43 protein-coding genes and 9 pseudogenes (2 of these 52 running past the window's edge) are annotated in these 57,671 nt (G+C 43.6%); 42 read left to right on the top strand and 10 right to left on the bottom strand.

Annotation, left to right across the window (positions count from 1 at the left end):
- Positions 1–1,356: the 3' portion of a glycoside hydrolase family 3 N-terminal domain-containing protein gene (locus tag AC58U0_RS15520; protein WP_497379838.1), read on the top strand. 1,131 nt of this gene lie to the left of the window's left edge; 1,356 of the gene's 2,487 nt are visible here — the last part of the coding sequence; its start codon lies beyond the left edge, outside the window; it ends in the stop codon at positions 1,354–1,356.
- Positions 1,357–1,967: 611 nt separating this feature from the next.
- Positions 1,968–2,468, top strand: coding sequence for a hypothetical protein (locus AC58U0_RS15515; protein WP_497379837.1), 501 nt, complete (start codon positions 1,968–1,970; stop codon positions 2,466–2,468).
- Positions 2,469–2,590: 122 nt separating this feature from the next.
- Here the strand turns inward: AC58U0_RS15515 and AC58U0_RS15510 are convergent, their stop codons facing one another.
- Complete coding sequence (locus tag AC58U0_RS15510) at positions 2,591–3,634, bottom strand: LacI family DNA-binding transcriptional regulator (RefSeq protein WP_497379836.1); 1,044 nt, start codon at positions 3,632–3,634, stop codon at positions 2,591–2,593.
- 546 nt (positions 3,635–4,180) lie between these two features.
- On the opposite strand from AC58U0_RS15510, the gene AC58U0_RS15505 reads away from it, so the two are divergent.
- The 9 genes and pseudogenes from AC58U0_RS15505 to AC58U0_RS15465 form a co-directional block, all read left to right on the top strand.
- Positions 4,181–5,116, top strand: a complete 936-nt coding sequence (locus AC58U0_RS15505) for an ABC transporter permease (protein ID WP_497379930.1) — start codon at positions 4,181–4,183, stop codon at positions 5,114–5,116.
- Positions 5,117–5,134: 18 nt separating this feature from the next.
- Positions 5,135–6,016 carry a carbohydrate ABC transporter permease gene (locus AC58U0_RS15500; RefSeq protein ID WP_261305079.1) on the top strand — a complete coding sequence of 294 codons (882 nt, stop codon included), beginning with the start codon at positions 5,135–5,137 and terminating at the stop codon, positions 6,014–6,016.
- A 48-nt stretch (positions 6,017–6,064) separates the two neighbouring features.
- On the top strand, positions 6,065–7,666 hold the full coding sequence (locus AC58U0_RS15495) for an ABC transporter substrate-binding protein (protein WP_497379835.1): 1,602 nt from the start codon (positions 6,065–6,067) through the stop codon (positions 7,664–7,666).
- 79 nt (positions 7,667–7,745) lie between these two features.
- The gene (locus AC58U0_RS15490; protein WP_497379834.1) at positions 7,746–9,236 is read left to right on the top strand and encodes a glycoside hydrolase family 32 protein; all 1,491 of its coding nucleotides are present in this window, start codon (positions 7,746–7,748) and stop codon (positions 9,234–9,236) included.
- 30 nt (positions 9,237–9,266) lie between these two features.
- Positions 9,267–10,142 (top strand): ROK family protein, encoded by an 876-nt coding sequence (locus tag AC58U0_RS15485; RefSeq protein WP_497379833.1) that lies wholly within the window; start codon positions 9,267–9,269, stop codon positions 10,140–10,142.
- Between the two features lie 117 nt (positions 10,143–10,259).
- Positions 10,260–11,378, top strand: a complete 1,119-nt coding sequence (locus tag AC58U0_RS15480) for a Gfo/Idh/MocA family protein (protein WP_497379832.1) — start codon at positions 10,260–10,262, stop codon at positions 11,376–11,378.
- Positions 11,379–11,663: 285 nt separating this feature from the next.
- Positions 11,664–12,548 carry a phosphotransferase gene (locus tag AC58U0_RS15475; RefSeq protein ID WP_497379831.1) on the top strand — a complete coding sequence of 295 codons (885 nt, stop codon included), beginning with the start codon at positions 11,664–11,666 and terminating at the stop codon, positions 12,546–12,548.
- A gap of 254 nt (positions 12,549–12,802) precedes the next feature.
- A complete protein-coding gene (locus AC58U0_RS15470; protein ID WP_497379830.1) occupies positions 12,803–13,195 on the top strand; it encodes an ABC transporter ATP-binding protein in 393 nt (130 codons plus the stop codon).
- A 4-nt stretch (positions 13,196–13,199) separates the two neighbouring features.
- A pseudogene (locus AC58U0_RS15465) lies at positions 13,200–13,298 on the top strand (sigma factor); the annotation flags it as partial.
- Positions 13,299–13,487: 189 nt separating this feature from the next.
- On the opposite strand, the gene AC58U0_RS15460 reads toward AC58U0_RS15465, so the two are convergent.
- Positions 13,488–14,390 (bottom strand): helix-turn-helix domain-containing protein, encoded by a 903-nt coding sequence (locus tag AC58U0_RS15460; RefSeq protein WP_497379829.1) that lies wholly within the window; start codon positions 14,388–14,390, stop codon positions 13,488–13,490.
- A 302-nt stretch (positions 14,391–14,692) separates the two neighbouring features.
- On the opposite strand from AC58U0_RS15460, the gene AC58U0_RS15455 reads away from it, so the two are divergent.
- From AC58U0_RS15455 to AC58U0_RS15430, 6 genes and pseudogenes are all read left to right on the top strand, one after another.
- Complete coding sequence (locus AC58U0_RS15455; RefSeq protein WP_497379828.1) at positions 14,693–17,395, top strand: UxaA family hydrolase; 2,703 nt, start codon at positions 14,693–14,695, stop codon at positions 17,393–17,395.
- 32 nt (positions 17,396–17,427) lie between these two features.
- A complete protein-coding gene (locus AC58U0_RS15450; protein WP_497379827.1) occupies positions 17,428–18,393 on the top strand; it encodes an aldo/keto reductase in 966 nt (321 codons plus the stop codon).
- Positions 18,394–18,418: 25 nt separating this feature from the next.
- Positions 18,419–18,764, top strand: a pseudogene (locus AC58U0_RS15445) (fumarylacetoacetate hydrolase family protein); the annotation flags it as partial.
- Positions 18,765–18,896: 132 nt separating this feature from the next.
- Positions 18,897–19,625, top strand: a complete 729-nt coding sequence (locus tag AC58U0_RS15440) for a (Fe-S)-binding protein (RefSeq protein ID WP_497379826.1) — start codon at positions 18,897–18,899, stop codon at positions 19,623–19,625.
- Complete coding sequence (locus tag AC58U0_RS15435; protein WP_497379825.1) at positions 19,622–21,139, top strand: LutB/LldF family L-lactate oxidation iron-sulfur protein; 1,518 nt, start codon at positions 19,622–19,624, stop codon at positions 21,137–21,139. The genes AC58U0_RS15440 and AC58U0_RS15435 overlap by 4 nt, the downstream gene beginning before the upstream one ends.
- A complete protein-coding gene (locus AC58U0_RS15430) occupies positions 21,132–21,860 on the top strand; it encodes a LutC/YkgG family protein (RefSeq protein ID WP_497379824.1) in 729 nt (242 codons plus the stop codon). Before AC58U0_RS15435 ends, AC58U0_RS15430 begins: the two co-directional genes overlap by 8 nt.
- Before the next feature lie 120 nt (positions 21,861–21,980).
- Here the strand turns inward: AC58U0_RS15430 and AC58U0_RS15425 are convergent.
- Positions 21,981–22,449, bottom strand: a pseudogene (locus AC58U0_RS15425) (IS6 family transposase).
- 412 nt (positions 22,450–22,861) lie between these two features.
- Here AC58U0_RS15425 and AC58U0_RS15420 point away from each other — a divergent pair.
- On the top strand, positions 22,862–24,388 hold the full coding sequence (locus AC58U0_RS15420; RefSeq protein WP_497379823.1) for a hypothetical protein: 1,527 nt from the start codon (positions 22,862–22,864) through the stop codon (positions 24,386–24,388).
- A 276-nt stretch (positions 24,389–24,664) separates the two neighbouring features.
- On the top strand, positions 24,665–25,405 hold the full coding sequence (locus tag AC58U0_RS15415; protein ID WP_497379821.1) for a LamG-like jellyroll fold domain-containing protein: 741 nt from the start codon (positions 24,665–24,667) through the stop codon (positions 25,403–25,405).
- A gap of 85 nt (positions 25,406–25,490) precedes the next feature.
- Here the strand turns inward: AC58U0_RS15415 and AC58U0_RS15410 are convergent, their stop codons facing one another.
- Positions 25,491–25,793: an amidohydrolase family protein gene (locus AC58U0_RS15410; RefSeq protein ID WP_497379820.1), complete on the bottom strand. Its 303-nt coding sequence runs from the start codon at positions 25,791–25,793 to the stop codon at positions 25,491–25,493.
- 21 nt (positions 25,794–25,814) lie between these two features.
- On the opposite strand from AC58U0_RS15410, the gene AC58U0_RS15405 reads away from it, so the two are divergent.
- The 9 genes and pseudogenes from AC58U0_RS15405 to AC58U0_RS15365 all read left to right on the top strand — a co-directional run bounded on the left by AC58U0_RS15405 (position 25,815) and on the right by AC58U0_RS15365 (position 32,333).
- Positions 25,815–27,869 (top strand): endo-1,4-beta-xylanase, encoded by a 2,055-nt coding sequence (locus tag AC58U0_RS15405; RefSeq protein ID WP_497379818.1) that lies wholly within the window; start codon positions 25,815–25,817, stop codon positions 27,867–27,869.
- Positions 27,866–28,330, top strand: coding sequence for a hypothetical protein (locus AC58U0_RS15400; RefSeq protein ID WP_497379817.1), 465 nt, complete (start codon positions 27,866–27,868; stop codon positions 28,328–28,330). Before AC58U0_RS15405 ends, AC58U0_RS15400 begins: the two co-directional genes overlap by 4 nt.
- 60 nt (positions 28,331–28,390) lie before the next feature.
- Positions 28,391–28,510: a nitrilase-related carbon-nitrogen hydrolase gene (locus AC58U0_RS15395; RefSeq protein ID WP_497379816.1), complete on the top strand. Its 120-nt coding sequence runs from the start codon at positions 28,391–28,393 to the stop codon at positions 28,508–28,510.
- Positions 28,511–28,649: 139 nt separating this feature from the next.
- Positions 28,650–29,240, top strand: coding sequence for a sugar phosphate isomerase/epimerase family protein (locus AC58U0_RS15390; RefSeq protein WP_497379815.1), 591 nt, complete (start codon positions 28,650–28,652; stop codon positions 29,238–29,240).
- Positions 29,241–29,264: 24 nt separating this feature from the next.
- Entirely contained in the window at positions 29,265–29,471 is a 207-nt protein-coding gene (locus tag AC58U0_RS15385) for a hypothetical protein (protein ID WP_497379814.1), read from the top strand.
- Positions 29,449–29,919 (top strand): zinc-binding dehydrogenase, encoded by a 471-nt coding sequence (locus AC58U0_RS15380; protein WP_497379812.1) that lies wholly within the window; start codon positions 29,449–29,451, stop codon positions 29,917–29,919. Before AC58U0_RS15385 ends, AC58U0_RS15380 begins: the two co-directional genes overlap by 23 nt.
- Before the next feature lie 118 nt (positions 29,920–30,037).
- Positions 30,038–30,469: pseudogene (locus tag AC58U0_RS15375) on the top strand (sigma-70 family RNA polymerase sigma factor); the annotation flags it as partial.
- Between the two features lie 68 nt (positions 30,470–30,537).
- Entirely contained in the window at positions 30,538–31,206 is a 669-nt protein-coding gene (locus AC58U0_RS15370; RefSeq protein ID WP_497379811.1) for a tetratricopeptide repeat protein, read from the top strand.
- 449 nt (positions 31,207–31,655) lie between these two features.
- Positions 31,656–32,333, top strand: a complete 678-nt coding sequence (locus tag AC58U0_RS15365) for a YjgB family protein (protein WP_497379810.1) — start codon at positions 31,656–31,658, stop codon at positions 32,331–32,333.
- Positions 32,334–33,250: 917 nt separating this feature from the next.
- Here the strand turns inward: AC58U0_RS15365 and AC58U0_RS15360 are convergent.
- Entirely contained in the window at positions 33,251–34,138 is an 888-nt protein-coding gene (locus tag AC58U0_RS15360; protein ID WP_497379809.1) for a TetR/AcrR family transcriptional regulator, read from the bottom strand.
- A 151-nt stretch (positions 34,139–34,289) separates the two neighbouring features.
- Here AC58U0_RS15360 and AC58U0_RS15355 point away from each other — a divergent pair, with 151 nt between their 5' ends.
- A complete protein-coding gene (locus AC58U0_RS15355; protein WP_497379808.1) occupies positions 34,290–35,723 on the top strand; it encodes a DHA2 family efflux MFS transporter permease subunit in 1,434 nt (477 codons plus the stop codon).
- Between the two features lie 107 nt (positions 35,724–35,830).
- Positions 35,831–36,691: an SDR family oxidoreductase gene (locus AC58U0_RS15350; RefSeq protein ID WP_497379807.1), complete on the top strand. Its 861-nt coding sequence runs from the start codon at positions 35,831–35,833 to the stop codon at positions 36,689–36,691.
- Between the two features lie 317 nt (positions 36,692–37,008).
- Here the strand turns inward: AC58U0_RS15350 and AC58U0_RS15345 are convergent, their stop codons facing one another.
- Complete coding sequence (locus AC58U0_RS15345; protein WP_497379805.1) at positions 37,009–37,212, bottom strand: GerAB/ArcD/ProY family transporter; 204 nt, start codon at positions 37,210–37,212, stop codon at positions 37,009–37,011.
- Between AC58U0_RS15345 and AC58U0_RS15340 the strand changes: the two are divergent.
- A pseudogene (locus AC58U0_RS15340) lies at positions 37,202–37,453 on the top strand (DJ-1/PfpI family protein); the annotation flags it as partial. The gene AC58U0_RS15345 and the pseudogene AC58U0_RS15340 sit on opposite strands and share 11 nt — an antisense overlap.
- Before the next feature lie 734 nt (positions 37,454–38,187).
- Here the strand turns inward: AC58U0_RS15340 and AC58U0_RS15335 are convergent.
- Positions 38,188–39,390: a cytochrome P450 gene (locus AC58U0_RS15335; RefSeq protein WP_497379804.1), complete on the bottom strand. Its 1,203-nt coding sequence runs from the start codon at positions 39,388–39,390 to the stop codon at positions 38,188–38,190.
- Between the two features lie 396 nt (positions 39,391–39,786).
- Here AC58U0_RS15335 and AC58U0_RS15330 point away from each other — a divergent pair.
- Together AC58U0_RS15330 and AC58U0_RS15325 are read left to right on the top strand one after the other, a co-directional pair.
- Positions 39,787–39,885: pseudogene (locus tag AC58U0_RS15330) on the top strand (Fe-S cluster assembly sulfur transfer protein SufU); the annotation flags it as partial.
- Between the two features lie 374 nt (positions 39,886–40,259).
- Positions 40,260–41,273 carry an alcohol dehydrogenase gene (locus AC58U0_RS15325; RefSeq protein ID WP_497379803.1) on the top strand — a complete coding sequence of 338 codons (1,014 nt, stop codon included), beginning with the start codon at positions 40,260–40,262 and terminating at the stop codon, positions 41,271–41,273.
- Positions 41,274–41,862: 589 nt separating this feature from the next.
- Here AC58U0_RS15325 and AC58U0_RS15320 read toward each other — a convergent pair.
- Positions 41,863–41,964, bottom strand: a pseudogene (locus AC58U0_RS15320) (oxidoreductase); the annotation flags it as partial.
- Positions 41,965–42,342: 378 nt separating this feature from the next.
- Here AC58U0_RS15320 and AC58U0_RS15315 point away from each other — a divergent pair.
- The 9 genes and pseudogenes from AC58U0_RS15315 (at position 42,343) to AC58U0_RS15275 (ending at position 54,872) form a co-directional block, all read left to right on the top strand.
- A complete protein-coding gene (locus tag AC58U0_RS15315) occupies positions 42,343–42,753 on the top strand; it encodes a hypothetical protein (RefSeq protein ID WP_497379802.1) in 411 nt (136 codons plus the stop codon).
- A gap of 397 nt (positions 42,754–43,150) precedes the next feature.
- Positions 43,151–44,941 carry a sensor histidine kinase gene (locus AC58U0_RS15310; protein WP_497379801.1) on the top strand — a complete coding sequence of 597 codons (1,791 nt, stop codon included), beginning with the start codon at positions 43,151–43,153 and terminating at the stop codon, positions 44,939–44,941.
- Positions 44,938–46,002: a response regulator transcription factor gene (locus AC58U0_RS15305; protein ID WP_497379800.1), complete on the top strand. Its 1,065-nt coding sequence runs from the start codon at positions 44,938–44,940 to the stop codon at positions 46,000–46,002. The genes AC58U0_RS15310 and AC58U0_RS15305 overlap by 4 nt, the downstream gene beginning before the upstream one ends.
- A gap of 130 nt (positions 46,003–46,132) precedes the next feature.
- Positions 46,133–47,437: an ABC transporter substrate-binding protein gene (locus AC58U0_RS15300; protein ID WP_497379799.1), complete on the top strand. Its 1,305-nt coding sequence runs from the start codon at positions 46,133–46,135 to the stop codon at positions 47,435–47,437.
- Between the two features lie 145 nt (positions 47,438–47,582).
- Positions 47,583–48,404 carry a carbohydrate ABC transporter permease gene (locus tag AC58U0_RS15295; RefSeq protein ID WP_497379929.1) on the top strand — a complete coding sequence of 274 codons (822 nt, stop codon included), beginning with the start codon at positions 47,583–47,585 and terminating at the stop codon, positions 48,402–48,404.
- Positions 48,401–49,225, top strand: coding sequence for a carbohydrate ABC transporter permease (locus AC58U0_RS15290; RefSeq protein WP_497379797.1), 825 nt, complete (start codon positions 48,401–48,403; stop codon positions 49,223–49,225). The genes AC58U0_RS15295 and AC58U0_RS15290 overlap by 4 nt, the downstream gene beginning before the upstream one ends.
- Positions 49,226–49,232: 7 nt before the next feature.
- Positions 49,233–49,366 (top strand): annotated as a pseudogene (locus AC58U0_RS15285) (LysR family transcriptional regulator); the annotation flags it as partial.
- Between the two features lie 10 nt (positions 49,367–49,376).
- Positions 49,377–49,562: pseudogene (locus tag AC58U0_RS15280) on the top strand (ATP-binding cassette domain-containing protein); the annotation flags it as partial.
- Between the two features lie 813 nt (positions 49,563–50,375).
- Positions 50,376–54,872 carry a discoidin domain-containing protein gene (locus AC58U0_RS15275; RefSeq protein WP_497379796.1) on the top strand — a complete coding sequence of 1,499 codons (4,497 nt, stop codon included), beginning with the start codon at positions 50,376–50,378 and terminating at the stop codon, positions 54,870–54,872.
- A gap of 135 nt (positions 54,873–55,007) precedes the next feature.
- On the opposite strand, the gene AC58U0_RS15270 is transcribed toward AC58U0_RS15275, so the two are convergent.
- Complete coding sequence (locus AC58U0_RS15270) at positions 55,008–56,585, bottom strand: response regulator (RefSeq protein ID WP_497379794.1); 1,578 nt, start codon at positions 56,583–56,585, stop codon at positions 55,008–55,010.
- A protein-coding gene (locus AC58U0_RS15265; protein WP_497379793.1) for a sensor histidine kinase crosses the window boundary here: on the bottom strand, positions 56,560–57,671 show its 3' portion. It continues 673 nt past the right edge of the window; only the last 1,112 of its 1,785 coding nucleotides appear in the window; its start codon lies off the right edge, out of view; its stop codon occupies positions 56,560–56,562. Before AC58U0_RS15265 ends, AC58U0_RS15270 begins: the two co-directional genes overlap by 26 nt.

Below are 57,671 nucleotides of genomic sequence, written 5' to 3'. Positions count from 1 at the left end.
GTAAAAAATGAGGGCACTATATTGCCGCTCAAAAAGAACCTGAAGATAGCGCTAATCGGCCCCAACTCAGACACCAAAACCAACTTCTTTGGAGGATATTCATCGGTTGGATCCGCAAGCACAAGAAGCAGTGATTTCGACAAATCCGAAGAAGACAGCTTCCTGAGATTGCTTTACACAGGGACTATTACCGACAACAAAGAGTCGTTAAAATCGATTGGAATTGAATTTGAGGACCAACCAACCCCTGAGCAAAGAGAAATCATCATGAATATGATCAGCGAGAATCTGGCTGTCGATGCTTCCTCGAAACGAGTCTATAAAACGAATGAAGAATTCGTTGAGATGTTCTATCCGAATTGTAAATCGCTAAAAGATGTTTTGGAGGAGGAGCTTGGGAAGGATCATGTACATCACGCCGAAGGCTGCCATATTTCCAAGGCCATTGGCGGGGGGATTGAAGCAGTAAAATCTGCGGTACAACAGGCAGATATCGTAATTGCCGTATTAGGCGGTAAAGAAAGCATGATTGATCCTGAAGCGACTTGCGGTGAAAATAAAGATAACATCAACATTGGTCTTGAAAGACCACAACTTGAAATGATGGAAGAAGTATTTAAGCTGAATAAACCTGTTATTTCAATTATCATAGATGGCCGGCCAATAGCTACACCGATTGTAAGCGAAAATAGTAAAGCAGTGCTATATTCATGGCTTCCGGCACAGTCAGGAGCTGAAGCCATTGCAAATATCCTTACAGGAAAAACAAATCCTGGTGGTAAGCTTCCGGTGACCATTCTCAAAGAAGCAAGTCAGATCCCCATGTATAACAGCAGATTGCCGCTCTATGTTGAAATTAATGAGTGGGCTGAATATATTGATAACAGTAAAAATACACCCTTGTATCCATTTGGACATGGATTAAGTTATACGCAATTTGAATTCTGCGACTTGGAACACGACTGCATAGTTCAGGCAGACGGAGAATTGAACATAGAATTTATGCTGAGAAATGCGGGACAGGTTGCCGGCGATGAGGTTGTTCAGGTATATATCCGGGATAGAGTGAGCAGTGTTGCAAGACCTGTTAAGCAACTGGTTGGATATGCTCGGGTTAACTTGGATGTTAACGAAACAAAGAAGGTTGCTTTCAAGGTGAACATGAAGCAACTGGCATTTCATGACTTGAATATGGATCAAGTTGTGGAACCGGGGAAGATGGATGTGTTTATCGGTGCTTCATCCCAAGATATTCGTTTAAAAGGAAATTTTGAGATTACTGGTGAAAAACTTATTGTTGAACGAAAGGCATTTTCGTCGGAGGCAAAGATTGCTGCCTCTCGGGCCGTTTCGTAACCCCAATGATTACTCTGAATTTCTTGGTGTCATTCGATTGGACATTTCGGTAGACGCAGTCATCGATATTCTAACCAACGCTGCCCCCATTCGGAACAGCCTTGATAGAAGATGGGAAAATGGAAGGATATATCTTCCTTATCAAACGAACTTTTCCTACTACCTCAAACCTTAAATGAAGTCGTTAAATGCACATCAACAAGTCGTCAAAACAGCAGATTAGGATTCGTAATTTTGATATTCTCTTAGCATAGTCCTATTGATAAGTATTCAGGGTTTAGGAATAATAGTAAATAATACCGGACTGCCGAGCAAACTTTCGGCAGTCCTTTTAGATTAAGACGGAGGGGGCTTTTTATGGCATTACGATTACCCAATATTACACGGAACTCCATTCGCTTTAAACTGGTTGTCGGATTATTGCTTGTTACAGTCCCCTATTAACGCTGCTTATTTACAATAATTATTATAGTATTGGAGTCGTACGCAACCAAGTGGCACTCTCCATTAAGAATTTAATTTCCTTATATATGGCCCAGATCGACTCACAACTGGAGGATGCGGATCGCAATGTGTATAGTTTGGCGGCGGTTAATTAAGATTTACAATCTTTGAATAGTCCTAATTCTGAAGATGAGTATCAGATGGCCAAATACAGTATATCCGTTAATTTGAGCAATAATATTATTTTGTATAAATCTGTTGATGCTTTTTTTGTCTACAACCATCAACGTCAGGATTTACTTGATATCTTCCGTTCTACAGTTCCCTATTCGGATAGAAGTGAGGTTGAAAAGTTCCTGCAGCAATATTTAGACGATCTCACGAAATCTTCTGAGAATGTGGCTAACCGATGGATGGTTCAAAAGATCGGACTAAACTATTATATTTTGCGTGTTATGAAAACAGGTGCCCTGTACATTGGTTCATGGCTGATCAACAACCGCGTTAATCGAATTATCAGCGATGTGGCTGCTTACTCCAATAGAGATGAGCAATTCTTACTAGATGCTTTACAACAAGGCAAATCCCTTAATCAAGCTGCTTCTTTGGACCAAGGTAAGTTGTATGAACAATTAATAATCAAGAACTTCAATTCGAAGTTTCCTTGAACCACGCAACAAAGGAAGAAGCAGATAAGTACTACACGGAAGATGCGTCCAAAATTTCGGATATCAAAAACCGCTGCACCATTCATAGGGGGCAGCGGTTTATTGTTTTATGGCTTCATAAATTACGATTCGTTTAACTTACCCGTAGATTCACGAAATATCGGCTTCGTTTGTACGTGAGTAATTTGAGGAGGCTTGAGAGGGTTCTCAACCCTGGACAACAATATTTCAGCAGCCAGGATTCCTATTTCCTCTCTGAATATATGGATTGTTGTCAAATGAGGTTCTACGATCTGCGACTCAGGAGAGTTATCAAAACCGCAGATAACAATATCCTCTGGTATTTGTACATTCTTATTTTTTAATATCCTCATCACGTTAATGGCGATAAAATCATTCGCACAAACAAATGCAGTCGGAAGGTTGTTCATGTTATCCAACCGATTCTCTAACCATTTAGGATCCGCAATATATCGATCTTCTTCAACTATGCTAAATAAAGGGTCGAGCTGTAAATGAGAGTCTAGTAATGCCCTGTTAAATCCAACCCATCTTTCGTTGAAACTTTTACAATGATTGTAATCGCCAATAAAGCCAACGCTTGTATAACCATTATCGATTAATTTCTTTGTCATATAATAAGAACTTTGTTCGTTCTCCATTAGAATAATATCTGCATGAAGTTCTGAATAAAAGATATCCGCTGTGGAATCTATAAAAATGGCTGGGATTCCCAAGGAATTGATTAGTTGGGTGTATTTCTTGTCAAATAACTCAATACAAACGATTCCGTCTACTTTTTTAGTGTCGAAATTATTAGGCAGCACTAATGAAGAAATGTCCGATTCTCTAACAATGTGAATGGATAAATTAAAACCATCGGAACTGATTTTTTTCTCAAGCCCGCTTAGCGATGAAGCGCCAAAATGACTATTGCTCGGCATATTTGATGTTAAAAGTGCAATGTTACCCGTATTTTTGGTGGTTAACGTGTCCGTATCTATAAGAGCAAACTGTTTATAATTTAATTCAATCGCACGTTTTAATACCTTATTTCTTGTTTCTGCAGGAATACTTTCACTTCCGTTAAGAGCTTTAGAAACGGTATTCCTAGATAGCCCCAAGGAGTCCGCGATATACTGTATGGTAATTTTTTCTTTACTCATGTGCTTACTCCTTTGCGAACAACATCAGTCCTCAGATCAATGAATGATTAGTTTGAACTAAATGTATAATATTATAAATAAAATGTCAATTCATAAAGTTACAAATGAACAAATATCCGTCTAATAATTAGTGCATTTGCAAAGTGACAATAATGTTGCATTTAAATTAATTTGTATAAACAAATGCACATTCATAATTGTGCAAATGAATTTTAGTGCAATAGAAAAATACGCAATTAAATCTGTTTTTTCTTTGGGAATAAGAGAAAAGCATGAAAAATGAACGGATTTTTCGAATAATATTATGGATTTGCACTTTTAGTAGTTTTCATATGAACAAAAATAATTCAAAATTTTGTTGACAAAATTAAGTGTTGAGAGTAAATTTGTAAATGTGGTCGAAAAGATAAGGAAAGAATGTAAGCCCTTACTTCTAAGGGTTTTCATGTGAAAGTCACGGTTCTATCTCGAAAAAATATGCAAATGAATAATTTTATGGATATTGAGTTAGGGGGTACTATCTTGCAAGAAATAGCAGAAGTTGACATGAGAGCAGCCAAACAGAAAAGCAATACATTTATAAGTAAAATCGATTATATGAGGAAAAATCCTTTTCTGTACCTATTGATGGCACCAGCCTTCATCCTGACGATCATATTTAAGTACGTGCCCATGTACGGGGCGGTCATTGCTTTTAAAGACTTTAGTCCGAGCAAAGGGATTTTCGGCAGTGAATGGGTAGGATTAAAACATTTTACGAAATTTTTAACCTCACCCAATTTTGAAGTCATTTTCATGAACACGCTGAAACTTAGTGCTTACGGTCTCATTCTTGGTTTCCCGGTTCCCATCTTATTAGCGCTCATGCTGAATCAATTGCGTAAAGCTGGTGTTAAAAAAAGGATTCAGTTGGTCTTATATGCGCCAAACTTTATATCCGTTGTCGTTGTTGTCGGGATGCTATTCGTCTTCTTATCGCCGGTAGGGCCGATTAATAAGATTCTAACCCTGATTACTGGCCATCCTATTAGTTTTATGTCAGACCCGAATTATTTTCGAACGCTTTATATTTTATCTGGCATTTGGCAGGGAGCGGGCTGGTCATCGATTATTTATGTAGCTGCATTAGCCGGTGTTGACCCTGAGCTCCATAATGCTGCAACCATTGATGGAGCTAACCTGCTGCAAAGAATAAAACACATAGACTTGCCTACGATTAAACCGGTTATGGCAATCGTATTCATTTTAGCTGCCGGCGGCATTATGGCAATTGGATTTGAGAAAGCCTATTTGATGCAAACGGCCATGAATATCCCGACTTCAGAGATCATTCCAACCTATGTATATAAAATTGGTTTGCAAGCAGGAAATTACGCATATTCCTCAGCGGTTGGTCTATTTAACTCCGTTATTAATGTCGTTTTACTTATCCTCGTTAATGTTGTCGTGAAGAAATTAAATGAAGGTGAAGGCCTCTATTAAAAGAAAAGGAGATGCCGTATGAATTTTAAGCCTACTAGATTGGACCGTTTTATTCTGACTATCAATTACATTCTATTGTTCTTTGCTGTATTGATCGTTGTAGTTCCCTTAATTTATGTAGTCGTGGCATCGTTTATGGAGCCGACTGCACTGTTAAATAAAGGGATCTCCTTCCATCTTGCGGATTATAGTGTTCAAGGGTATAAAGTCATCTTATCGAATCATGCGATGATCCGGGGGTTTGTAAATGCTCTTTTTTACTCCGTCGCATTTTCTTTTGTTACCGTCGTTGTCTCCATTTTTGCCGGCTACCCTTTATCGGTTGCAGGTTTCGTAGGTAAAAAGTTTTTTACAATCCTGTTTGTCATCACCATGTTTTTCGGCGGCGGGTTAATTCCAACCTATCTGGTGATAAAAAACTTGGGAATGTTAGATACAGTATGGGCGATCATCCTACCAACGGCTGTAAATGTTTGGAATATTGTTTTGGCAAGGACCTTTTTTAGTGGAATTCCGAATGAATTGAACGAGGCAGCCAAGGTCGATGGCGCATCTGAGGTGCGTATCTTCTTCAAGATTGTTCTCCCTCTATCTAAACCAATTATTTTCGTATTAGCTCTATATGCATTCGTAGGTCAATGGAATTCTTATTTCGACGCGTTAATTTATTTGAAGAGTGCTAATTTGCTGCCTCTACAGTTGGTTTTAAGATCTATCTTAATTCAGAATCAAGTAAATCCTGGTATGATAGCGGACCAATTGGCTATGGCAGAACTGAAACGGCTATCTGAGATCATTAAATATTCGTCCATTGTCATTTCCAGTCTACCGTTACTTGTTATGTATCCTTTTTTCCAAAAGTATTTTGAAAAGGGTGTCTTGGTCGGTTCATTAAAATAATGGATCGGCAAGCATATAGATTTTCCAAAAAAAAGGAGGGTTATTTTTATGAAACATTCCCAAAAGGCATTATTCATTTCTCTGGCGGCATTATTGGCAGTAACGGGGTGCACAAGCAGCAAAGAATCAGGCGAGCCAGCAGCATCAAGCGCTGCCCCAGGTACAACAGCGAAACCCGCTTTGAAGTTTATGACACAAAGCTCACCGCTAGCTCCCGAAGATCCTAATAAAAAGGTGATATTCCAACGTCTAGAAGAAAAGACGGGAATACACATTAATTGGGAAAACTATCCGTGGGATTCGTTTGCGGAGAAAAGAAATTTAGCGATTGCCAGCGGTGACCTTCCTGATGCGATTTTCGATGCAGCCTTGGGTGACTACGATTTGCTTAAATTGGCAAAGGACGGAACCATTATTCCTCTCGATGACATTATTGAAAAACAAATGCCAAATTTCAAGAAGGTTTTGGAGAAAGCGCCGCAATATAAATCGATGATTACGGCCCCAGATGGCCATATATATTCATTCCCATGGATTGAGGAGCTGGGCGCGGGTAAGGAAAGTATCCATTCGGTCGACGATTTTCCTTGGATTAATGTGGAATGGCTAAATAAGCTAGGCTTGAAAATGCCTAAAACGACCGAAGAATTAAAACAAGTTTTGATTGCTTTTAAAACAAAAGACCCGAACGGTAATGGAAAAGCGGATGAAATACCTATGTCCTTTATTAATAAAACCGGCGGAGAAGACTTAGCTTTCTTATTCGGCTCCTTCGGTCTGGGTGAGAACTGGGACCATACGGTTGTCAGTGATGATGGAAAGGTTATTTTCACATCTGCTGATAATAGCTTTAAGGAAGGCGTCAAGTTTCTAAATGAATTATATAAAGAAGGTTTAATGGATGTTGAAGCGCCTACGCAGGATTGGAATACCTATTTAGCCAAAGGAAAAGAAAATCGTTATGGTTTGTACTTCACATGGGATAAGGGAAATATTACGGGCATGAATGATAAATATGACCTTATGCCTGCGCTTGAAGGGCCGAATGGCTGGAAAAACGTAACGAGAACGAACGGAATGGGCTTCGATAGAGGGAGAATGGTTATCACCAAAACAAATAAAAATATCGAAACAACGGCAAAATGGATTGATTCCCTATACGATCCAACTCAATCCGTACAAAACAACTGGGGCACTTATGGGGATAAAGCGCAGCAAAATATCTTTGAATTCGATGAATCTAAAAAAATGCTGAAACATTTACCGTTGAACGGAACGTCTCCTTGGGAATTGAGACAGAAAACCTTTGTTGGCGGACCATTGGCGATTTTGGATTCTTACTATGGCAATGTTACGACGAAGCCAGACGATGCGGCATGGAGATTGGACCTAATGAAAAAAGTGATGGTCCCGGACATGAAGGCTAAAAATATTTATCCAAAAGTGTTCTTCTCACTGGAAGAATTGGATCGACTCTCTGCGATTGAAACAGATATGTTTGCCTATGTACTGAGAAAACGGACCGAGTGGATTCAGAATGGGAAAATTGAAGCGGAATGGGCTGGTTATTTAAAAGAATTGGACCGTCTGGGTCTACAAGATTGGTTGAAGATTAAACAAGCAGGTTACGACAGAAACGTAAAAAAATAAGTTTTTTTATAAGACCGCCGGAGCGGATCGAGTATGAAGGTTACGCTCCGTTTTTTTTAAAATAGAGGGAGTGGAAGAGATGTCAACTATTCTGTATAGAGAAAAGTACCGGCCACAGTTTCATTTTACGCCGCCGGCTAAGTGGATGAACGATCCAAATGGAATGGTATATTTCGATGGGGAATATCACTTGTTTTATCAGCATTATCCAGAAGGTACAACCTGGGGACCGATGCATTGGGGACATGCGATCAGTACGGATTTGACCCATTGGGAGCATCGCCCGATTGCGTTAAAACCTGATCAAAATGGTTTCATATTCTCCGGTAGCGCAGTGGTGGATTGGGAGGATACCAGCGGATTTTTCTCCGGAAAGCCTGGTCTGGTTGCTATTTTCACCCACGCGGACCATTATCCTGATTCCGAACGACCGAGACAGAGGCAAAGCCTTGCTTATAGTTTGGATAAGGGCAGAACGTGGGTGATGTATGAGGGGAATCCTGTGTTGTGCAACGAGCAAATAACGGATTTCCGGGATCCTAAAGTATTCTGGCATGCTTCAAAGCAGCAGTGGATCATGGTGCTTGCAGTGGAAGACCGTGTTCATTTCTACACGTCTTCCAATCTAAAGGAATGGTCATTTGCAAGTGAGTTCGGTGCCGCAGAGGGCTCACATGACGGAGTATGGGAATGCCCGGACTTAATAGAGCTACCGATAGAAGGTCATGCTGAAGAAACGAAATGGATGCTGATCGTCAGCATCGGAGATCATTCACAGATGGCTGAAGGCTCAAGGACACAATATTTTGTTGGGAACTTTGACGGAAGTACATTTACGAACGATGCTTCTCCTGAAACCGTATTATGGTTAGATCATGGGAGAGATAACTATGCCGGTGTAACATGGTCGGATGTTCATAGATCGGATAAAGGAAAACTGTTTATCGGCTGGATGAGCAATTGGAAATATGCAAATCTCACCCCGACAACCAATTGGAGAAGTGCGATGACGCTGCCTCGGGTGTTATCCCTGAGGCAGGTGCCATCTGGAATCCGCTTGGTTCAAAAGCCTGTGACGGATTTGCAGAAGCTTCGGTTAGAAGAGCGGATTTGGGAAGAGGTTACAGTTAACCCCGGTCAAAATATACTTTCGGACGCGCAAAGCGACATCTATGAGCTCGAATGTGAAATCGATTTGGGTGAAGCATCGGAAGTCGGTTTTAAGCTAAGGAAATCGGAGCGGGAAGAAACGGTAGTCGGCTACAATACCGCTACGCAGACATTGTTTGTTGATCGATGTAACTCCGGTGAATGCGGATTTCATGATGCTTTTGCTTGTAAGCATGATGTACAAATGGAGCTTCAAAACGGACGGCTCAAGCTGCATCTTTTTGTCGATAATTCCTCCGTTGAAGTATTTGCGAATGACGGGGAGACGGTGATTACCGATCAAATTTTTCCGGATCCGTCCAGTACAGGTTTGGAACTGTATGTGCTTGATGGAAAGGCCAAGGTCATTTCTCTAGCACTTCATTCATTGAATTCGATATATTCGGCAGTTACAGTATAACAAAGTGACGATGATTGTGAGGGAATCGAATTGTTATTAGGTGCTATCGAAGGCGGCGGGACAAAGTTCGTATGCGGGATTGGTACGGCAGATGGTGAAATCCTTGACCGGATCTCTATCCCAACAACGACACCAGAAGCTACGCTCGGTAATGCGATGGATTTCTTTGCATCAAAAGAGATACAAGCGATTGGAATCGGAACCTTCGGACCTATCGATGTGAACCCGCAGAGCCCGGCTTTTGGTTCTGTAACAAGAACTCCAAAGCCGCACTGGAGCGGTTATCGGATCGTGGAGCATTTGAAGCGGTACCTTGACATCCCTATTGGTTTTGATACCGATGTGAATGCAGCTGCCTTGGGGGAAGCAACATGGGGGGCTGCAGCAGGAATGAACAGCTGCTTGTACATGACGGTCGGAACCGGGATCGGTGCGGGTGCAATTGTTGAAGGCAAGCTCGTTCATGGTTTGTCCCATCCGGAAATGGGGCACATTCTTGTACGGCGGCATCCGGATGACAGCTATGAAGGACACTGTCCCTTTCATAAAGATTGTTTGGAGGGACTGGCGGCGGGACCGGCGCTGGAGGACCGGTGGGGCACGAAGGCGTTTGAACTTGGATATACGCATTCTGCTTGGGAAATGGAAAGTTACTATATTGCCCAGGCGCTGGTCAATTACATTCTCACACTTTCTCCGGAGAAAATCATCCTCGGCGGCGGTGTTATGAACCAGTCCCGCTTATTCCCGCTTATACGCGAACAAGTTCGTAAACTGTTGAACGGCTATGTACAGCATCCGGCTTTTTCAGAGGACAACGATAGTTACATTGTACAACCCGCTCTAGGCGGCAACGCTGGCCTTTGCGGTGCCCTGGCCTTGGCTAAGCAAGCCTTGGATATTTAGAATTGCGATATCAAGAAAATACCGAAAAGTACCTCTAGCTATTCGTCATAGTGGAGGTATTTTTCCTTTAGATATACAGAGTTAATTAAAAACAATTACTATTCGGAGGTTACGTTAATGAAACTTGGATTCATCGGTTGCGGAGTTATTTCAACTGCACACTTGGAAGGTTTGCAACAATTAAAAAATGAAGGCAAGGAAACGTTTGATTTAACCGCTGTTTGCGATCTTAGGCAGGATCGGGCTGAGGTGTTTGCAGCTGAAGTGGAAAGTCGGCTCGGAAAGCGGCCCGAAGTATATACAGATTATCGCAGGATGCTGGAGGAAGGCCGATTAGATGCAGTATCCGTCCTGCTGGATCATGATTTGCATCATACCGTTGCGGAAGATTGTTTTGCTGCGGGAGTACATGTGCAAATGCAAAAGCCATTGGCAATTTCTCCTTCCTTTGGACGGAAGATGCTTTCGGATGCGAAAAAGTACGGCAAAGTTATGACTTTATCTGAACCAAGCGTATTGGGAGCTGACAATGTTGCAATGGCAAGAGCGGTGAGAAAGGGTATCATCGGCTCCATCTTCATGATTATGGACTACGCGACCGTTACACTTGGGCGTAAATATTTTGCGGGAACGGCATGGCGTCATATGAAAGGAAGAGCGGGAGCCGGATGGATTAATGATCATGGTGTCCATCGCACTCATTTTTTTACTGAAGTGAACGGTCCTATTAAAGAAGTGTTTTCATATAAGGAAATTTTTGAGAAAGAGTTGAGCGACGGGGAAACCATTATACGTCCTAGTGGCGAAGATACGTCGGTAACGGTTTTTCGTTTTGAAAACGGCGGATTGGGGCACTGGATGTGCAGTACTGCTGCACATGGGGAAAGAACAGGCGGGGTATGGATTTACGGCAGCAAAGGTTGCTTCCGTCCCGGCAAACATGCGGCGTTAGAAGACGGAAGTATCATCCCAATGTCTGAAATCATAGAGCGTTTTGCACCCGATACGGTGCAAAATCCGTTTGCTCATTCTTATGTGGAATTATGGGAGGCGATTACGGATCATAAGGAGCCGATCTCGAGCGCTGAACGGGGGCTTGAAGCCTTAGGCGTGGTATTTGCGGCATTGGAGTCAGCTACAATTGGCGAACCGGTTAATGTCCAAGACATCATCAACGGAAAAATGCACGCATATGAAGATTCGGTGATCGAGGAAATGAAATCTTTCAAAAAGTAGCTTTTACAAGAAACACATTAATCTGCGCTACCTGCATATTTCACAAAAATTGTTGGCAATTCACAGCGGCGAGAAGGAAGAAATCATTGGACGTTGGTTGCTCAGGGAGGGGGCAGAAGGGAAAGGGTTGTTTTGGCGACGAAAGTATAGCACCCCATGGATGATCTGAATGAAGGGTCGAATAATGCAGGAGGGTTATCCGGCTACAGGTTTCGCCGGTTGGCACCTTGCACAGGCAGCATAATCTTTTGTGTTAAGTGAATATTTGATGCGGGGTGGATCCTGTTGCACAGTAAAGCTGAAGAAATTATTTGCCAAGTACCGGAGCTAAACCATGAATTCATACATTTTGAAAATCTTAGAGGTGGGCTTTGCAATCAGACCTATAAGATACAAACCAAACAGAGTACATACGTTCTTCGCATCAATAGCAGACAAAACGAGTATTTGAACCTGACGCGCCGCTCTGAAGTAGAAGTGATGAAGAAGGCAAACCGCGAAGGATTTGCTCCCAGAGTGATTTCCGATAATCATCCAGAACAATTTGTAGTCACGGAATTTATTGAAGGTCGAGTGCTTGAGAAAGATGATTTGAAAGGCGATCATATCAAAGAAATGATTATGGATCGCTTCAAACGAATACATCGTATGGAAGGTCAAGGTAGAACATGTACGCCTTACGATTTAATTTATGGATATTTGAAAGGCGCAGATCAGTTTCAAGTCAAGCATCCTGATGGATTAAACAGAATTTTGCATCGAGTAGAGAAAATCGCGCATAAGAGGAGCGATGACAAAGAATATAACGGCAAATTTTGTCACAATGATTCCTTTTTATGCAATATGATTTATACAGGTCAACAGTTGCAAATCATTGATTGGGAGTTGTCGGGAGTCGGAGATGTGTTTTTCGAATTGACGCTCATTCCGTTTTCAAATCAGTTCAGTGAAACAGATGAGCGTGAGTGGTTAAAGCTATACTTCGGATATTTCGAGGAGGAAACATTCCACATTTTTCAGGACATGAAATTCGTGTCGATGGTTCGAGAGGTTGCGTGGGGAATGTTTTATAGTGGACTTACTAAAGAGGAGAGTCACCATGAATTTGATTACTACAAGTTTGCCGAATCTTGCATCCAGCGGATAGAACACGGGATTTATCAATTATAATGATGTAGATGCTCTCACTTCATTTTATTAATAACTTAATAAAGACTAACTTTAAGTAAAGGATACGTTAGTTACTAATGTATGTTCTACAAAGAAAGGGCCATCCCGCAAAGGATTGCCTTTAAACTTGCAAATACAGACAGCGCGCTAAGCCGTATCACAAATAAAGAGGTGGTGATTCAACGAGGAGCTATTTGTTTATGGGGTAATCTGATGATCTTATTCCGACGGGAAGCCGATCAACCAGCTCAAGGATGCGCAGCTCTCTGAGATCCACAACGAGCGGATTTGTTTTTCAGAGCTTTAATTTACTCTCTAGGTTGAATGCGTACGAAAATGTGGAGCTCCCGCTCATGTACCGGGGATTAAGGAAAAAGGAGCGGGAGCCGCTAGTGCTGCAGGCTTTGTGCTCAGTCGAAATGCTTGACCAGATGCATCACCGCCCGTCGGAGCTGTCCGGCGGGCAGCAGCAGCGCATCGCCATCGCCCGGGCGTTAGCGGGGAATCCGTCGCTGATCCTAGCGGATGAGCCGACAGGGGCGCTGGATTCGCGGACGGGCGAAGAGATTTTGGATTTGCTCACGCGGCTGAATGACCAGGGCAGGACGATTGTGCTCATCACGCATGACCGCTGGGTTGCACAGTGAACCAGATCTCGAGGCTTTGATCTCGATCGGGACGATCGGATTGATCAAAGCCATCGAGTCGTTCTCGCCGAACAAAGGGACGAAGCTGGCGACATTTGCAGCAACGATGTAAAAGGAAAGAGACGAGGAGGACTGGAAGACGCTTTATGAGGGTATAGTTATCGGATATAAGAAAATATGTTCAGAATTACCTCTGGATGCGAAAAGCCTGCTGTTCTTATAAGCAGGCTCTTCGTAATTAGCTTCGGTGAGTAATATTACAATAATTTGCTCTTGAGATACTTTCACATTTTTATGTCATGTTGTCTAATTGAAAGCTAATTTCATTAATTACTTTTCTTCGATATAGGCCTGGGGTAACGCCAGTAAACTTCTTAAATAACTTATGAAAATAAGGTAAGCTCTCATAACCGCAATTGTGGGCGATCGTATCAATACCTAAGTCGGTAGTTAAAAGCAGCTCCTTTGCAGTTGAAATTCGCTTGGCATTCACATAGTCGGTGATGTTCATCCCGGTTAGTTGTTTAAACACCCTAGATAAATGAGCGGCTGAGACTGAAGTGTGCTTAGCCAAATACGAAAGTCCAGCGATTTGTTCAGTGTGAAACTGATCTAAGTGTTGAAGTAGGTTTAGTAACCAGGGGGGTCCGACATCGGACGCGGCCAGTTGATGATGGGATTCTTTTAATATCAAACGATTAATGCTGATCAGAAGGCTATTTAAATGTAGTTGAACTGCGTATCTAAAACCAGCTTCGTGTCGTTCCAATTCTTCATGCATTTGTTTGAGTTTTTCTTCGAGATGAGGGCGCATGGCTGCTGGGACAACAAGCTTATAGCTCTTATATTTTCGGGCTCGCTCAAAAACTTGCATATTCGTAAACGAATCAACTGCTGAATAATGTCCGATCAGTTGCGGATCAAAAAAGACAGCAGTGGCAGTAATTGGAGATTCAGAATCTGGCAATGCCTGATGAATGGTATTTCCAGGAATGATGAAGAGGTCTCCTTCATTCATCTCATAGAGCATTTGGTTTAAGAAAAACGTACCTTTTCCGCTATAAACATAAACCAATTCAAAGCGATCATGAAGATGCTCTGGTAGTTCACGATTTGGTGTCTTTTTGTCCTTAAATACAATGTCAAATGGCAGGAGGTGGTCGTTAATAAAGTTCTTTATAAGCGGTTTTTGCATGTTCCGAACCTCCCCAGATCATCTCACTTCGTTATTTTTCTTATTTATAGAATATCAAAATAGAGTATGTTTTTGCAAAGGTAAAGAATTAACAAATGCCATATTCTTGGTACAATATTATTAAGCAGCACCAGCATTGGAAGAAACTCAATTTATTCTATCATAGCTTGAATCGAATCCTGGGATTTGTCCTAATAGCACACGTTAGGTTGCGTGCTAGTAATAGAATGGCAGGTAGTGTTAGTGTTGCCAACGCAGTATTTGGATTGTTCGGAAAATCTCATTAAAGGAGCCAGTCATCGATGGACGTCGTTTACCAATTTGAAGAAGTAGCGAGACTTCCCTTGCCCGGGGATAACTGCGCCGTTGCGATTCACCAATTGAACTCTGGTACCGTCATTCAGTATGAAGGTCAAATCCTCACCTTGGATTACACGGTTATGGAAGGCCATCGATTTGCGGTGAAAGCGATCACTCCTGGCGAAGATCTGCTTTCGTGGCACTTGCCTTTCGGCGTGGCGCTTAAGCCGATTCAGCCCGGCCACTATGTGATCAACGAAACAGTACGGAAAGCTCTCAGTGTGCGCCAGTTGACATTCGCGGTGCCGGCGGAGCCCAATTTCGCGGATCAAGTTTCTCCTTATATCCTTGACGAGGAGAACTTCCAGCCGGCTCAGGCATCGCCAGCTTTTACGGATACGCGCACATTCATGGGATACCGCCGCCATGAAGATCGCGGGGTTGGCACCCGGAACTACATCGTACTGCTCGGCACCACCTCGCATACGGGGAGCTACGTGAATGAGCTTGCCTCTCGTCTGCAAAGCGAATGGAAGAACGATTCGAATATAGACGGGGTCGTTCCCGTCGCTCATACGGAGGGCGGCACAGAGAAGCCGAATAATGTGGACTTGCTGCTGCGGACGCTCTCAGGTTTCATGGTCAACCCGAACGTCGGAGCGGTATTGGTTGTCGATTATGGCAATGAATCGGTCACGAACAAGATGGTAGAGGCTTATGCACGCGAGCATAACTATCCGATCGATGAAGTTCTGCATAAGTTCGTGTCGCTTACAGGCAGCTTTGAAGAGGAGCTGGTTAAAGGTGAAGCGATAGTGCGGGAATGGCTGTCAACGGTTAACACGATGCAACGGACGCCTGAATCCATCCGCCACTTGCGAATCGGCTTGCAGTGCGGCGGTTCGGACGCATTTTCCGGAGTATCCGCGAATCCGCTGCTCGGTTGGGTTTCAGAACAATTGGTGCGTTACGGCGGTGCGGCTAGTCTAGCCGAAACTGATGAGTTGATTGGCGCGGAGCCCTATGTCTTGTCAAAAGTACGTAACGTGGAAACCGCGCGCAAATTTCTGGAACTTGTGAACCGGTTTAAGGAGCGCACTTCCTGGCATGGCACAAGTGCGGAAGGTAACCCGTCAGGTGGCAACATGTATCGCGGCTTGTACAACATCTATCTCAAGTCTATAGGCGCCGCTATGAAGAAAGATCCGACAACGCGGATCGATTATGCAACTGAGTACGGGGAGCTCATGAAGGATGGCGGCTACTATTTCATGGACAGCCCTGGCAATGACCTGGAGAGCATCGCCGGACAGGTAGCCGCCGGCTGCAACATGATCTTCTTTACAACGGGAAATGGTTCTATCACCAACTTTCCGTATGTGCCTACGGTCAAGGTGGTCACGACAACTCGCCGCTTCCAATTGCTTTCGAACGATATGGATGTGAACGCGGGGCAGTATCTGGAAGGCAAGTCGATGGATGAGCTGGGCCAAGAGGTATTCGAGTTGGCGCTCCAAATTGCCTCTGGTCAGCGAAGCGTCGGCGAGAAGGCGGGCCATGCCCAAGTACAAATTTGGCGCAACTGGCAGCAGAACGATGCGAGTCAACTGGAGACGCTGCTTCACACTCCTGTACCGACAGGAGATCCGATAGAAATTGAAGATGATGCTATAACGATGGTTAACCCGATCCAATTTTCCTTTACTCGACATCGCAATCGGCAATCTAGTGACAATATCGGCTTGATCGTGCCGACCAGTCTTTGTGCCGGACAGGTAGCGGGCATGATCACAAGGCGCCTGAACGAGCAAGGAGCAGGGCAGCCTGAGCTCTCGCGTTTTGTCACATTGGCGCACACGGAAGGCTGCGGCACCTCGGGGGGGGCAGCCGAATCGCTGTTTGCCCGCACAATGATCGGCTATATTACGCATCCGATGGTGGAGCATTGTTTGCTGCTGGAGCATGGCTGCGAGAAAACACATAACGACTACATGCGCCATCAGATGGATGTGATGGGCGTCGATGCGAGCCGACTTGGTTATGCCAGCATCCAGCTCGACGGCGGAATTGCCAAGGTAAGCGAGAAGGTTGAGGCTTGGTTCGCCGATCGATTGGTTGCGGCCGATCCTGCGGAGAAGGTGACGGTCGGTTTGGAAGGGCTGCGCATCGGGATCGTAAGCGTTGGTGCCATTAACAAAGATGCCGGCAAGCAGCTGGGACTACTAACCAAGATGATTGTCGGGGCCGGAGGCTTGGTCGTCGTTCCCGAGAACAGCGGATTGCTTGCCGAGGATGCGTTCAGTCAGCATCTATTTATCGCTTCTCAAGTTGGGCCGTCTATCGCCTATGGGGAACATGTCCGCCGAAATGGATTTCATATTATGGAGACTCCAACAACGCATGGGGTAGAAACGATCACAGGACTCGCCGCTACAGGTGTGGAATTAATAATCGCGCTGATCGGTGATCGTCCGATGCAGGCGCATCCTTTCGTCCCAATGATGCAAGTGACGTCGGATCAGGACGTGCTGCATAACCATAAGCAAGATGTCGATTTGGTACTCGAGGGCAACCCGAGCATATGGGTGAATCTTATTCTCGAGCGAAGCAAAGAAATTTTGGAACATTCTTATGTACCGCGTCTCTATCAGCAAGGAAATATCGATTTTCAAATGACACGGGGCTTTTTGGGTGTGTCGTTATAATGCAGACAATATCAGAAAGCGAGGAACACTCCATGACAAACGCATTATTATCCCAACGGCCGCTTGGCAGTACTGGCCTACTCATATCACCGCTATGTATTGGAGCCGCTCCGCTCGGGGATATGCCAGAGACCTTTCAATATAGCACGTCGGAAGAACAGGCATTGGTGACGTTGCGCACCGCCTTCGAAAGCCCGATCAACTTTATAGATACGGCTGCAGCATACGGTGAAGGTGAGAGCGAAAGGCGAATTGGCAAGGCTATTCGAGCGAATGGTGGACTTCCGGCTGGATACGTGTTGGCTACCAAAGCCGACCGCGACTTCAAGACCGGCGACTTCAGCGGCGAACAGATCAAACGTTCTATCGAAGGAAGTCTCGAACGATTAGGACTTGATCGTCTGCAATACGTTTACATCCACGATCCTGAACATACCACATTCGAAAATGTGATGGGATCCGGCGGACCGTTAGAAGTACTGCAAAAGTTTCAAGAGCAGGGAGTCATCGATCACATCGGTATATCCGGCGGACCGATCGATATGCTCATTCGTTATGTCGAAACGGGAGCGTTCAGCGCTGTAGAAACCCACAATCGATATACGCTGCTCAATCGAGCTGCCGAACCATTGCTTGATGTCGCTAATAGCATGGGCGTCGCCGTCATTAACGCCGCTCCTTATGGTAGCGGCATATTAGCTAAAGGTCCGGAAGCATACGGTCGGTATGCCTATAGCGATGCTTCGCCAATTGTAATGGAACGAGCGCGTATGTTCGCCAAAGTTTGCCAGGAATACGATGTGCCACTTGCCGCTGCAGCACTTCAATTTTCGCTTCGCGACCCGCGGATCGCTAGTACGGTCGTCGGCATGAGTAAACCGGAACGGGTAGCCCAGACGTTGGAGCTCGCGAATTACCCGATTGCCCCTGAGCTATGGCCGGCGCTTGATGCCTTTGGCTTTGATACGGAAGATCCCGAAGAGAATCGATTTGCTTAGTGGGTGCCAACCATATCGACGGATCAATTTGCAAATGAGAACGCATCATTGGCTGCTTGGTAAATCATGCGATAGCTTCAGCCCGTTAGGACCATTCCTTGTTATTGCAGATGAAGTAGGAGATCCGAACAATCTGGACATTCGCTGTATCGTCAACGGCGAGGTTAGACAGCATTCCCATACATCCGATATGATTTTTCATTGCAACGAGATTGTCAGCTACATCTCGCAACACATGACCTTACTTCCAGGTGATATTATCCTAACAGGAACGCCTGCAGGCGTTGTGTTCGGCTATCCGAAGGAGAAGCAGTCATATTTAGATTAAAAAATTGGGGTCATCAACAAATACGATGGATGCTGAGAAATGATGCTTATCCTTGGGTTAAGGAGATCGCGGTGCATGTAGAATAAATAGTAAGAACCTCGGTCGTTGAGGTTCTTTTGCTTTACATATCTGACAATCTGATAAATATATAATTCATAAAGATGAGAGGTGCACCATGAAAGTATCATTATTTATTACTTGTCTTAGCGATGCGATTTATCCCCGAGTAGGAGAAGCGATGGTGCGGCTTTTAGCCAAATATGGGGTTCAGTTGGAATTTCCAAACGTTCAAACTTGCTGCGGTCAACCAGCTTATAACAGCGGATATTGGGATGAAGCACGGATAACGGCCAAAACAATTCTCAAAGCGTTTGAAGATAGCGATTTTGTTATCTCTCCTTCGGGTTCATGCACCTACATGATTCATCACTATTCGAATCTCTTTCAAGATGATCCTGTTATCTTGGAGAAAGCGGTAAAGCTTCAGAGAAAAACTTACGAGTTTACTCAGTTCCTTGTGCAGGTGTTGGGGGTTACTGATCTGGGGGCGGTGTTTCCTCATAAAGTCACCTATCATCCATCATGCCACGGAAGCAGGCTTCTTGGTGTCAAAGATGAGCCGTTGGAATTACTGAAAAACGTCCAAGGTTTACAATTTGTTCCGCTTCCTTTTGCTGAAGATTGCTGCGGGTTCGGCGGGACTTTTGCTGTAAAGATGGCAGACATCTCAGGAGCTATGGTCTCAGAGAAAGTGAATCATGTGAAAGAAACGGAAGCTGAAGTTCTCGTCGGTCTCGATATGGCATGCTTAATGAATATCGCTGGCAACCTGCGCTTTCGAAACGAACCCGTCAAGGTGATGCACTTGGCAGAGCTGCTGCATGAAGGAGTGAATCGGGCTTGAGTACTACTAATTCTGCTGCTTCAAGCGTTAAAGAACGTGCTGATCTGGCGCTTAACGATGAGTTTTTGCGCAATGCAGTGCGCTTCACGACTGAGCGGCTGCGCGGAGGTAAGAAGAAAGCTGCTGAAGAACACGGCAATTGGGATAAGTGGAGAGAGAGAGGTCGACAAATCCGGCTGCATACGATTGCTCATCTGGATTATTATTTGAATTTGTTTGCGGATAACGCTCGTGCTAATGGTGTTCATGTCCATTTCGCTGATGCATCGGCTGATGCGGTGAAAATTGCTCTGGCTATTGCGGAACGTAAATCTGCAAAGTCGGTTGTAAAATCAAAGTCAATGGTAACCGAAGAGCTTCATCTAAATCACGCGCTTGAATCTATCGGGATAGAAGCTATTGAGTCGGATCTAGGTGAGTATATCATTCAACTCGCGGGAGAAACGCCTTCCCATATTATTATTCCGGCCATTCATAAGAATAGATATCAAATTGCGGATTTGCTCTCCAGAGAAGCCGGAGAGACGCTGCCGCCGGATACTTCGATTCTAGCAGGTTTTGTTCGTAAGAAGCTGAGGGAGAAGTTCCTTGAAGCTGATATCGGGATGACAGGCTGCAACTTCGCGATTGCCGAGACCGGATCCATGGTGCTGTTCGAGAATGAAGGTAACGCCCGGATGGTAACTACGGTTCCTAAGACGCAAATTACGCTTATGGGTATGGAGCGCATTATTCCTTCCTGGACCGATTTGGAAGTCATGGCAACGCTTCTGCCGCGTTCGGCGACAGGTCAGAAGCTGACGGTGTACATGTCAGGGATTACGGGTCCGCGAAGAGAACATGATGCCGATGGTCCTGAGGAAATGCACATTATTATCGTCGATAACGGGCGTTCTTTGCAGCTGGGAGATCCCGAATTTCAAGAACTGCTGAATTGTATCCGCTGCGGCGCTTGCTTGAACGCTTGTCCGGTGTACCGTCATATCGGGGGGCATGCATACGGGGGCACGTACAGCGGCCCGATCGGCGCAGTATTGACTCCTGCGTTAAAGAAAAACGTGGCCGAGTGGGACGATATTGCGAATGCCTCCAGCTTATGCGGGGCTTGCTACGAAGCGTGCCCCGTCAAAATCCCTCTGCACGATATGCTTGTTTCTTTACGGCGCCGTAAGGTGGAGAGCGGTCATGGCAACAAGCTTGAAGCGATTGGCATGAAAGGCTTTTCGGCGGTTATGGGCAATTCGGGCCGTTTCAAAGGTGTGCTGAAGCTCGGGAAGATCGGTCAAAAACTTGTCGTCCGCAACGGAGAGATCCGTACGAAGCTGGGTCCGCTCAAAGGCTGGAATTCGTATCGGGTAACGCCTAGTTTGCCTAAAAAATCGTTCCGTGAGGGGTGGGGGACATTGGAGGCGGAACTGCGCCAAGGGCTGAAGGAGCTGGATCCGGAAGTGCGCCAACGAATGGAAGCCATTGTCAAGGAAAGAAAAACCGGAGGAGGGCATGAACATGGCTGATACGGATCAGGAATGGTTAGCGCAGCTTGAAGCGGAGTCACGCGTGAAACAGGAAGCATTTATGAATGGCATCGCTAGCAAGCTTGGAAGAGCACGGGTGACTGAGAAACCGGCTCAGCCTTACCGAGGGGCGCCTGATTTCTGGCAAGCATTCGAGTGGCCTCTAGAAGAGAGAATTGAGAGATTTACGGAAAATTTCCAAACTGCTGGCGGATATGTGGCTCGTTTAACTTCCATGGAAGATGTTAAACAATTCATAGTGAATAAAGCACAGGAAATGAGCGCTAAATATATCATCCGGCAAAACCAATCGGAGCTTGATGCTCTTGATTTGGAAGGAGCGCTAAAAGACACTAGCGTATCGGTTTGGAACCGTGATCCGGAGAATCACTGGAAAGCCCGCGCCGCTGAAGCGGATTTTGGTATTGTGATGGCGGATTACGCTACAGCGTATACAGGCTCCATGACGGTCCTGTCATCTCGGGACAAAGGAAGATCTGTTAGTTTGCTCCCGACAGTATTGATGGCTATTATTCCGGTAGAAAGTCTGAAAACACGTTTAGGCGAAACATTAGTTAATTTCGATCGTACAGGAAGTGAGAACCTGCCTGCGGGTATTCATTTCATCTCTGGACCAAGTCGTTCGGCTGATATCGAGAATGACCTGACCATTGGGGTTCATGGACCCGGTATTGTGTACGCATTGATCGTGGGTAAATAAAGCAGCGGCAATCAGGGACTCCTATTCCAAGTTATCTTTAAATCAACATGCGCATCATTCAACGATCCCAGTCAAATGCATTAACTTACGTTATGGTGCAAGAATTAAAAGAGATAGCAATTACCCAATTCCCTTTAACGTCTGTTCAGCAGTTAGAAATGATTTGAAACCAAGCATCGGTTTTGTGATTTTTTTATGAACCGATGATCTTGCTCCACAATGTTGTTTAGATACTTTGTCTGTCTAATCAAGGTTTCTTTTGGTAAGGCTTTTTCATTTATTATTTCTTGTATGGCTGGTGGATATGCCGGGTTTTTATCCAAAGTGATCACATGAGGTAATTGATTATGTGGAGAAGACCAAGCCTTTGTAAAGAAACGCTTAGCTGCCGGCATATCTCGATTTTCAGATAACATGAAATCATTAACTTTAAACCCCGCTCGCTCATCATTTCTACGATGTCTCGATAGCTTAAACTATATTTTAAATACCATCTCACGGTTAGTAAAATGATTGCTGATTCATATTGCTTCCATTTAAAAAATCCAATTTGGTTTCCAAAGTAAGTTACTCCATCCCATGACTTCATTATCAATTACGTTATCATGAATTAGAGCTTTGCACCACTACCACAAAGAACTCCGCTTGGAGTTTTTTTTTTGTCTCTGTTCTACTTCACCAAGGCCTAGGTGAGAAATTTTAAGTCATAAAAATAGCATAGGAAGTTATCTCAATGTACTGTTGAGCTATTCTGTTTCAATGTATTATCAAGGTGATAAAGAGATAAAGTCATGTGACGATTGCTGCCATTCTGAATCGAGAAGGAGAGGATATCCACAAAAATACGGTAAGGCGCTGCATGCGGAGAAGGGGCTTGTGGCGATCTATAAGCACCGATTGAAGGTAATCTAAGAAGCTCACTGGATTAAGTTCATTATGTGTTTCAGAGTCTCGACGATATACAATCACTTAAATTTCAAAAAGGAAGGTTGGTATGAGTTATGTACAGATTGAGAAACAAGATGATGACATGCTTATTCATCATTGCGATGTTAGTTTCGTTTATTCCGTTTTCTGAGGAGGTTAACGCAGTTGGACCGAACACAGCCGAAACGGTAGAAACGATACCGGCAGACGGTTATTTCACACCATCGAACACGTTTTACCGTTACTTTGTGCCGGGTATTATAAGGCCGGATGAAGGAACAATTGAACTAAATACAAGAATAGATAAACCAATGAGTGAATTTGGAAACAATTGGGACTTTTTGTTTACCGTTGTCCCGGTACAGCCCAATGTCGGCAATACGATGATTGGCGCCTATATTCCTCCTGCACCGGATACTGGACTCTCATTCCTGATTCGAACGGGCACGAAGTTGTATTCCATGAACGTACCCGATTTTACATATACACCGGGAACAGCGTTTAATCTGGCATTTACGTGGAAAGCAGGCGGCTTCATTCATATCTATCAGAATGGCACTGCGATTGGTACGCCTATAGCGATGGATAGTCCAATTCAGGAGCGAATTTTACCATATAATTTCAGCGTGGAGAAATCCGATCCATACCATATTTCCAAATTGAAAATATCCGCAATTCAGTTAACTCCAGCTCAGCTGTCAACAAATCCGGGACAAAGCTTTAATCTTGATGCAGGCACAACATCATTAATTTCAAACGACATGATCCATACAACAAAATATGTTACGTCCTGGCATACTACGAAAAATTATTCTTCGTTAACGCCTGTTTTCAGGGCAGAGAATCAAAGCTTTTCAGTGGGAGAAAGTGTGTATTATCCTCTCCTGTCAATTAATTATGCAGCAGCTCCGAAAGATTATACCGTTCAAATGGCAGTTTATGATGTTTATGGAAATGCAAAAGTGACAATGGATACACCTATTTCCATTTCAAATGACGGCGAGTACAGGGTACACAAAATTGCTTTACCCGAATTGAATACGGCAGGACTTTATACGATAAACACCTCGATTATGTTAGGTGGATCAAAGATTGCTTCGTACGACAGCGCAATTTCTGTATTGCCGGCCAATAACGTTAATGTTCCCGATGGAAGTCTTGCAAACTATTATGGCCAACATCCCAACTATAATTATGAATCTTCCATTTGGAAGAGGTTGAATGTGAATGTTGCGCGATCTTGGGAAACGCCTATGTTCCTCTGGAACCAGGTTGAGCCGACTCAAGGGATTTTCACATGGGAAAAGACCGATAGTTTTGTTGCCGAAACCAGAGCATCTGGCATGGAAATTCTCGGTGTATTGGGATATCCGTCACGATGGGCAGCAGAAGAATCAACAGTACAGACACCCAGCAACGTTCTTACCAATCGCCCGGAAAGGTGGAAACCCAAGAGCTTGGATGAATGGGGGAACTATATTTATCAGACGGTAAGCCGATATAAAGGAGAGGTAAAATATTGGGAAATATGGAATGAAGTAAATTTTTCCGCGCCTTATGTCGCCGCATCCTTTTCGGGATGGCGGGCTTGCTGTTTTTAATCAAGCCTTAACGAAAGTTGAATTGACTGAACTGATGTAACGAATGTTATGCAAAGTAACCGAATTCACGGCATGATATCCTCTAATATTTATATATTCAAACTCTAGCTTGAATTTTATCTGCAGATTTATTTTTACATAGGTCTTAGTGAAGGCTGTTGTAGATGAAATCATTATTGTTGGGATACCCGCCTTAGAATGATTCAAAAAAACGTTGAATTTACATTGGATGACAGCGGCCCTGCCTGTAAACTGAGAAGCAAAGGGGGATTGTCTATGTTTTTGGATAGTAAGCTTGTCATTGAACATCCAGCTTTGATTTCGTTTTGGGACTTTCAAGGGGAAGATGATCTCGCAGCTCTAGGGCTATATACGTACAGACTTGAGGAGATGACGGAAGGCATAGTTCGTCATACAGATGGCGTGTTTGGCCCGAAATCGCTTTCGATTGAGCTTGGACAATGGCTGCGGATCCCGCGCAGGGAATGTCCAGCACTGAACTTTCACGGTTATGGTGTGAAGATGACGATCTTAGCATGGATTAAACGAAAGCCTTGTGAATCAGGCCATTGCCAAGCAATTGCCGGAATGTGGAATGAAACAGAATGGTTGAGGCAATATTGTTTATTCCTGAATCTAAGGATTTGGGACAGTGCAGAGCAAGTTTGTGGCCACGTTTCCTGCAGCGGTGGCCCCACACCGGGTCATCCTTATTGCATGACCTCGGCGATCGGAGCTACGCCGGTGCGGACTAACGAGTGGGTCTTAGTGGCATTTACCTATGACGGCTGTTTCTCAAGGGTGTATCTCGATGGAACGCTTGACGCCAGGCTTGCGTTCAACCCGTTCCCCTACTTCCACGGGATCTACGATGGTGGAGAGAACGGGTCCGATTTCACTGTTGGCGCGGTCCACCGGGCAGGCGAGATGGGGAATTTCTTCTCTGGTTCGCTTGGAGGTTTGGCCGTGTATGGGGATGTACTTAGCGAAAAGGACTTGTTGGCACTGGTGCCTTAGTGATCTGTTTTATACTAGATCTACATAGCGACCAAACTACTTTGGACGTTCTCGAAATGTACTCGGGCAGGATTTTTCTGCTTGCTTATGGCAGCTCGAACAGTTTCCTCGCATTTTCACTAAATATTTTGCGCTTCTTCTCTAGTGGAAGTCGCGACAGAATTTTTGTAGGATCGTCAAAGTCCCAGTGTGGGTAGTCGCTTGAGAACAACAACATGTTTTCCGCATCGAACATCTCGAACATAGCTTCCAAGTGCTTAGGGTTGTCTGGTTCTTCGATGGGCTGGGTTGTGAAGAACACATGATCTCTCGCATACTCACTAGGTAAACGTTTCAGCCAAGGCGTTGAAGCTCGGAGCGCTTTGAAGTTCTTATCGAGTCGCCACAAGATCCTTATGATAACACAGTCATGAGTAAAAGCTTCAATGTTCAAGTAGAAAACGATGGACAATACGCAATTCACGAATTGGCTTTGCCTGAATTAAATGGGCAGGGGTATTACAAGTTGAACACGACGGTATCGTCGGGCAGTAGTACCTTAAGCTACGAGAGTGCAATTGCCGTGCTACCAGCTAATAATACCTCTGTCACGGACGGGCTATATGCAGACTTCTATGGCTTCCATTCCAAATATGACTGGGATCCGAAAATTTGGACGGATGTGAATGCCCGAATAACGCGTACGTGGGCGGATGCCAAAGTATTTCTTTGGAATGTTGTTGAGCCTACAAAGGGGGCTTTCAACTGGGAGAAAACGGATCAATATGTGTCCAAAAGCAAAGCGGCAGGTCTTGAGGTTTTAGGCGTATTAGGGTATCCATCCCGTTGGGCGACGACCAGACCGACGGATGCAATCATGCAAACAAGTAATTTGGCTCAGCGCCCTGAGCGATGGGTGCCTAAGGACTTTGAAGGCGAGTGGGCTAATTACATCTATCAAACGGTCAGTCGTTATAAGGGGGAAGTGAAATACTGGGAAATTTACAATGAAGCGAATTTCAATGCAGAACCAGGATCCGGTAATGCGGCTACATTCACAGGAACGAATGCTCAATACTTAGAATTGCTTAAAATTGCTTATCGGGAGGCGAAGCGGGCAGACCCCAATGCACAGATTTTAAGTAGTGGTTTTTCGGATGAAGCCAATAATGTCAGTCTGCCGACAGCTTTTTTTGATCACCCAGATCAGTATCAAAACGGTATAAATTATTTTGATATTTATAATGTTCATGGCTATGATGGCGCCAAATCGAACTCGAAATCGACACCATGGGTGAATAAATTAAAGCAGGCTCGTCCCGGAACCGCGTATTGGATGAGCGAGCAGATGTTTTTTACAACGCCAGATACAGATACCCGGTTATACAGTACCGTGGAATGGCTCGTCGACTACTTGAAGATGGGCTACAGCAAATTTATCAATATGGGCACGTTTGAAGTCTTCTTTGACCGAAATACCCTCTCACCGGAACTAGATTATTACGTGCAAGGCGTATTTAATAATAAAATTCGTAAAGTGAGTTCCATTAAGGGGTTGTTAACGTGGCCGGGAATCTCAACGAATACATTTAGAGTCAGACATTCCTTTGGATTGACCAACGGGAAGACGCTCTCAATAATTGGAACGAACAACACAACGGATGGTGCTTACGAATATACATTTAGCGGGAATATTGAGTCTGCTACCGACCTCTATGATCAACCGCTTCAAGTGACAACAAATGCTAACGGCTATAAAGTGATTCAGACTCCGAATATTGCCTATATCGTAAGTTCAGGGCCGATTCAGGTGTTAAGTGCAGTAGCTTTAGAGTCGAGACCTTTGTTGAGGAACGCTGATTTTATTAGTTTGACCGGGGATTCTAACATGAACTTGTGTACGGCACTTCCACAAGATTGGGAGTATTTATTTACTGCTTCCAAAGGGGGCAGCATTTGTACCGTTCAAGGGCAGCAGGAAGGAAACTATGCGGTTCAAATGAGCGCGACAGGTCAAGAGCGGGTTACGATTAGACAGACAGGCATAATGCCTAAAAAGACCGGCGTTTACAGATTATCCGCGAAAATTAAAAAGATTACTGGAAATCCTAATGTCTACTTATGGTATCAAGGTGCGGCCTATTCCGAGAAGCAAATGACGGATTTGGGGCCGGACTACGTGACGATTACCAAAGATATTACCATAGATCCTCTGCCAACGAGCGGGGTTACTGTAGGTATTGGTATGAAGGCGAACAGCAGCGGAACCTTTGTCGTCGAATCGCTCGACTTCGTCAATCTCGATGATGTTCCACAGCAGGTGACGATGCAGTTGGATCCGTCCAAAAAATCGTTTATTTCCTTGTCGGCTATGGCAAATCAATCGTATCGTGACGACACGCCAGCAGGAGATGGGCAGGGGGCTGGGCTGACTTTGGTCCAGAGAACATTGCCAACTCAAATTTTCAAACGGGGGAGCAAGTGATAGGCGGTATACCTTATCAATTGCCCAACAGCATCACGGAACCGACCGTTATGATGATTGCAGGCGGATCGACAATCAGGCCGGGCTTGCCAGTGAGTATGACGGGTATACCTGTTAATCAAAAGCTTAGCAAAATCGGATTTCTTCACACCTTGATGTATCCGATCGCACCAGGCGGTACAACGATTGGTAACTATATCATTCATTATTCAGACGGCACACAAATTGCTCAACCCATTGTGTTCCAACAAAATATTGATGATTGGTATGTACCTTCAATTAATCCAGCAGTCGTCATTGCTAAGAAATACACCATGACGAGTGGGGGAGAACGGGCAGTGTTCAACACGTTATTTACGAATCCATTCCCGGAGAAAACGATTACAACGATCGATATGATCGGGCAGTCCAAAGCCATTATTGCTTTGATGGGCATTACCGGTGAGGTTTTCACCCCATAGATTTTTGGTGCATTTTGATGTAAAGCAACGGAAGAGCCGCCCTATCCTACCGATGGAGAAATGAAGCGCGATGAAATCACACTGGGCACTGAAATCCCTGTGTTTGAGACGGATTTCGGCAAAGTCGGCATAGCGATTTGCTTTGATATCGGATATCCGGATCTCCCTTGCAAAATTTAGTGAAGTTCGTGAAAGAGAGCGGGTTTGACGGAGTAGAGTTTCCCTTGCGGGAAGGCTTCCAATTGGAGCCCGCTGATGCGGAGAAAGGTTTGCCGAAGTTAGCCACCTATTTCGCCGATCATGGTTTGCGTATTTTTATGTGGCAAGTCAAACGGATGAGCGAATTTTTTCGGCCTGCGCAGAGGCAGGGATTCCTAGCATTCGAATTATGCCAGCGATTTCACATGAAAAGGGCTATCTCCAATCTGTAGCCAATCTTCGTAAGAACCTAGAAGACGTGTCCCTGCTCTGTGAGAAATATGGGGTTAAAGTTGGCGTTCAGCAGCATTACGGTGATTTTGTTCCGGATTCTTCGGGTCTGATGCACTTATTGCAAGGTTTAAATCCGGATTATGTGGGAGCCGTCTGGGATTGCTCGCATGATGCGTTGGCTGGACAGCAGCCTGAATTTGGACTGGATATTGTCTGGTCGTATCTTCATATGGTCAATCTCAAAAATGTTTTTTATAGCCGCATCAATGGACCGGAAGCACAACACGCGCAGTGGGAGCGTCACTTTACTTCCGGACGTCAGGGGATGGCTTCTTGGGAGCGTGTTGCCGATTATCTGAAGAAGCGAAAGTACGAAGGAGTTATCAGTTTGACGGTAGAGTACACAGCGGAAGCTGAAGTAGATCGACTTATTCGTGAGGATATCCGTTATACGAAATCGCTCTTTCAAGCAGAATAGAGTATAGAAGAAGGCGGGATAGGAATGGCGGATAAAATACGCTTAGGTGCTGTTGGTTTGGGTCGGGTATCCAGCTCACATCTGCCGGCGATTGAAGATTTGAGAGATAAAGTAACTTTACAGGCCATTGTATCCCGTGACCCGAGCTGGCTGAAATCTCTCGCACAAGAATGTGCTGATTACGGGGCAAGGTGTGAGCGGGCTAATTATGAGAAAAGTGGTACTATATAGTCCACGCAACCTCGTGGTGAGAGAATTATTCGACGAGAAACTGGCCCTTGCTCGAAAATACGGTTCGACGCATACGTATAAAATTCCTCACGAGCATGCGAATTCCATGGAAACCCTCAAGCATGATTTTCCTGACGGTTTTGATGTCGTCATTCCTTGTCTCTTGGAAGGTGAAGGCATGGTAGATGCCATTGACGCGGCTGCTCAAAATGGGAAAATTGTCATGTACGGCTGCATCGGCACGTGCCATAAACCTGTCGATTTTTTCAAAGTCCATAAGAAACGGATGGACATTCTCTCGAAGGAGCAGAAACGCGATATCGAGAACCGACGTTATTTTGATGAAGGGCTCCGGCTTGTGCTTGACGGGCTGATCAACACGGAAGAAATGATCACGCATATCGTGCCGCTCACTGAGGTGGACTACGATTTATACTTCACTTATTGAAATGTATGAAAAAGAAGCTTGCATGTTTTTTGCAGCTTCTTTTTTGTATAGGAAATTACAGATAAAGAAGATCCATCTCAATATCTTACTATGCAGCAAATGTTTCCTATCTACGTTGCTTCGTGTCCACAACCTCAAAAAATTCGACAATACAGGGGAAGATCTCGAGGATTTGATCTCGATCGGGACGATCGGATTGATCAAAGCCATTGAGTCGTTTTCGCCGAACAAAGGGACCAAGCTCGCGACTTTCGCCGCTCGCTGTATCGAGAACGAGATACTGATGCATCTGCGATCACTGAAGAAAACGCGCAAGGATGTGTCGTTGCATGATCCCATCGGAACGGACAAAGAGGGGAACGAAATCACGTTGATCGACATCCTCGGGACGGAAGCGGACGATGTCGTGGATAAGGTTCAGCTCAAGATAGAGAAGAGCAAAATCTACCGCAATCTGGAAATCTTAGACGATCGCGAGAAGGAAGTCGTCGTTGGCCGGTTTGGGCTGGAGCTTGGCGGGGAAGAGCGGACGCAGCGGGAGATTGCGAGAACTTAAAGGAACAACATAGGTGATCATATTATCATGCGCGTTTCGTCCAAAAAAAGAATAACGCATTCATGGAATTCAATGTCGATCTAATGGCTTTACCCGGAATGTTAGTTATTTTTGTATTTTCCTATTTGCCAATGGGCGGGATCATGATTGCTTTCCAAAACTTCAATCCGATTAAAGGGATTACTGGAAGTGAATTTGTAGGGTTGCGTAATTTCCAATTTTTCATCGAATCCAATGATACGTTAAAGGTTATCTTTAATACGCTGTTTCTAAATTCACTGTTTATCCTTTGCGGAACAATTGCATCGGTGGCGATAGCAGTTATGTTCTCCGAAATATCGGGGAAATGGTTCAAACGTATTAGCCTAACATTGGTTACATTGCCGAACTTTTTGTCATGGACGGTCATTGACATATATGTAGGAAATTTAGCGATGTCTCTGCAACACTATAAAAGGGCTTTTAAACTAGAACAAAAAGAAGCTCTTTCAATTGAAGTTGAAGAGTCTATTGATTATGTTATTAAATTAGAGCCGGATAAATATCACTTATTTTTGTGTCTTGCTCTGATAAATGAGTTTAAAGGTGACTATTCATTAGCTATGAAGGATTTAGAGCAATACCTTTCTTTTGTAACTAATACAGATGGGTACTATGCACATGCCGTGCAATTAAAGCAACGATTAGAAGTAATAAATACTCAAGTTGCTGTTGCTGAAAGGGCAATGTAATATCAAAAAAGCCTCCTAGGGGGCTTTTTGTCATTTACTGTGTGAATTGGTTCTTACGTTCTGACAACGCTAATTGCCTGAATAACGGTTTTTGGAAAGCCACGGCTGGACGATCCATCGGATCCGGAGCCCTAATTGGTGAGAAAACTAGGAAAAGTTGGACACCACACCGATAAATTGATGCAGAAAAGCTGAACCGCAGTAGCAGCAGCTAGCAGCTGTCGAGTGACAAGAATTTATTCCGATTGCCGAATGAGATCAAGATTATATACTGATTACCGATATAAAACTGCTTTTTGTATATGACTGCTGGGAAAACATTAAATTGTGACAACTGTTGTGAGTTGCGCTATTGTTAAGATTATCCATGCATATGATTTTGCAACATTACTTATCTTTTAATCGTTTGAATATTGTAAGTACTCAAACATTTAGGGAGAAGGCATATTATGAAAAGTTATAGTAGAAAAGCAGCGGTTTATCCAATGTTAATTGCGAGTATGCTTATATTCTCAGCATGTACATCAACTGAAAAACCAGCAGCGAGCGCAGCTGCTCCAATAGCTAGCACCACGCCTAGTCCAGCAGTTGAACCTTCAACTGCACCAAATGCAACTCCGACTACATCATCAAAGCCGGCATCAACGCCTAGTGGCAACATTAATGTAAAACCAGTATCATCAGAAACAACGTCCGTTACTAAGCAAATTAAAGATATGCTTGAACTAGCGAAGTTAGGTAAGGTGGCTGGCATTGAGTTTGCTGCAGAAACAAGATTCATCGAAGATGTGGAGGAAGCATGGGGGAATGCGGATCATAAAGAAGCGGTGGGAAGCGGAATATATGCGACATACACCAAGAAAAATGCAGTCATTGGCTTCAATAAGGGTGATCAAATCATTGATATTCGTTCCAGCGATTCAAAGCTGCAAGCACTAACATTGAATCAAATTGAACAAGCGCTAGGAAAGCCAATGGATACAAAGGTAAACGGGGATGACATGATTTATATTTATAAAGCATCCGATGTGTTTCAAGTTAAATTTATTATTCCCAAATCAAGCGGAAAAGTAGACCACATTTCTGTTTTTGATACCAAGCACTCAGTCAATAACATGGCTGGCTAAATAAAAAAATCAAAGGGGTTCACCCCTTTGATTTTTTGTGTAAGCCCAGCATTGGGCGTCATCTAAACGGTGAGATTCCGGGATGGGGGCTGGAAAGCCCCTACCATAGTCATTATCAAAATACCTGTAAAATACTTTAATCTCGTTGTCCTATGTGCGCCGAAAACGGATTGATTATTTGATGTTCCACTGTAATCTTTTGACCCACTATCGGCTGGAGCTTTTTTTTTTGATTCCATTTTCTATGATAGTGCACTCCTCTATTTTCATATATTCCCTCATTAATTTTCCCGGATTAGTTAATTTTAATCATTGCCTTCAAAAGCGTCCACTTCACCAATTGGTCCTCGTTTCTTGTAACCCCATCAAAAATGGGACAATGTTCTTGTCACCAGCCCTCGACGCAAACACAATCCCATAATTGAAATCTTGATTTTAAAGATCTTTGTAGTGTTAAACTTTTCGACATTCGTTGCAATCTTCAACTTCAAATGAATCCCAAAGAATACTGTTGTTAGGTCATGAGGTTGGACATCCAGATGAATAGCATCTATGAAAATAACCACGCCCATCCCAATTGGCCTAGAACATTATCTCATTAAAGGCCGCGAAAATTGTAGTTTTTTTGTTTTATGGGATAAAGTTCTTGTTAAAACAAAATGACAAGAACTTTATCCTATTTCAGATTTTGACAAAAACTTGATCTCATTCCCAACGGATGACAGGGAAGAGGTGAAGTCAGTTAAAATAAAGTTGTAATCTGGACTTACTATTAAACGGAGGGGTAAATCGGTTCCTTCTGTCCTGCCGTTAAAACAAATATCGTTGGAATTTTAATTTTATAATCCACTGAAACAATATTGCCTTGAAAGGCAATATGCCATTCTCTTTTAAATGATTAGTAACGTGAGAAATAATTACTCACCCAAATTGAAGCAGAGTTTTCTTAATTGTTCAATGATGCTTTTAAGCTCATTCTCTTTCTTCAAAAACTGAAGCATGGCAAGGATTAGTACAGATCTAGGCTGATCTCGCTCAACTTCCTCCTGGAGTATAACGAGCGCTTCATGCAGTCCTGTTCTGTGATAATTGGTTATAGCCAATTCTTTTAGGGTAGAGAAAAGAAGTTCGAACAGCTTACGTCTTTGTTCAACTACAGAAACAGAGTTGCCCTTACAAGCTGATTCCACATAATTATCCATCATCGTATTTTGTAAAATTGCTTTTGGCTTCTTATTCAGGACGCCGTCAACGACCTCCTCCAAGAGATCCACAATAAATACAGAAACATCTTTTATATTTAACGGCCTGTTATCAAAAATAATTAAGAAAAGATACTCTTTAACGATCCCATTATAAATCGATACAAGGTCCCATATATTAAGTTCTATTTCTTTACCAAACCTACGAGTCAAGGCATCTCTATTCATATTAAAAATATTTGCTCGTTGACTAAGCAGAATAGAGGCAATTTTCCCTTCACTAGCTTGCATTTCAAAAGTATTCTTCACTATAAAATTATTCTCAATAAAAAAATAAAATTGACATTCGGTTTCACGAATGAAAATCTCTCTTAAGGTAAGTGTCGGGTCCGATCTAATCTCTTCCATTTTTTCGAAAAGGCTAATCTGCTTTGAGTGATGCACTTCTACGAATAAATCCTCTTTAGAAGGGAAAAATTTGTATAGCGACCCTTTTGCGATTTTGCAATCATCTGCGATATCCTGAATCGATGTAGCAAGATAGCCTTTTTCCGAAAAAAAGCGTTCAGCGGAATCCATGATGTTTTGTTTGACTATACTCAATCTACTTCCTCTTTTCAAAAAAAAATTGACATTCTTCAAAAACTAGATAAAATTAAGCACATGATGACCAATCGGTTTTTCCGGAAAACCATTGGTCATCTGTATGTGATGTATGCTTAAACATCAAGCCACAGAAGAGAGGAACATTCATTTGTCTGCACAATCAGCTGAGAAATTAGCATCTTCACCAGAGTTTTCGCTCAAAACCATTATCGCTCCACTTCTTGCCGTTATGATTGGTATGATTATGGTTCTTCTAGATACTACGATTATGAATGTTGCTATCCCAAGTTTACAAAAATATTTTAACAGTTCATTAAAAACAATTCAATGGACCATTACCGGTTATACTCTTGCGCTAGCTACGATTATCCCTTTAGCTGGCTGGATGACAGATAAATTTGGAGCCAAACGAATATTCCTCATTACGATTACCTTGTTTACTATTGGTTCAGTCCTTTGTGCCTTAGCCCAAACTACTGAACAGCTCGTAATATTCCGCATAATACAAGGCCTTGGTGGTGGAATGGTAGCTCCCATCGGTATGGCAATGTCTTTTAGAATGGCCCCCCCCGATAAAAGAGGAGCCGTTATGGGGATGCTTGGTTTACCTATGCTAATTGCCCCTGCTACAGGTCCTTTATTATCTGGATGGTTAATTGGAATAGCATCTTGGCATTGGATTTTCCTAATCAATTTACCTATTGGAATCGCTGCAGTGATTGTAGGTCTTAAATTTCTGCCCAATCAGCAGCGTGGTAAAGCACCTGCTCTCGATATTCTAGGAATAATTCTTGCCCCGATCGCTTTTTCCATGCTGACTTATGGTGTGAGTGAGGGGGGAAGGGGCTGGAGTTCCACTGGCGCATTAACGGGATTGATTGTTGGGGGTGTCGCACTTCTCCTACTTATTTTCGTGGAGCTGCGTCATAAGCAACCATTGCTGGAGCTGCGTGCATTTAAATCACCAGATTTTACTCTTGGTATTATTATAAACTGGGCTTTGCAAGCCTCCATGATCGGGACCATTCTATTGAATCCCTTATTCCAGCAAGGAGTATTAGGTCGAACACCCCTCGTAAGTGCGGCAATCTCCCTCCCCATTTCTTTGGGAGGTCTACTATTTACGCCATTCGCGGGGAAAATATCCGATAAAATAGGCGCTCGACCTCTTGTGTTTAGCGGTTTGAGCCTTATGTCCATTGCTTTATTCTTGCTTTCGGGGGTAAACCTCAATACCGGAGTAATTACTTTAATGATTCCACTTTTTATGGTGGGATGTGGGATGGCCTTATCAATGATGCCCTTAAATGCTCATATTTTAAAGTCTGCTCCGCGTGAACTGGTAAGCCGAGTAACACCATTAAACTCAGCTTCTTTACAGGTTGTGAATTCATTTGCCATAGCTGCTTTAACGGGACACTTATCTTCGCGAATAGGAAAGCGTATGGCGGAAGCTGGTGAACACGCCCAAAATTTAAAGATCTCTGCCTTAGCTTTTGGTGACACGTTCTTAATTATAGCCTGCATTGCCACGGGTGGTGCGATTTTAAGCTTAATTCTTCGTAAGCCTCGCATCAAATAAGGAGAAGAATTGGCGGCAGCATAAGGAATGAGCGATTAATTATAATAAATTTTGAAATTTTAATCATAATTAAAGTGAATTTAACCAATGAGAGGGGTTTATTCAGTATGAGCGCAGCTATTTTAGTGATTGGAGCTACAGGAACAACAGGCAAAGAATTGGTGAAACTTCTGGCGAAGAACGGCCAAAAAACGCGTGTTACCGTTCGTTCGACAAGCAACACAAGCGAACTGCAAGCATTGGGAGTCGAATTGGTTCAAGCCGATCTAACCGATGTCGACTCACTGGTAAATGCCATGAACAGCCTCCAAAAAGTATATTTTGCAACACCTCTTGTTCCGAATATGGTGGAACTTTCTACTTCGATTATTCGTGCAGCTAAAAAAGCCGGTGTGAAGCATCTTGTGAAGTTATCGGGCGGCGGGGCTGAAATGGATACAATGGCCAAGTGGCATAGGGCAGTCGAAAAAGAAATGGAGCAGTCCGGCATGGCTTATACGTTCTTGCAGTCAAATACTTTTATGCAAAATTTTGTTAAATTCAACTCACATACCATTCGTGCTCAGGGAGCCTTCTATGAGCCGCATGGCGACGGAAAATCGGCTTACATTGATGCCCGCGATATAGCCCAGGTTGCCTATCGGGTTTTAACGGAAGAAGGCCATGAGAACAAAGCATATTACTTGTCGGGGCCAGAAGCACTTTCCAGCGCCGAAATTGCGGATATTCTTTCTTCAGTAACCGGAAAATCAATTAAGTACGTAGATGCACCGGTTGAAGCTGCTCGCGCTGGTATGCAGAAAGCAGGCATGCCTGCTGAAATCGTCGAAGCTTTATTAGAACATTATCAAATGATGAAGTTAGGATACACTGCAAAAGTTTCCAGTACGGTAGAAGAAATAACCGGACAAAAAGCAACCTCTTTTGAGACTTTTGCTCGAGCAAATAAGGAAGCATTTATCGGTTAATATATGGCGAAAAGTTTTTAAATTAGAGTGATGAAGCTGTGATATCCACGGACGGTTCCGCTAGATTGAGGAGTAGGCCAAGGATATTCTTAATACGCGTGAATTGTTGCCATTAGATTGTAAAGCGCGGCCGGCGTTCGTTTATACACCAGTCCAACATTGTTCATGTTGGACTGGTTTTCTTATTCGGATTGTATCATCGCTGATTTTTCTGTAAGATTTTGCTTCGAATTAAATAAAGGATGAAAAGTAACGGGATATATGCATAAATAAAATAAAACCCAACCTCAACAACATTTCTTCCTAACCAGTCAATCTTAACGTATGAAAATAAATTCAATCCTTGCAATAAGCGAAAATTCAATCACTTTTATCATGACCAAGGTTGGCCAGTAGGTATGCCTTAATAACCCCTGACTAAAATACATGAGCGTTACAAACGTTAGTATGAAGTACTTGAGTGTGCTAAGAAATAAACCGAGATGAGCCCATTTTACATTTTTCTCGGGAATCGGATCCATGTGTTCGGGTGCTTTGCTCTTGGGAGCATTGGGTTATTTGGCAGGGAAGCGAGCTACCACTTATCCGACTGTGGCCGGACAGTTAGCCGCGTTTGGCGTAGAGATCGTTAACGAGAGCTTTGTAAATAACGGTAACATCAGCACGGCTGCCGGGTGTTTGGCCGGACAAGATTTGTCTGCTTGGGTGATTGATTCTTTGCTGGGTAATGAAATGACCCAGCGTGTTCTGAAGACGGTTTAGCCTGTCGGCCAGGGGCTTGAGATAGTATTGTAACCACTGGTGGAACAATCGGTGGTGGTGCAAAGGTTACCATCATCATGAAATTGAAAGGACTAACTCCCAAGAAGGCCCTCGAAGAATTGGAAAAAGCTGAAGGGAGAATTAGAGAGACGTTATAGAAAATTAGGATTAAGCATATAGAAATTATAAAGTTTTAAATTTATCATAATCAGGTTACCGGATGTTGGGTGGCCTTTTTTTGCATTATTTGTATAAAATAAATCTATTAATCAAAAATGCTGGAATTCAGGAACATTATGATTAGCTATGCTTAACCGAGTCTGTCGAATCTTTTATTTAAACTCATTTAAAAGTCTTCTCCTGGCCAATCGACTTCGATCAATCAAAGCCCTTGGTCCAATCTTAATAACAGCCACTCTATCACTTGCTGGCGATCTTAGATAATATGTACATAGACGTCAGTTATTGCGTAAAGCAGGTCTAAACTTTGGAGAAACCATTAAAACCGAGGGACGAAGAACGAAACTTGAATAAAAGGCAGCTGAAAGTCTGAGACTATTTCTTCAAATTCTAAACAGTAGCTGCCTTTTTATTCTAATACAGAGTCCACAACTTAATTCATAGGAGCTGTCGTCAAAGTCTTTAAGAAATTTCTAATCATTCACAGGGTGTTCAGTCTAAACTTTATTCTCACTGAACCCCCGCCTTCTTGATCTAGCTTTCGTTTTATCGAATTAGAAACTAGCGAAGCTAACTGTAAACTGTTTAACTCCATAAACAAAAGGACTTTGAATATACGTCATCTCCGAATCTGTGACAAATTGAATATCCCCGAGCCGTTTCAAGAGCATCTCAATCACGATTTGCCCTTCAAGCCGTGCTAAAGGTGCTCCTAGGCAGAAATGTATGCCGAATCCAAACGAAAGGTGAGCATTTGGTTTGCGGTCCACAATAAACGTATCTGGATCTGCAAATTTAGCCTCATCGCGATTAGCAGATGCCACCCAAGAGACGACTTGTTGCCCTTTTTTTATCATGATGTCTCCAATCTCCACGTCCTGCGTCGCTACTCGTCCTATGGCCAGAATGGGGGGATAGAAACGCAGGACTTCTTCAATAAAACCAGGAATAAGCTCTGGGTTACCGCGAAGTTGCTGTTGGAGCGTTTGGTCTTCCGTCACGCGGCGGACAGCGTTTGTAATCAAATTGGTCGTCGTTTCATTACCAGCAGCGAGGAGTAGGATTGAAAAGCCAAGAATCTCTTTGTCGCTGAGCTTCTCTCCTTCTACTTCGGCTTTCAGCAGAAGTGAAATCAGATCCTCTTTAGGCTCCATACGACGCTGCTCGATAATCTGTGCGAAATAATCATTCAGCTCGTCAGTGGCCTTCTCTTTCTCCGCGATGACGTGATTGAACGCCTCGTCAGTATTTTGGTCAGGTCCCTTCACAAGAATGTCCGACCATTCCTTGAATAAGTTGCGATCCTCTGGGGGGACGCCAAGCAGCTCCGCTATAATAATCACCGGCAGCGGAACGGCCAGAGCGGAAACTATGTCTATAGTTCCTTCGTTTTCCACAGCATCCAGCAATTCTTCGGTGATTGAGGAGATTCGTGATGCCAAATCCGAGATTACCTTGGGTGTAAACGCCTTGCTTACCAAACCCCTCAGTTGTGCATGACGAGGAGGATCCATCGTAAGAATGGTCTCTCTGTCTTTTACAGCCAATCCTCGTCTGGAAGAGAAGGTGGCAGGATCTTTGAGAATACGATGGATGTCTTCATAGCGAAATACATCCCAACAACTTCTACTTTCATCATAACGAACAGGCGTCGTTTGGCGAAGTTGGTTAAACACCGAAAAAGGTTGAAGTCGTTTTTCCTTCGTGTTCAATTCAACCATTGGTATAATATTGGCGTACCGTTCCGATTTGTTCATGTATATTCTTAGTATGCTCCTCTCCAAATTCAATCTAAAGGTTAATTTACCCAGTAGTTAACAATTAATTCCTGGAGTTTTTCATAGGCATGAATCTTAGATTTCATGAAATCAAAACGAGTAAATGCTTTGCGAAAAGGTTAGGAAGAAGGAATGATTACCCGAGAGTAAATTCTGTACGTTTAATAGAGTAGACGTTACAGAAAGAAGAGAAACATGTATACAAGAAAATTATAGGGTTTGCCGTTTGTTCGTGGAAAATAAAGTCCGTTAGTGAAAATTAACAAAAGTAAACAAAATCGGACCAAACCTTGATTTTGCTGGGTTTCCTGACGATAGTACCATCCATTTGATTGCGAGAGCAAAGAAATATAATGGAAACATATGGGATATCATTTATCCAGCATGAACAAATTCCCGGCCAGGATCAAATGCGCGACCCTCGTCTGGAACGCACTACGCAAAGGGGTTGATCAGACGCAAAAAAACGAATAAATAACGAAATTGGTGAAAATGATCTGGCTTTCGTTCCCAACCCGCGGGTTAACAAATCGAAAGAGCATAGCTTCTGCTTTTCGTTTCAAAATTAAGCTGATAGGAGTCTTACACATGCCATCAGTGCAGTCCGTTATTGTCCTTTTACTGTCTCTGGGTAATTTTTAAGCGATTAATTAACAGCCGCCTTCAATTACTGAGCATAAGCGATAATAGTTTTAGAAAGTATATCTTTAAATCTAAGAGGTAACTCTATGCTTTAGAGGACTAAAATCAATTGTCGGCGATTAAGTTACAATTTTAGACTGTCGTTTATTCGGTCCTTTTACAAAATCGTCTTGCAAATGAAAAATTATTTAGGAGGAAAAATCTCCATGGGAACGATGAGAGCTGCAGTAGTTAACAAACCTGGTGATCATTTTGAAGTTATCGAAATAGAAATACCGGAGCCTCAACGAGGCTACGTAAGGATTCGGGTTGAGGCGTGTGGAATTTGTCACAGCGACCAGGTTGTAAAGGATGGGATAATCCCTGGAATCCCATATCCAAGAACCCCAGGACATGAAGTTGCTGGTGTCATTGACAAAATTGGTGAGGACGTCACTTCGTGGCGAGTCGGTCAACGAGTTGGTGTTGGCTGGCATGGCGGGCAGTGTTTCAAATGTGATTCCTGTCGATCAGGCGACTTTATTAACTGCGAGAATCGTTTGATTTGTGGGGTTTCATACGACGGTGGCTATGCTCAGTATATGGTGGCGCCCCAAGAAGCAATAGCACTGATCCCTGATGAATTGTCGATGGTTGATGCAGGGCCATTGCTATGTGCAGGACTTACTACATTTAATGCTTTGCGAAACAGCGGGGCACGTCCAGGCGAAGTAGTCGCTATACAAGGCCTTGGCGGCTTAGGGCACATGGCTCTGCAGTACGCTAATAAATTTGGTTACAAAACAGTCGCTCTCTCGCGCGGTGACGACAAGAGAGAATTGGCACTTAAGCTTGGTGCGCATGTTTACATCGATACAGCAGCCACTGATGCCGGTACTGAGTTGAAAAAATTAGGCGGAGCGCGCGTTATTTTAGCTACTGCCCCACACAGCAAATCGATTTCTTCACTTGTCAATGGATTGTCTAAAAATGGGACATTACTCATTGTCGCAGCATCACCCGATCCAATTGAGGTCGATAGTGTACCGTTACTTTTCGATCGACTATCGATACAAGGATGGCTGACTGGGCATGCGAAAGATGCTGAAGAAACTCTAAACTTCAGCGCTCTTTTTAATACACTACCGATGACTGAAGTTTATCCCCTCGAGGAAGTTAATCAGGCCTATAATAGAATGATCGAAGGGGAAGCTAGATTTCGGGTCGTTCTTAAGATGTAATCATCGCAATATCAGTGTTAAAGTATTTGATTAGCCGACGCTCGGTTTGTTCAGATTCAACGTATGGCATTCGAAGTGCCCTGAGCAAACAGATCGATGAGGTTGTAGAATGGGAAAAGGAATCGTTAATAGCGGTGTAATGAACAAAATCCCTTTTGATGTGAAGCTCGGGGCCGATTATCGGCGGGTTGATCACTGAGTACATAGGCTGGAACGGATTATTTGCCGTCACTTGCCTTGTGCTTGTTTTTCTCCCGATTTTGCTGCACCTGTTCCCCAAGGAGCAGCCGAAGCCGTTCCTGTTTGACATAACCGGTACCTTACTTACCATCGTCAATGCGGTAACAATACTGATCGCCATAACGCAGCGCTCGGCTGTTTTGCTGGCAGCAGGATTGTTATCGATCGCCGCTCATTTCTGGCACCTCAAACGCGCGAAAGAATCGTTCATCAACCCAGAACTCTTGAAAAAGCCCATGCACCTGAAACTGCTGATAGTCGGTTTCAGCATCTTCGTAATGAATATCGGCAACTTGTTTTTAGTGCCGCTGGCACTTGTTAATCTATTCGGCTATTCGACGCTCGCCATCGCAACAATTCGCTTTACTTCGTCTACTATTTTCATGGGAAACAACATCCGTTTTTCAAGGCTGCCGCCCCATTTGTCATTGCGAAGGTTGGTATAGGGTGAAAGGTCCTTGAAAACTCATGTCACCATTCTCCTTTGTTTAGTAGTTTTTTATTATGGAATTAGATACAAGTAGACTTGGCATAACAGAGGCAATGCGTGGGCGCTGTGTACACAGAAGCTTTTCACGATCATCGTGCGGTCATCCAGCGAGCGAGTGAGCTCCTTACCCAGTGTCGGGCACGGTATAATAGGCTATAATCCTACAGATATTTAAGGTGGCGCTCATCCGCCTTTGAAATTACGCTACCTGCCCCCGAGGCTACTCTATACAGCGACTGCGGTTGAGGGCAGGTTCCAAAAGATGCCGAGTCGATGGGTCGCGAGGGTAAGTCTTTCCTCGATTTCAGCATGAAAAAACATAGCATAGGAGAAATCACAATGCATGCTTTACGCAAACTACGGGAATCCGGTAACGCTACACCCGCCCAGGTAAGAGAGTTGCTTGCCGACAACGTCGTATTCAACAGCCCGATCCTGGTACGGCCGATCGAGGGGCGTGACGTCATCGCGGCGATTTTCGCTCAGTCGAGCTCTACGCGTGGTTCCGGTACCTACACAGCCGAGTTTAAGCTCGATGAGCGCACCACCTTCTTGCGCTGGGTGGGGACCATGGATGGCCACAAGATCGAGAGCTTGGAGATCATCGTGGACAACGAGCAGGGGCTGATAGAGGAGCGCACTATTACCCTCCGGCCGTATCCGGCGGTGAAACTGTTCCGCGACTCCATGTATGAATCGCTCAAGGATAAGCTGCCGCCCGATGTTTGGGAATACCCAACGACGCCGTAGTGTGACCACGACAGGGCGAAACGTCTTTTTTCATTGCTCCATTTTGATCTACGGTTACGCTCATTTCGTTTGGTTGCCTCAAGATGAGCTTTCCAATATGGATTACCATCAACGACGGATTGCGGGACTAACGAGGAAACGATAGCTTAATAAGAGCCGGCCGTGGGCCGGCTTTTTACTGTCGTGGCGCCAGGATACAAACATAGGCGAATAATCTTACTTACAATCATGGTGCCAATACCGGAAGCTATTGATAAAATCTGCAGTGATTCTTGTTGAAATAATGAAGAAAGATAATCCGTATTTAATGATTGATATGAAAAAGGTCAAATCTTATTTATAATCAGAAATATAAGCAAGCTTTACCCACTCTGCTTAACAATAAGGGGATCGACTCATGGCACTTAGAAATATGACACGGCGTCTTCTACTTCCTTTTCAAATGAGTATGAGATACAAGCTTATGATTTTGATGGTGATTATCGCTGTCCTGCCGTTAACCTTAGTCACTATCTTTGCGGCAAAGACCACCAAGCAATCATTAAGTCTGGAGATTATACGCTCGAACGAGTCAAGAATGGACTGGGCTGCAAAGTATTTCGATGAAAAATTTAGTCAATTGCATTCGGTGGCGTATTCACTTCTCATGGATAATAACTTATTTCCGATTACCAATGGTGAATCTATAAGCACTGGTAACGGTCTGGATGCAGGGAAACTATATATAGATGAGAAGCTCAGATCCCTGTATGTTGCCAACAATAATAATATTGTCTCGATCTCTCTTTATCTGAATGCCAAGCAGCGCATGTATATCGTCGATAAAGATGCCGTTCGATCAACGGATCAGTTGGTTACTCCCGTTGGGAATTGGAGAGAAATTGCAAACAACCATCAGACTGTCAATAAGATTGTGAAATCTACACGCAATAATTTCAAATTGGTACGCAGCATGAATCGATTTGAAGATCATGAGATTCTCGGTGGAGTGTTTATAGAAGCGAGATGGAATATGATGGATAGTGTCATAAACATGATCCATTCGGAGCCGAATAGTCAAGTGCTTGTTTTGGACGCGCAAGGAAACAACATGTATAATCCTTACCCCGGGCAAACGATGATTGATCAAGAAATGCTCGAAAAGGCGATACACAGTCCAAAGGAACCTGGCTTTATCGAATCCAAACAAGGAATTCTGTTTTATCAGCCTGTTCTATCGGCCGAGTTATGGATCGTGAAATTTATTCCGATCAGCTATGTGAATCAAGGCGCTTCTACAACGCTAAGTTTTAGTTTTTATACAGCTATGGTCTCTGTTCTTCTTGCTATTATCCTTTCTGTTTTAATTGCTTATTTCACGACGAAACCGATTATTCGACTGACGAGGTCGATGAAAGCCATGGAGCACCAAAATTTCAACGTGGGTGTCGATAAGATACGAAGCGATGAGATCGGTACGCTTGAGAGGCGGTTTAATTCCATGCTTCAAAAAATGAAAGAGCTGATTCAAATAGAGTATAAAAGTAAAATTGAGAAAAGGACTGCACAACTAAAAGCGATGCAGGCACAGATTAATCCTCATTTTCTGTATAATGCGCTGCAATCCATTGGCGGGGTCGCCCTCTCTCGAAATGCGCCTGAAATTTATGAGCATGTCAGAGCACTTAGCGAGTTATTTCGTTATACGATCAAAATGAAATCAGATATCGTCACAGTGGCTGACGAAATAGAGCATGTTACTAACTATTTGCAAATTCAAAAATTGCGCTTTCAGGACATGATTCATATTCAAATTGACGTCGAAGAAGACTGCGAAATTTACCAGCTTCCCAAATTCATTCTCCAGCCCATTGTGGAGAATTGCTTCGTCCATGGTTTGGAAGGCCAGATGGAACAGTGGACGATAACCATCAGGGTGGAGAAGATGATGGATGAAATTGAGATTAGTATTGAAGATAACGGTCTAGGCATTGATGAGGTGCGTTTGGAGGAAATTCGGCGACAGTTAAGCCGTTGGGGTGAGGATCAGATGCTTGGGGAAAGTATGGGAATGAACAACGTCAATTCGCGGATTAAACTTATTTTCGGTCAAGAATACGGTATGTTTGTTACAAGTTCAAAAGGTATTGGAACGACTGTCAAAGTTGTTATTCCGGCAATAATCAAAGGAGAGGAGCCTCTACAATGAAAGCTGTCATTATTGATGATGAGTTCTGGGTCCGTAACAGCATCCGGCATTTGGCTGATTGGGAGCGACTAGGCATCGATCAGATTGAGGAAGCGGAGGATGGGCTTAGCGGCCTAAATATCATAGCGCAGATACACCCTGAAATTGTCATTACGGATATGAAAATGAGAGGCATGGATGGAGCCCAGCTTCTGCAAAAAATAAGTGAAGACTATCCGTTTATCCGCAAAATTGTGATTAGCGGATTTGATGATTTTACCTATACGAAACAGGCTATTTTATCCAAAGTGGATGAATATCTGATAAAGCCGATCAATCCGGAAGAGCTGAATCGGGCTTTGGAGAAAGCGGTTCGAGAGCTGGGCGTAACACGGGGAATCCATGCTGCCAAGCCGCTGGACAAGCAGTTATTGAAAATCATCACTGAGTTGAAGCACATCGTCATCAGAAATTTTCATGAGATGAACACGGAGGCGGTCAAGAAAAGCTTTAAGCAGTTGGAGCAAGCTTTGAGCGATCAAGAGATCTTGCAGCCCGGTCTGAATAATTCGCTTTACAAGCAATTCATGCTGCTTTTGGAGGAGCAATTTGCCCTTTCAGGAAGCGAATTAACATCTGAAGCTCAAGCGAACGCCAGCCATTTCTATGTTACGGATGATACGCCAGTGTCCGAGTGGATCGATGTCTTGTCTGCCACATACGTCGGGAGCTTGGAAGAATTAATTCACGAAAGGAAAAACAAGACCCGGATCAATATTGACGAAATTCGGAAGTTTCTTGATCTTTCCTATGCAGAGCAAGTTAGTCTTGGAACCATTGCAAGTAAATTTTTTGTCAGCAAGGAGCACCTATCCCGTACCTTTAAACAAGAAGTCGGTGTTACCGTAATGGATTACTTGATTACCAAAAGAATCGAAAAAGCGCACCAGCTTCTTCAGGACTCTTCCGTATCCATCAAGAGCGCCGCAGAAGCAGTCGGCTATTCAGATCTTACTTATTTCCACCGTATATTCAAAAAAATGACAGGAATGACACCTTCTCAGATTAGACAGGATGCTTAGCGAGCTTAAGTCAGTCCAATGATATCAATATTGTCCAGTCAGATATGCATTTTCTGTCCAATGAATGGAGGCGCTTTCTCAAGTATACTAGGACTCGTAAGCGTTACCATAACAAGGGGAGGCGAAAAAAATGAAGAAAGCACTTGCAATGATTGTTACTATGACGATGCTAGGAGCCACAGTAGCTTGTTCTTCCGGTCAAGGAACACCAAGCGCTGGAGAAAGCAGCAGCACGTCTAAAAGCGAGGTTGCGCCTAAAAAAGTGGAATTGAAGGTATTTCTTGGCGGCTTGGACCGTTTTCGTGATCAATTCGAGAAGTACTTCGCCGCATTTGCTAAGAAAGAAAAGAAGGAAAAAAATATCGAGGTTACGATCAACACCGAGTATCCTGGCTCCGATAATTCAACACAAATTTTGAAAACTCGTCTGGCAACCGGCGACGTACCGGATATATTCAGCCTTCATGCCGTGAACGATATTCCAGACTACTACAAAGCTGGTTATTTGGAAGATTTAACGAAACAACCGCTTTCCGGTAAGCTCATTGATGGCATCAAGTCACTCGTGACTATCGACAACAAAGTAGTAGCGGTTCCTATGGAAAGCTTAGCATGGGGTTATCTCTACAACAAAAAAATCTTCAAAGATCTAGGTATTAAACCGCCGTCTACTTTGACAGAAATGAAGACAGTTGTTCAAACATTAAATGACAAAAAAATCAAGCCGTTCATGCTCAGCTACAAAGAAAGCTGGATTCCTCAGTTATTCTTGCCTCTAACGATTGGAGGATTAGGCAATTCAAGCCATAAGGATTTTGTTGATAAAATGTACAAAAATCAAGGAAGCTTCGCAGAAGTGAAAGAGATGTTCGGTATCATCGATCTTGTTAACAGCAACGGAACAGATCGTGTATTTGAAGTAGGCAACGATGACGGAGCTGCTGATTTTGCTGCCGGCAAAGCTGCTATGTGGGTACAAGGTCCATGGGATGCGGACAGCCTTTTGAAAGCTAATGACAAGTTCGAATTTGGGGTTGCTCCTCTTCCTATCAATGATGATCCTGCCTCAACACAAATCAACGTTTCCGTGTCAACGTCCTTGGCGATGGCTGCCCAAGGCAAGAATAAAGAAGTTTCGGCAGATCTGCTGAATTTCATTTTGGATGATCAAGCTTCAAACGATCTGTACCAAGGATTGAAATTCAATCCAGTGTCCAAAAACCACTCTTTCAAACCTTATCCTTGGGTTGAGGACGCTTCCGTTTATGTGAACAAAGGACAGGCCTATAAAGATCCACAGATTCCAGCGGCAGTGAAGGATGAATCAGGCAAAGCACTTCAAGCCTATTTTAACAAGAAAATGTCCGCAGATGATGTCATCAAGGATCTGGATAAAACCTGGAAAGATGCAAACGCCATAGCAAATAAAAAATAAAGAATGGAAGACATGTTGATCTCTGCCCTGGCCTTTGAAAGGTCAGGGTAGGGCATGAGATTTTCCTAAGGAGTGAGCCAACGTGCTGAAACGCCTTGCCAAAGACCATACATCATTGATCTTGTTCGTGCTGCCAGCTTTTATCATGTATGTTATATTTCTTGTCATTCCGATGCTCCAAGGCTCTTATTACAGCTTTACGAACTGGGATGGCTTGAATAAACATTACAGCTTCGTTGGGATACAGAATTTCATTGAGGCTATTCGCGATGATACGAATTTTCGAACATCGATTCTATTCACTGCCAAGTATGTTTTGTTTGCTGTCGTTTTTCAGAACGCCATCGCATTGCTGCTTGCGTTAATGATTGAATCTCAAAGCAAAGGAAAAGGAATGCTTCGAACCATCTTTTTCATGCCTAGCATGTTAAGTATTATCATAAGTACATTCATGTGGGTATTCGTATTTACAAAGGTAATGCCGGCTTTGTCCAAGTATGCAGTCTTAAAATTTCTCGATATTTCCTGGCTGGGTGACCCGAACATTTCGTTCTTTACAATCATGCTCGTTTCCATTTGGGGCGGTATAGGAACTTTAATGATTATTTATATGTCTGCCATTCAAGGCATTCCAAAGCATCTCAAGGAAGCGGCTATTATTGACGGTGCTAAGCCGCATCATATGCTGCGTTACATTACTTTGCCTTTGATTGCGCACGCGCTCACGATCTGTATCTTTTTAACCTTGAACAACTCGTTTAAAGTGTATGACCTTATCTATGCTTTAACAGGCGGAGGTCCTGCCCGGGCAACTCAAGTTATCTCTATGAATATTTTGGAAGAGGCTTATCAGCGCAATTTCAGATATGGTTATGCCAGCGCCAAAGCGATTATTCTCTTCCTGATCATACTTGTTATTACTTTTGTTCAAGTGTCCGTAATGAAGAAGCGGGAGGTGGAGGCATGAACAGGCGATTGTATGTTAGTCTGTCTCTGGCGGCTTTGGTCATTTCGGCGGTATTCTTTCTATTCCCGATTTACATGGCTATTTTGAATTCCTTTAAGACACAAGGAGAGATGTACAGCTCCGTTCTAGGCTTCCCAGTCAAGCTTCACATTGAAAACTATGTGCAAGCCTTTAATAAGGCGAACATGCTGAAGAGCGGTTGGAATACGATTGTTGTAACCGTAACAGGCATTGTTGTCATCGTTTTATGCAGCTCTTTGGCGGGATACAAGCTTTCCCGAACGCCGGGGAAACTGAGCAACGTGATATTCATGCTTTTCGTATCATCTATGCTGATTCCTTTTCAGACCATCATGGTTACTTTAACCAAGATGGCAAAATCGCTTGGGCTTCAGGGTTCGCCATTTGGTTTGGGCATTGTTTGTGCCGGATTGGGCGTCAGCATGGCAGTGTTTCTTTACCACGGTTTTGTGAAAGGCATTCCGCGAGAATTAGATGAATCCGCGAAAATGGACGGATGCGGTGAGTTTAAAACCTTTTTCATGATCATTTTACCGCTGCTGCTTCCGATTACATTTACTATTGGTATTTTGAATCTGTTGTGGCTGTGGAACGATTTCCTGCTGCCAGTACTGATGCTTACCGATTTTCGCCAATATACGTTAGTCTTGACAATCAATATGTTCTTCGGCAAATACAGTCGGGAATGGTCGTTGATTCTGGCTTCACTGATTTTGTCATCGATTCCGATTGTCGTGATTTTCGCCATCTTCCAACGTTGGATTATCCAGGGGATTACGGATGGAGCCGTAAAAGGCTAAAAGTATTGAACTGGCATTACATAAGATCAAAACTCATGAAATTATTGATGACGTAAATACTTGCGAAGCGAGATTGGAATTTTATACTTGAATGAGTTTAATGGAAAGGTTATAAAAAAGCTGCTTAAAAGCGGTAATATGTATGGGAAATAAAGAATGCATGGAAGAATCGTTAGCGCAAGTAGGTTTGCTAGAAAGTCGTAACAAAAAAGTGAAGAACTTCTCTCTTGGAATGAAGCAAAGATTAGGTATTGCCCGAGCTTTACTCCATCATCCGGAGCTGCTGATTCTTGACGAGCCGACAAACGCTTTGGATCCCTCCTATCTTAAACTTATCGAAAACAAGACCTTTGAGTCTGGAGCAATCGGTCTCGTTTACCAGACGGTAAGATGACCTTGTCTCCTAAAGTAGATTACGGATAACGATAGTTCAATAAAACAGCGGCTGTCTAGGACTTTTTCTTGTCCTTTACAGCCGCTATTTTGATTTCTGGGATCATACCAATACTAATTTTTCGGAGTCTGACGGTTTTGTAATTCATAAAGTGTGTGGTTTTAACACATTCACCACCCTACTCCTCATTAGCTCCTTTTAATCGTGAGAAATCCGCATCGTACCAATGCCAAACCTCATCCGGCCCCAATCGTTAGATTCCCATTCATCCGAGTCAGTCAGCGTATAGACTTTAAGATCGCCATTGGAGGGGGATTACATGTGTTTTAGTCGTTGAAACCAATAATAAAGGTAGTGAATTATAAATCCGATTCAAAAGTTCCATTTCCAAATTGATTTAATTCAAAACGAGCAAGGCATTGATCAAAAATAATAAAGTTGACTTTGTTGATTTGAACTTTTGTGATTGGAAGATAGGGTGTACTGAAATACAGATAGTACTTCAAAAAGTTATTTGTCACCCAACAAATTTGTGCCGAGTATATTACTCAATCTTCCGATTCCGGCGGCGGTTTATTTCGGGACTGACGAAAGGCTCGCCGAAGGAATAAACGGTGTGGTCATGTCGCATACAGCTATTGAGAAAGTGGTATAGTTTTTCCACAAAAAGTTAAGTTTTTACTGTAGATGATGAATATAAATTAATTGATAATAAAAGGGAGCGATTACCCAAAAAAACCAAGGAGGAGTATGTCTGTGAAAAGAAGAGTGGCTTTAATAACAGCAATATACATGATGTTCACAAGCTTATTCATGTCAGGTACGATCCAACCAGTTCAAGCTGCTACACAGATGAGCTTTTATGTATCGCCGCTGGGAGATGACAATAATAATGGAACTTCTGATTTGCCATTTAGGACAATAGAAAAGGCTAGACAGGCTGTACGTGAAATTAACGGCGTAATGACAAAAGATATTTATGTTTATTTGAAGGATGGTGAATATTTCTTAGATAAGACTTTGACATTTGACAGCTTAGATTCTGGGAATAACGGACACAACATTATATATACGGCTGATGCAGGAGCAAGTCCTGTCATTAGCGGCGGTGTCGACATTAGTACAGGCTGGGAATTATACGACAGTGTTAAAAACATATATAAAAAGACAGGTGTAAATTGGAATTTTAGACAGCTGTATACCGGTGACAATCGGGGGATTCGGGCAAGGCAGCCCAATATGACTGATGAGGCGACCAAAGGTCCATATTACAGGGCGCAGAACGGAGAGTATCCCTATGTTATTGATGTGGATGCACGTTCATGGGCAAGCAAATTAAGCGGAACATCGGCTGAAATGGTCATTGTGCAGAGCTGGAGTCAAGTACGCGGGCGAATTGACAGCATTAACGAAACAACGGGCAAGGTAGATTTTAAATACCCTGAAAGCGGGTTTTCATATAATCATCATAGCCAGGGAAATTCGCCATATTTCTTTGAAAACGATTTATCTTTACTTGATGCAGAAGGAGAATGGTATCTTAATCCTGCTGAAGAAACGGTATATTACAAGCCTAGAAGCAGTGAAACAATGAATGCCACTCGAATAATTGCTCCTAAGCTAGAGACAGTTGTAAATTTTGAAGGAAGTCAAGGAAATAAAGTTCATAATATACAATTCTCGGGAATTAAATTCATGCACAGCAATTGGCTGGCACCGTCGAGCAATGGATATGTAGACGTCCAGGCAGGGATCAGATATCAGTCCGTCACTGGCGGCAATAATGCAGAAATTAGGAGTACAGCCCGTTATACAGCTTCTAAGGCTATGCTTGAGTTAAAATATGCAAGCAATATCACTATTGCTCACAATACATTCCAGTATGCAGGAAGCTGGGGGATTATGGGATACGAGGGTACCGACCACACCTTAATTACCTGGAACAAATTTATTGATAATGCCGGGGGCGGAGTGGCTATGGGTATTGTCGGCGATCTGTGGGACGATAACGAAGGACAAGATCCTTCCTATACCCTGCCTGATGGGCAAAGCCAATATGATACCATTACACACAACACCATTGATCATGTTGCACTAGATTACGGGGATATGGTTGGGATCGGAGCAATGCTGCCTCAACATATGACTATTGCAAATAATGAGATCAGCAACTTGCCGTATTCCGGTATTAGTATAGGGTGGAACTGGTCTGATGTAGACCATGGAATGACGAACAATCAGGTGCATAACAATTATGTTCATGATTCAGTAAAGCTTATACAGGATGGCGGAGGCATCTACACACTGGGTAGAATGGATGGAAAATCAAACATTTACCATAACTATATAAAAAATATGCGGCAAGGCCAGTATGCTGCCTGGAACAATATTATGGGTGTCTATATGGATGGACGAACGAGTTATAGGATGGTTGAGCGAAATGTGATTGATAATACTGAACATGCTTTCTCAGGATCTGCGCATGATAATATCATCAGGTATAATTATTACAATGTTGATTTTGGCGGGGTAAATTCTTCAAGCACTGCGTATGGAAATATTAGTGTTGCAGGTAATAACTGGCCGCAGGAAGCGCTGGACATTATGGCAGCAGCAGGTCCGGGAAAAGCTCCGCTTCCAGTACCTAAAGAGCTTGTAAATCTAGCTTTAAAGAAACCAGTAACGGCATTCTCTCAAAGCAAAGATCCGGCATTCGCGGTGGATGGTGATACCAGTACGAGATGGGCGCAGGAGGAAGGAAGAACCGATTCCCAGTGGTTGACGGTAGACCTGGGGGATGTATATTCCATTGCATCTACAAGTACGATGTTTGAGTTAAACACAGGCTACAAATATAAAATAGAATACTCGACTGACGGGAATACATGGGGGATGTTTGCTGACAAAACAGCGAATGCGACAAATCAACAGACAAATCAGGATGTAAAAAATGTAATGGCGCGTTATATGCGAATCACAATGACACATGATTGGGGAGGAAGCATCTACGAATTCAGTGTGTATGCTGGGGAAGGCGGTACTTTTCCTGAAGCAAATTCACTAATTCAACGGAATGAAGTTACCTTCGATAAGAATCCATTAAGGCAAGATGACATTCAGGTAAAGATGGTATTAAACGGCGGGAATCTGGTAGGAATCAAGAACGGGGAGGTTTACTTGATCCCTGATCAGGACTACGTATTATTCTGGGATCAGGTATTAATCAATAAATCCTATCTACGTACACTGCCAAATGGAGTAAATAGCCTGACGTTCGATTTTGCAACAGGAGTAGATCCTGTCTTGAAGGTAAATGTCATTCAAGATGACGGATCAATCAATGTTGCTCTTAACAAGTCGGTAACTGCCTCATCGCAAAGCTTGGAGCCTGCCTTAGCGGTTGACGGGAACAAATCGACAAGATGGGCGCAACAAGAGGGGATATGGAATACGGAAGGCTGGTTTATGGTTGATTTACAGGGTGTTTACTCCGTTAATTTTGTTACCACAATGTTTGAACTTCCTAGTGGATATAAGTACAAAATAGAGCATTCCATGGATGGAGTGAATTGGCAGACTTATGCGGATAGAACAGGAAGCGAAACCACACAGCAAACCTATCAGGATCAAAACGATAACGCTATAACAGCAAGATTCATGAGGATTAAGGCGCTTTATATGTTGGGTCCGAGCATATATGAGTTTAGTGTTTTTGGTAAACTGAAAGGTACTAGTTCAAGCATTAATATTACAACAGCTGCATTTAACAAGGATCCGAATAAACAGTCCGATGTAGCCGTTGAAATGGATCTTCAAGGAAATACGCTAACAGGTATCAAAAATAGATCACTTTACCTGAAGCCCGATACAGACTATAGCGTTTTAGGAAACAAGGTCATTATTCATCGCTCCTATCTTGCAACGCTAGGTGAAGGAAAAAACAATCTGACTTTTGAGTTCAGTTCAGGTGAAAACAGCAATTTAGAGATAAGCGTGACGGAAATAAGCGGTAAAGAAATAAATATTGCATTGAGTAAATTGGTTACAGCATCGTCACAGAGCAAAAACCCATTATTTGCTGTAGATGGAGATCCAAGCACTAGATGGGCTCAGCAGGAAGGCTTAACAACGTCTCCGTGGTTGAAGGTCGATCTTGGTAAAGAATACGATATAACAGGTACAAATACCGTGTTTGAGTTAAACTCAGGATACAAATACAAAATTGAGTACTCTAAAGATGGTAATAATTGGACAACGTATGCTGACAAAACGAGATCAGCCACTACAAAACAGATAAATGAGGATCGTATGGGTGCTGCAGTCTCAGCCAGATATATTCGTATGAATATAACCGATTCAAGTGGCAACGGAGGCAGTGTTTATGATTTCAGTGTATTTACTTTTAAAGAAGCGCAGAGCAATGACGACCAAAGGCCTGTTACCACCGCGATATGGGAAGGGGCTCAGCAGAACGGCTGGTATACTTCGGATGCTGTTCTCCAGCTTGAGGCCAGGGACGATCTTTCCGGAATTGACAGAACGGAATATAGCGTAACGGTAACCCAAGCAGCATACGGTACACAGCCGCAGCAAACGGATGGATTCGTACGATATCAATCTCCCGTTGTTTTCGGTGAGGGCGTTTACGAAGTTAAATACCGTTCCGTCGATAAAGCCGGAAATGTGGAAGATGTGCAAAAAGAGGCTCTACGTGTGGATCAAACTGGCCCAAGGATCAAAGTGCTTCTGAATGGAGAGGCTTTAACGGAAGGAACCTCGTTTGAAGATGCCGATGCGATTTCGTTCCAGGTCCTGGTCGAGGATGAACTGTCGGGAGTCTCCACAACGGTATCGACAGTAGACGATAGAGTTTATCAGCCAGGGCAAACTATTGATTTCGCAGGCAAGCCCGGAACGCACCGTATCCATGTTGTCTCGGTGGATCAAGCAGGGAATGCAACGGAAGCACATATTTCCTTCAATGTTGTCCCGAGCCTTGCATCGATTAAGCAGCTCCTCACTCGTTATGCAGCCAACGGGGAAGTGAGAGGACCGCTTGTTTCACAGGTGACGAACAGCCTCGAGCAGGCCGAGCATCAGTTCAATAAAGGTGGTTTAAAGCAGGCTATTCAACATATGGGCAACTTCGTAAAACATCTAGACCGCAAGACCAATCAGGATAACATCAGCGAACAGGCAAGCAACGTCCTGGCGGCGGATGCCCAATTCCTGATCAACCTCTGGTCCAAATAGGCATCGGAGCGGTAAAAATTCCCGCAATCAGGAGCTCCTGCAATAGTAATGACGTACTTCTAAAAAAAGAAAAATGCCCGTTTTTAGCCAGTGAAATGGCTTTAAACGGGCGTTTTTTTATGAGGGCAGGCTGGTTCAGTGGAGCTTGCGATATTCCGAAGGAGACAAGCTGTTGAGCTGCTTAAACTTGCGGAAAAAGTAATTCGGATCGGTAAAGCCGACCTTATAAGCGACTTCCGATGCTTTTAAATGAGATTCACGCAACAGCTTCTTGGCTTCCTCCATTCGGATCTGTGTCAGGTAGTCGCTGAACAGCATGCTGAGCTCCTCTTTGAACAGGCGGCCCAAATAAATGTTGTTGACGTTCATTTTATGGGCTAGCATCTGCAGCGACATTTCCTGGTCGTAATGATTGTGGATGTGGGAAACGAGCTCGTCCACCAGGGGGTTTCTTTTTCTATGGATGTGTTGATGGATCGCCTTTTCCAATTGCTGCAGAATGGAAAGAAGATATAGTTTAATCTCCGGCAAATTGTGTTTTTCGGACAATCGGCTGTACAGTTCGGCCTCGAGGAACGGGCCCTGCAAATGGAGCTTCAATTGCTGTACGGTTTGGCGAATCAGAACAATCCATTTAGCTGCCACGTACTTGGCTGCCGAGAACGGATCGTCCTGAAGAGCCGACCAGCGGAAATCGACGTCGAATGATGCTGCCCATTGTTCGGAGCCGCCGGAAATTAAGCTGGATATAATACTTTCACGTTCGGTGAGACTGGGCAATCCTCCACTAGCCTCGTCCGTATAGCGTGAGTCTACGCAAAGGGATGGCCCCGTTAACGGCAGAACATGCAGAACGCGTACTGCTTCTTTATAGGAACAGTGAACGGTTTGTACATTGACGGAGACGGAGCCCATTGCGGCGTAAAACGGTGTCTTTAACAGCGATGAGATTTGCTTGGCTTTCTCCTGCAGCCATCGATTATTATTGTCGGTAAACGAGGCTCCTTCGCCCGGAGGCCCCATGAATATACAAACAATTCGCTTGTCTGCATTAAGAAAGCATAGACCTTTATCTTCGTCGCGCATCGCTTCTTCTAAGCTGTTGTGGATAGCGAACGACCGAAACTGCTTTTCACTTTCGTTGATTTCCGGCTCGCGCAAATCGGTCCAATGAACAACGGCCGTCTGATAGGAACCGTATTGCCGTAAATCTATTTGGAAGAAGCCCAATTTATCTTTCAGCTGCTCTTCATCGATGCGGTTTTCCACCCAGCGGTTCAGCAAATTGTTGCGGAGCAGTTGAAACGATTCTTTCTCCGCTTTCTCGTTAGCTCGCACAGACTCCAAGTCGTTCAAGCAGCTTTTCACAATTTCGATCAGCTCGTCGGCATCGACCGGCTTCAGCAAATAATCTTCGACCTGAAATTTCATCGCCTGCCGCACATAGTTGAAGTCATCATAGCCGCTTAATACGACAATATGCGTACCCCAGTCCTTTTGCCGAATTTTCTCGATCAGCTCCAAGCCGTCTCCGTCGGGCATTTTGATGTCGGTCAAAATAATTTCGGGCTGCTTTTCTAGGAACACGGCGTAAGCTTCATTGCCGCTCTTGGCGAAACCGGCGAGCTCCACCCCGAGCTCACTCCAATCCACAAGATGACCGATGCCGGTACGGATAAATTCGTCGTCATCCACGATTAATAGTTTGGTCATGTTGTTCCCTGCTCTCATGATAAATTGGTAGTTTCATGCCGATGCCGAATCCTTCTTGCGGATTGGTCCTTAGTACTACGACTCCGTAGGGACTGCCGTAGAAAGCGCGTATGCGGTCATGCACGTTCTTTAAGCCAATGTGATGCTGCTGAAGCGAGTCATATCTGTTGAGGATTTCGTTCAATTTGTCCTGGTCTTCATGAGGCAAGCCTTTCCCGTTGTTATGGATGTCGATGGATAATTCATTGCTTTCTTCCCGGACCTCAATGCGAATATGAATCCGGGGGCCAGTCACGCTGTCCAGGTTGCCGTGAACTAAAGCGTTTTCAACAAGAGGCTGCAGACTGAATTTTAGCATGGTAAGGCGGGAGATATCGAATTCCGTATCAAGCGTGAGTTCGATCGAATTCGATTTGCCTGTCATAAATAAATCGAGGTAATGCTCGGTATATTGAATTTCCTCCTGAATCGTTACGGTATCGACCCCCGATTTTAGAATCCAACGATACAGCCTCCCTAGATTATACAGCTTTTCGCTCAAAGGCCGATGACCTAAGATCAAAGCCTGCATGCGCAGCGATTCGAGCGTGTTGTAAAGAAAGTGCGGGTTAATTTGCATTTTTAACGCGTAATATTCGGCATTTCTGCGCTTGATATCGGATACGTAAAATTGGTTGATGTGCTGCTGTACTTGGAGTGTCATCCGGTCGAAGCGTTCCAACAATTCGGTAAATTCGTCGTCGCCCTTCAATTGGATCGGTTTGGTGAACGGATTGGCCTGTACCTTTTTGAACTGCTGCGATAGGAGCTTCAATCGTTGAATCACAATTCGCTGAATTCCGTAAATCAACAAGATGCAAACAATCCAGGCAGCAATGAGCGTTTCAACGATGGAGTACGTAATCGACGATAAATTCGCATGAATGATCGATTTGTCCTTTAGGCCGATCAGTTGCAAATCGTTGGAACTAAAAGCGAGAGATTGCTGCAAATAGAATGGGCTGTTCATCTTCGGAATCGGCTGTGATGGAAAGCTGTCAAACAAAATTTGCTCTTTTTGATAAATAATTAAACGGTTTAACGTAT

This window comes from Paenibacillus sp. J31P190, assembly GCF_059692075.1.
This window is presented reverse-complemented; position numbering and strand designations above follow the sequence as displayed.

What these genes read in the sequence shown, in the direction of transcription:
- AC58U0_RS15510 (WP_497379836.1), bottom strand. Translation starts at nt 3,634, where the DNA reads ATGAGTAAAGAAAAAATTACCATACAGTATATCGCGGACTCCTTGGGG.
- AC58U0_RS15505 (WP_497379930.1), top strand. Translation starts at nt 4,181, where the DNA reads ATGAGAGCAGCCAAACAGAAAAGCAATACATTTATAAGTAAAATCGAT.
- AC58U0_RS15500 (WP_261305079.1), top strand. Translation starts at nt 5,135, where the DNA reads ATGAATTTTAAGCCTACTAGATTGGACCGTTTTATTCTGACTATCAAT.
- AC58U0_RS15495 (WP_497379835.1), top strand. Translation starts at nt 6,065, where the DNA reads ATGAAACATTCCCAAAAGGCATTATTCATTTCTCTGGCGGCATTATTG.
- AC58U0_RS15490 (WP_497379834.1), top strand. Translation starts at nt 7,746, where the DNA reads ATGTCAACTATTCTGTATAGAGAAAAGTACCGGCCACAGTTTCATTTT.
- AC58U0_RS15480 (WP_497379832.1), top strand. Translation starts at nt 10,260, where the DNA reads ATGAAACTTGGATTCATCGGTTGCGGAGTTATTTCAACTGCACACTTG.
- AC58U0_RS15470 (WP_497379830.1), top strand. Translation starts at nt 12,803, where the DNA reads ATGCGCAGCTCTCTGAGATCCACAACGAGCGGATTTGTTTTTCAGAGC.
- AC58U0_RS15460 (WP_497379829.1), bottom strand. Translation starts at nt 14,390, where the DNA reads ATGCAAAAACCGCTTATAAAGAACTTTATTAACGACCACCTCCTGCCA.
- AC58U0_RS15455 (WP_497379828.1), top strand. Translation starts at nt 14,693, where the DNA reads ATGGACGTCGTTTACCAATTTGAAGAAGTAGCGAGACTTCCCTTGCCC.
- AC58U0_RS15450 (WP_497379827.1), top strand. Translation starts at nt 17,428, where the DNA reads ATGACAAACGCATTATTATCCCAACGGCCGCTTGGCAGTACTGGCCTA.
- AC58U0_RS15440 (WP_497379826.1), top strand. Translation starts at nt 18,897, where the DNA reads ATGAAAGTATCATTATTTATTACTTGTCTTAGCGATGCGATTTATCCC.
- AC58U0_RS15430 (WP_497379824.1), top strand. Translation starts at nt 21,132, where the DNA reads ATGGCTGATACGGATCAGGAATGGTTAGCGCAGCTTGAAGCGGAGTCA.
- AC58U0_RS15420 (WP_497379823.1), top strand. Translation starts at nt 22,862, where the DNA reads ATGTACAGATTGAGAAACAAGATGATGACATGCTTATTCATCATTGCG.
- AC58U0_RS15415 (WP_497379821.1), top strand. Translation starts at nt 24,665, where the DNA reads ATGTTTTTGGATAGTAAGCTTGTCATTGAACATCCAGCTTTGATTTCG.
- AC58U0_RS15405 (WP_497379818.1), top strand. Translation starts at nt 25,815, where the DNA reads ATGAGTAAAAGCTTCAATGTTCAAGTAGAAAACGATGGACAATACGCA.
- AC58U0_RS15395 (WP_497379816.1), top strand. Translation starts at nt 28,391, where the DNA reads ATGAAGCGCGATGAAATCACACTGGGCACTGAAATCCCTGTGTTTGAG.
- AC58U0_RS15385 (WP_497379814.1), top strand. Translation starts at nt 29,265, where the DNA reads ATGGCGGATAAAATACGCTTAGGTGCTGTTGGTTTGGGTCGGGTATCC.
- AC58U0_RS15380 (WP_497379812.1), top strand. Translation starts at nt 29,449, where the DNA reads ATGAGAAAAGTGGTACTATATAGTCCACGCAACCTCGTGGTGAGAGAA.
- AC58U0_RS15370 (WP_497379811.1), top strand. Translation starts at nt 30,538, where the DNA reads ATGGAATTCAATGTCGATCTAATGGCTTTACCCGGAATGTTAGTTATT.
- AC58U0_RS15365 (WP_497379810.1), top strand. Translation starts at nt 31,656, where the DNA reads ATGAAAAGTTATAGTAGAAAAGCAGCGGTTTATCCAATGTTAATTGCG.
- AC58U0_RS15350 (WP_497379807.1), top strand. Translation starts at nt 35,831, where the DNA reads ATGAGCGCAGCTATTTTAGTGATTGGAGCTACAGGAACAACAGGCAAA.
- AC58U0_RS15345 (WP_497379805.1), bottom strand. Translation starts at nt 37,212, where the DNA reads ATGGATCCGATTCCCGAGAAAAATGTAAAATGGGCTCATCTCGGTTTA.
- AC58U0_RS15335 (WP_497379804.1), bottom strand. Translation starts at nt 39,390, where the DNA reads ATGAACAAATCGGAACGGTACGCCAATATTATACCAATGGTTGAATTG.
- AC58U0_RS15325 (WP_497379803.1), top strand. Translation starts at nt 40,260, where the DNA reads ATGGGAACGATGAGAGCTGCAGTAGTTAACAAACCTGGTGATCATTTT.
- AC58U0_RS15315 (WP_497379802.1), top strand. Translation starts at nt 42,343, where the DNA reads ATGCATGCTTTACGCAAACTACGGGAATCCGGTAACGCTACACCCGCC.
- AC58U0_RS15310 (WP_497379801.1), top strand. Translation starts at nt 43,151, where the DNA reads ATGGCACTTAGAAATATGACACGGCGTCTTCTACTTCCTTTTCAAATG.
- AC58U0_RS15305 (WP_497379800.1), top strand. Translation starts at nt 44,938, where the DNA reads ATGAAAGCTGTCATTATTGATGATGAGTTCTGGGTCCGTAACAGCATC.
- AC58U0_RS15300 (WP_497379799.1), top strand. Translation starts at nt 46,133, where the DNA reads ATGAAGAAAGCACTTGCAATGATTGTTACTATGACGATGCTAGGAGCC.
- AC58U0_RS15295 (WP_497379929.1), top strand. Translation starts at nt 47,583, where the DNA reads ATGTATGTTATATTTCTTGTCATTCCGATGCTCCAAGGCTCTTATTAC.
- AC58U0_RS15290 (WP_497379797.1), top strand. Translation starts at nt 48,401, where the DNA reads ATGAACAGGCGATTGTATGTTAGTCTGTCTCTGGCGGCTTTGGTCATT.
- AC58U0_RS15270 (WP_497379794.1), bottom strand. Translation starts at nt 56,585, where the DNA reads ATGACCAAACTATTAATCGTGGATGACGACGAATTTATCCGTACCGGC.